Raw genomic sequence first — 40,605 nt, forward strand, 5'->3', positions numbered from 1 at the left:
GACGGCTCGGTCGAGCACACCGGCGACAACCTCACCGGTGAGGGCGAGGGTGACGACGAGCAGATCAAGATCAACCTCGCGGGCGTCCCGACCGACGTCGAGAAGATCGTCTTCCCGGTCTCGATCTACGACGCCGAGAACCGCCAGCAGTCCTTCGGCCAGGTGCGCAACGCGTTCATCCGCGTCGTGAACCAGGCCGGCGGCGCCGAGATCGCGCGCTACGACCTCAGCGAGGACGCGTCCACCGAGACCGCGATGGTCTTCGGCGAGCTGTACCGGCACGGCGCGGAGTGGAAGTTCCGCGCCATCGGCCAGGGCTACGCCTCGGGCCTGCGCGGCATCGCCCAGGACTTCGGTGTGAACGTCTGAGGTCCCTCGACCCAGGCGTGAAGGTCCAGGACACCACTGGCTGAGTCCGGCGCCGTACCGTTTGGGTGCGGCGCCGGATGCGCAGGACAACAAAAGAAGCACCACCAGGGGAGGACCAGCATCATGGGCGTCACGCTCGCCAAAGGGGGCAATGTCTCCCTGTCCAAGGCCGCGCCGAACCTCACTCAGGTGATGATCGGGCTCGGCTGGGACGCACGCTCCACCACCGGAGCCGACTTCGACCTCGACGCCAGCGCCCTGATGTGCAACAGCGGACGGGTCCTGGGCGATGAGTGGTTCGTCTTCTACAACCAGCTCAAGAGCCCGGACGGCTCGGTGGAGCACACCGGGGACAACCTCACCGGCGAGGGCGACGGCGACGACGAGTCGCTCCTGATCGACCTCTCCAAGGTGCCGGCGCACTGCGACAAGATCGTCTTCCCGGTCTCCATCCACATGGCCGACGAGCGCGGCCAGACCTTCGGCCAGGTCTCCAACGCGTTCATCCGCGTGGTGAACCAGGCCGACGGCCAGGAACTCGCCCGCTACGACCTGAGCGAGGACGCCTCCACCGAGACCGCCATGATCTTCGGCGAGGTCTACCGCTACCAGGGAGAATGGAAGTTCCGAGCGGTGGGACAGGGATACGCGTCGGGCCTCCGGGGCATCGCACTGGACTTCGGGGTCAACGTCTCATAACGCGATATGAGCAAAAGCCGGGGCCCGGTGGGGTGCGAAGGGGAGCCGACTAGACTTCGGCTTCAAAAGTTCGTAAAGCCGAGTGCGGCGCGGGGGAGCCCCGTACACACAGGATTGGGTAGCCAGTGGTTCTGAAAACCTTCGGTTGGTCGTTCGCGGTCACCGCGCTCGGCCTGGTTGCAGCGGTCCTCTTCGGGGGGTGGACCGCCCTCGGTATCGTGGCGATCCTCTCTGTCCTCGAGATCTCGCTGTCCTTCGACAACGCGGTGGTCAACGCCGGAATCCTGAAGAAGATGAATGCCTTCTGGCAGAAGATCTTCCTCACCATCGGCATCCTGATCGCCGTGTTCGGTATGCGACTGGTCTTCCCCGTCGTGATCGTCGCGATCAGCGCCGGCCTCGGGCCGATCGAGGCGGTCAACCTCGCGCTCAACGACAAGGACCAGTACCAGCAGCTCGTCACCGACGCCCACCCGGCGATCGCCGCGTTCGGCGGTATGTTCCTGCTGATGATCTTCCTGGACTTCATCTTCGAGGACCGGGACATCAAGTGGCTGGGCTGGCTGGAGCGCCCGCTGGCCAAGCTCGGCAAGATCGACATGCTGTCGGTCTGCATCGCGCTGATCGTTCTGCTGATCTCGGCGCTGACCTTCGCGACCAACGCCCACCAGCACGGCGGCGCGCACGTCGACAAGGCGGAGACGGTTCTGCTCTCCGGTATCGGCGGCCTGATCACGTACATGATCGTGGGTGGTCTCTCCGGCTACTTCGAGGACAAGCTCGAAGAGGAGGAGGAACGCGAGCACGAGGCGGAGGAAGAGGCCGTGCGGGCCGGTAAGCCCCGCTCGGCGGTCGCCCTGGCCGGCAAGGCCGCGTTCTTCATGTTCCTCTACCTCGAGGTCCTGGACGCGTCCTTCTCCTTCGACGGCGTGATCGGCGCCTTCGCCATCACCAACGACATCGTCCTGATGGCGCTGGGTCTCGGTATCGGTGCGATGTACGTCCGGTCGCTCACCGTGTACCTGGTGCGTCAGGGCACCCTCGACGAGTACGTCTACCTGGAGCACGGCGCCCACTACGCGATCGGTGCGCTCGCCATGATCCTGCTGGTCACCATCCAGTACGAGATCCCCGAGCTCATCACCGGCTCGATCGGTGTGATCCTGATCGGCTGGTCCTTCTGGTCCTCGGTCCGCCGCAACCGCGCGCTCGCGGCCGCGGCGGGAAAAGCGGAGACCTCGGACGAGAAGACTGAGGTCTCGTCCGGGGTATGACACACCTGCGGGTGAGGAACGCTCTGTGCGGGGCGGCCGGTGCTCCGGCCGCCCCGCCGGTTTTTCCAGGTGACCGCGGTTCTTTCGTGGTGAACGCGGTTCTTTCGTGGGACGTGGGGGCGGAATGGGCTTCTTGGACGGACTCTGGCGGGGCCGGGCGGCCGAGTTCGACTCGGGCAGCGCGTCGTCGAACTCGATCGAGCTGACGAAGCGGCACGACCGGGTCTCGCTCACCAAGCAGGGTGCGGCGACCGGCCATCTCCGGGTCAACCTGGCCTGGCGTATGCGGACGTCGGACATCGGGGGCTCGCAGCGGGAGAGTCTGCTGCGCCACCCCTTCAAGGCGCTCAGGCCGCCGGAGGTGCTCGGGCACAGCCAGAGCATGGTCAACGTGGACCTCGACCTCGGGTGCCTGTACGAGCTGGCCGACGGGACGAAGGGGGTCGTCCAGCCGCTCGGCGGGTTCCTCGGGGACGTCAACGCGCCGCCGTATGTGAAGCTCAGCGGGGACGACCGGTTCGGGTCGGCGTCAGGGGAGACGATGTACGTCAACCTTGATCATCGGGAGGCCATCAAGCGGCTGCTGGTCTTTGTGTACATCTATGACCAGACGCCGGCGTTCGACCGTACGCATGCGATCGTCACGCTGTATCCGAGCAATGGGCCCCGGATCGAGATAGGTCTCGATGAGCGACATCCGCAGGCTCGGTCCTGTGCGGTGGTGATGATCGAGAACGTGAAGGGGGAGCTCTGGGTGCGGCGTGAGGTGAAGTTCGTCTACGGGTTCCAGGCCGAGTTGGATCGGTTGTTCGGGTGGGGGTTGCAGTGGGGCCGCGGATACAAGACCAAGGCGGAGAAGTAGTCGCCCAGGAGCTCGGGCCGTGTGTAGTTGCGCGGCTGCGGGTCGTCTGTGGCTGGTCGCGCAGTTCCCCGCGCTCCTTGAGGGGCGCTGCCGTCACCGTCCGATGAATTGTGGCCCTTGGGGAGGCAGGCGGAATCCCTCGTGGTGGGGGACCGTCACCGGGGGCGGGTAGCCGTAGCCCGACTGGGCCGTGGCCGGCTGGCTGGTCGGCTGGGGGTAGCCGTAGGCCGGCTGGGTCGGCGGGGGCTGCTGGGGGTAGCCGTAGGCCGCCTGGGGCGGGACCGTGGTCGTCGGCTGCTCGGGGGGCAGCGGCTGGGAGACCTCGGGTGCCGGGGCGAGGCCGTCCAGGGTGTCCGACTCGTCCACCGAGATGCCGAAGTCCACGGCCAGGCCCCTGAGGCCGTCCGAGTAGCCCTCGCCCAGGGCGCGGAACTTCCAGCCCTCGCCGCGGCGGTACAGCTCGCCGCAGATCAGGGCGGTCTCCTGGCCCGTCTCCGGCTTGATGTCGAAGTACGCCAGCGGATCGGCGTCGGCGACCGTCGCGTCGTACAGCAGGATGCGCAGATCCCGTACGCGGTCGAAGGCGACGCCGTCCGCCGAAGCGACCAGCAGAATCTGGCCGACGCCGGACTCGACACCGGTGAGATCTGTCTGGATGGTGTCGGTGAGGCCCTCGGCGAGCCGCTTCTTGCCGAGTCGCCAGACCTTCCCGGAGGGGTGTCGGGGCTGGTTGTAGAAGACGAAGTCCTCGTCGGAGCGCACACGACCTTCGGGGCCGAGGAGTAGAGCCGAGGCGTCGACATCCGGGACCCCCTGCCCGGGCGTCCAGCGCAGCACGGCGCGTACCGTCGTGGCTTCGAGCGGGACGTTCGACCCCTTCAACATCGCGTGCGTCATGCCGACAATCCTGCCCTCTCCGTCCTGCTCACGACAACGCGGGGGTACGACCGGCCGTGCGCGGGCGTGTTTGTCCGCGTTACCAGAAATTCATGCCCGTCGGGAACCCCTGACATGGGTATCTACGTACTATTACCGGCCACCTATGAACGGATCACAGGGGCCACTGAGCCAGCACGGGGGAGTTCTATGCGTCATTTCGGGCACATCGCCCCAGAGGTGCGACAGCGCCTCTTCCACCAGGAGCCGTGCGAGTTCTCCGCCGACTCCCCGGCCCGGCTGCTCGCCGCGGCCCTGGGCGCCACGCTCTATAGTCCGGCCACCCGGCCGCGGCTCGCCGACGACATCGTCAAGCAGGCGAATAACGGCGTGGTTTCGATGGTGCTGTGCCTGGAGGACTCCATCGGTGATGAGGACGTGGCGGCGGGCGAGGAGAACCTCGTCCGGCAGTTCACGGATCTCGCGGGGCGAGCGGACACGGCACTGCCGCTGCTCTTCGTCCGGGTGCGCACGCCCGAGCAGATCCCCGACCTCGTCCGGCGTCTGGGCCCGGCCGTGCGGCTGCTGTCCGGGTTCGTGTTCCCCAAGTTCACCGAGGAACGCGGCATCCCCTTCCTCGAGGCCCTGGCCGCCGCCGAGGCCGCCGGCGGACAGAGGCTGTTCGGCATGCCCGTGCTGGAGACGCCCGAGCTCATGTACCGGGAGTCCCGCGTGGACGCCCTGGAGGGCATCGCCCGCGCCATCGACAAGTACCGGGACCGGGTGCTCGCGCTGCGACTCGGTGTCACCGACTTCTGCTCCGCGTACGGATTGCGGCGCGCGCCCGACATGACCGCCTACGACGTCCAGATCGTCGCCTCCGTGATCGCCGACGTGGTGAACATGCTGGGGCGGGCCGACGGCACCGGGTACACGGTGACCGGACCGGTGTGGGAGTACTTCCGCGTCCCCGAGCGCATGTTCAAGCCGATGCTGCGGACCAGCCCGTTCCTGGAGGGACAGGCCGTGGAGCTGCGCGAGAAACTGATTGAGCACGCGATGGACGGATTGCTGCGGGAGATCTCCCTCGACCACGCCAACGGCCTGCTGGGCAAGACCTGCATCCACCCCTCCCATGTGCCGGCGGTGCACGCGCTGTCCGTCGTCAGTCACGAGGAGTACAGCGACGCCGTCGACATCCTGCGGCCGGAGCGCGGCGGCGGGGGCGTGCTGAGATCGGCGTACACCAACAAGATGAACGAGGTGAAGCCGCACCGAGCCTGGGCCGAGCGCACCATGTTGCGCGCGGAGGTCTTCGGAGTCGCGCGCGAGGACGTCAGCTTCGTGGATCTGCTGGCCGCCGGAATCCCCGGCTGAACCACCTCTATCCAAGGGACGCATGAACAACGCAGTGAACAACGGGGTCTGGTCCGGCAGCTGGGTCGCCGAGCGGCTCGGAGTCCAGCTCGTGGGCGACGACGAGCTCACGGAGATGCTGGGGCTCGCCCTGCGCCGTAACCCCAAGCGGGCGCATCTGCTGGTCTCCAACGTGCTCGGCAAGCACGTACCGCAGTCACCGTCCGTGGTGTACGGCGCCGGCCTCGCCCTCGGCCGCCGGGTGCGGGATCTTCTCGGCGCGGAGGAGGCGGGCGCCGCGGTCGTCCTCGGCTACGCGGAGACGGCGACCGGGCTCGGCCACTCCGTCGCCGACGGCATCGGCCTCGCCCCGTACCTGCACTCCACCCGGCGCCCGGTCGCCGGTGTCGCCCGCGCGGGCGGCTTCGAGGAGTCCCACTCGCACGCCACGTCCCACCTGCTGCTGCCGGAGGACCCGGCGCTGCTGGTCGGGGACGGGCCGCTGGTGCTGGTCGACGACGAGTTCTCCACGGGGAACACGGTGCTCAACACCGTGCGCGATCTTCATGAGCGGTATCCGCGGCGGCGGTACGTCGTGGTGGCGCTGGTGGACATGCGGTCGGCGGCCGACGCCGGGCGGCTGGAGGAGTTCGCGCGGGAGATCGGTGCGCGGGTGGATCTGGTGGCGGCGGCTTCGGGGACCGTACGGCTGCCCGAGGGGGTGTTGGAGAAGGGGCAGGCGTTGGTGGCGCGGTACGAGGAGGAGAGTGCCGCGGAAGGCGGTTCGTCGTCTGCGGGTTCGTCGTGGCCGGTCGCGCAGTTCCCCGCGCCCCTTGAGGGCGAGGCAGATGCCGCGAGTCTTGAAGGCGACGGTCGGACCACCCCCCTAGGGGCGCGGGGCTGTGTTCAATCTGCGGCTACTGCCGCGTGGGCGCGACCAGCCCCCACCGACTCGCAGTCGGCAGACGAGCGCACCCACCCCCACATCACCCGCGTAGACCTGCGCTGGCCCCAGGGCCTCCCTGACGGAGGTCGCCACGGCTTCACCCCGCAGCACCGCACCCGCCTCGAACGCGCCCTCCCCGCCATGACCGCCCGCCTGGCAGAGGCCCTCCCCGCCGACGCGCACCGGGTGCTCACACTCGGCTTCGAGGAGCTGATGTACACCCCGCTCAGGCTCGCCCGCGAGCTGGAGCAGGTCGCCGACGTCGAGGTCCGCTACTCGACCACCACCCGCTCACCCGTCCTCGCGGTCGACGACCCCGGCTACGCGATACGCACCCGCCTCGTCTTCCCGGCCCACGACGACCCGTCCGACGGCCCCGGCGAGCGCTACGCCTACAACGTCGCGGGCGCCGGATTCGACGCCGTCATAGCCGTCGTCGACTCGGTCGCCGACACCCCCGAACTGCACGCCCCCGACGGCCTGTTGGCCCAGCTGGCGGCCCACGCCCCGGTCCTGCTGGCGGTCGTACCGTCGTACGTCCCCGGCCCCCTGGCCATCCCCGAAAGGCACTCCATGCTGCCCGAGCCCCTCCGCGGCCCCGCCTTCTCCTCGTATGCCCCAGAAGAGGTCGGCTGGCTGCTCCAGGACCTCTCGGACGTGACCCTGGAGGCGCCGACCGAGGAACGCGAGGAGGCCATCCAGAGCGGCGGCGCGCACTACGCGGAGTCGCTGCCGGTGGAGTACCAGCCGAGCGAGCAGTACCAGGCGCTGTTCCACACCGCGCTGGAGGAGTCGGCGGCACGGCTGGCGCAGGCGGTCGGCGCGGTCACGGAGATCGTGCTCGCCGAGCGCTCGCCGCGCCCCGTCCTCGTCTCCCTCGCCCGCGCCGGCACCCCCGTCGGCGTCCTCATGCGCCGCTGGGCCCAGTTCCGCCACGGCCTCGAACTCCCGCACTACGCCGTGTCCATCGTGCGCGGCCGCGGCATCGACGCCAACGCGCTGCGCTGGCTGGCCGAGCACCACGACCCGCGGGACATCGTCTTCGTCGACGGCTGGACCGGCAAGGGCGCCATCAGCCGCGAACTGACCGCTGCGATACGGGAGTTCGAGGCGTCCGACGGCATCACCGGCTTCGACCCGGAGATCGCCGTACTGGCCGACCCGGGCTCGTGCGTGCGGACGTACGGCACCCGCGACGACTACCTCATCCCTTCCGCGTGCCTCAACTCCACGGTCTCCGGCCTGATCTCACGCACCGTCCTGCGCGCCGACCTGGTCGGCCCGAACGACTACCACGGCGCGAAGTTCTACCGCGAGCTCGCCGGCGTCGACGTCTCCGTGGCCTTCCTCGACGCCGTGGCGGCCCGCTTCCCGGAGGTCCTCGACGCGGTCGACGCGACCGCCAAGGAACTGCTGTCCGGCGACCGCGAGCCGACCTGGGAGGGCTGGGCCGCCGTCGAGCGCATCAGCGAGGAGTACGGCATCCACGACGTCAACCTCGTCAAGCCGGGCGTCGGCGAGACCACGCGCGTGCTGCTGCGCCGGGTGCCGTGGAAGATCCTGGCGCGGGCCGGGGCCGGCGCCGACCTTGACCATGTCCGACTGCTGGCCGAACAGAGAGGGGTACCGGTGGAAGACGTGGCGGAACTGCCGTACACCTGCGTGGGGTTGATCCACCCCAAATACACGCGGGGCGCGACGGGCGCCGACGGCAAGGCGGTGAACGTCTGATGCCGGTGCTGGTGGCGAGCGACCTCGACCGTACGCTGATCTACTCCGCCGCGGCCCTCGCGCTGACCATGCCGGACGCGCGGGCGCCCAGGCTGCTGTGCGTGGAGGTGCACGAGAGCAAGCCGCTGTCGTATCTGACCGAGACGGCGGCCCAGCTGCTGACCGACCTCGGCGACGCGGCGGTCTTCGTGCCGACGACGACCCGGACCCGTAAGCAGTACCAGCGCATCAACCTGCCGGGCCCCGAGCCCAAGTACGCGATCTGCGCCAACGGCGGCCATCTGCTGGTCGACGGCGTCTCCGACCCCGACTGGAACGCACACGTCCAGGCCCGGCTGGCCGAACAGTGCGCGCCGCTGGAGGAGGTCCGGGACCACCTGATGGCCTCCGCCGACCCGCTGTGGGTGCGCAAGCACCGGATCGCCGAGGACCTCTTCGCCTACCTCGTCGTCGAGCGCGAGCTGCTGCCCGAGGAGTGGGTGAAGGAGCTCGCGGTGTGGGCGGAGAACCGCGGCTGGACGGTGTCGCTCCAGGGCCGCAAGATCTACGCCGTCCCGAAGCCGCTCACCAAGAGCGCCGCCATGCACGAGGTCGCCCGGCGCACGGGCGCGGACCTGACGCTGGCTGCCGGGGACTCCCTGCTCGACGCCGACCTGCTGCTGGCCGCCGACAAGGGCTGGCGGCCGGGGCACGGTGAGCTGGCGGACGCCGAGTGGACGGCTCCGGCGATCAGCGCGTTGCCGGAGCGGGGAGTGCTGGCCGGAGAGCGGATCCTCAGGGAGTTCTTGAAGGCAACGCGCACGACAACGCCGTAAGGGGCGCGGGGCTGTATCAATATGCGGCTTCGCCGCGTGGGCGCGACCAGCCACGAAGCACCCGCAGCCGACAACGCACCGGCCTACCTAGCCGCAGCAGCCCCCACCACAACACCCACCGCCCCCGCCGCCGGCAGGCCTCGGCGCCGCGGGGGCGCTGGCCGTACCGCCCACGGCAACCGTCGACAGAAGCTTCACCGTGTCCTCATGCCCCGCAGGGCACGAGGCGGGATCGGACGACTCCGCCATCGGACGGCTCAGTTCGAACGTGTCGCCGCAGCTGCGGCAGCGGTACTCGTAGCGAGGCATGAGCACAGGTTAGCCGTCAGTGGGCGGAGCCCCCACGCTCCTCGCGGATCTGCGCGACGACCCGGGCCACCGTCTGCCGTACCGCCTCCATCTCGGTCAGGAAGTGCCAGTAGTCCGGGTGGCGGCCCTCCAGCGTGCCGATCGCCCGCTCCAGCCGGGCGACCGAGTCGTCCAGCGGGCGTGCGTGCCGGGGATCGGGCGTGTTCCGGCCCGCCATGGCGAGGCGCTGGGCGTCCCGTATCGCGAAACGGGTCCGGTCGATCTCCTGCTGCGGGTCCTTCTGCACGGCGTTCAGCCGACGCAGCCGGTCCCCGGCGGCGGACACCGACTCGTCGGTGCTGTTCAGCAGCGCACGGACCGTCGACAGCAGCGCGGTGGCGTCGGGCCAGCGCTGGTCGTCGCGCGCGGCCTGGGCCTCCTTCAGCTTCAGCTCCGCCTGCCGTACGTTCTCCCCGGCACCGTCCGGTACGTTCTGCAGGTCCTGCCAGCAGGCCGCCGCGAACCGCCGCCGCAGCTCGCTCAGCACCGGCTCGACCTGCCCGGCACGGGTGGTGAGCGCCTGTGCGCGCGTCCGTAGCGAGACCAGCCGGTGGTCGATCTCGGCCGCCCGCTCCGGCAGCCGCTCGGCCTCCACCCGGACCGCCTCGGCCTCCCGCGCGACCCGCTCGGCACGCTCCAGCGTCTGCGGGACGCCATGCTGTCCGGCGCCCTGGTTCAGCTTGGTCAGCTCCGGGGCGAGGGCGGCGAGCCGGGCCGCTAGGTCGTCCGCCTTCAGCCCCGATGCCCGTACGGCATCGAGGGCGTTCGAAGCGGCGAGCAGGCCCTGGCGGGCGCGCTCGACGGCCGGGGCGAGGCGGGCCAGCTGGGTCTCGGCCTTGCCGAGCAGCGGCCCGAGCCCGTCCGCGAACCGGTCCAGCTCACGCTTGACGTTGTCCAGCTGGTCCTTGGCGCCGGTCAGCTCGGTACGCGCGCGTGCGGCGACCGAGGCCTCCAGGTCGTCACGGTCGAGGTCGTGGGCGTCGACAGCCTGGATGTACTGGTGACTGACCTCGTCGATACGCCGCCCGAGCGCCTCGAAGTCGGTGAGCGCACGGCGGGCGGCGGGGGTGTCGTCGACGGCCGCGATCGTCTCGATCGAGATCCGCAGGTCCCGCTGGGCGGTGTCCAGCTCGTAGAAGGCGGCCGCCGCGGCGTCCTTCGCGGCCTGCGCCTCGGCCCGCTGACTCTCGGACCGCCCACCGAACCACCGCCGGGTACCGCCACCGGCGAAGGCGGCGGGGAGGGTGAGGGCGGCGACGAGCGGGAGGGCGACGACCAGGATGAGGGTGTCCCGGAGGACGTGACGGGAGCCGGGAGGAGACTGACGGACGGCCTGAGGCGCAGGCTCGCCTGCGGCCGGACGCGCGGGCTGACGTACGGACCGGCGATCGGGCTGCTGGACCTCCCGCGCGGGACGGCGCCGGCGCTGGCCTTGCGCGCGCGGCACTGACGGCGAGTACGGCTGCGGAGGTGTCGCCGTCACATCCCTCTCCCGTGCTGTCATTCACCCTGCCCGGTGTCATTCTCCCACCGGTTTAGGACGAACACACGGGCCGGTTAGTTCGCGGTTCGCACCGTGACTTTTCCGTCGTCGGTGCGGGCGGAGACCACATGGGGGCTCGTCTTGTCGCGGGGCACGGACACATCCACCGAACCGTCCCCGGTCTCGGTCGTCACGGCGTACCTGGCGTGCGGCAGCTCGATCGTCAGGGAGCCGTCGCCACTGCGGGTCTCCACCAGGTCCGGCACGGCGCCGAGTTCGAGCCGCACCGAACCGTCAGCGGTCTTCGCCCTCACCTCCCGCGAGGAGACATCGGAGACCCGCACGGAACCATCACCCGTCTCCAGATCCAGCGGACCGCTGGAGTCGGTGACATGCACGGACCCGTCCCCCGTGTGAATGCTCAGCGCATCCCGGAACCCACGCGCCCGCACGCTCCCGTCCCCGTCCTCGACCTTCACGGTGACCCCGCGCGGCACCTCGATGCGGTGCTTGGTCGAGCAGTCGGCGATCACGCCCGAGCACTTCTCCCGCAGCACCAGCCGGTCGTCCTCCATCGCCCACGTCACTTTGGGATCCGAACCGACCGCGACCGACCCCTGGAACCACCGGGTGACCTCGATCGCGCCCGCCTTGTTCCCCTCGGCGGCGACGATCTCCAGCGCCGAGTCGTCGGAGTCGACGGTCAGAGTCCGCCCCTCCAGCGCGAAGGACCGCTGCTCAGGATCCGTGTCCTCCGAGGCAGAGGCCCCACAGCCGGCCACCCCGGCAACGAGCACCCCGATGACTCCGGCAACGGCGACAGCGCGGCCGGGAAGGGTACGGGCCATGATGATCTCCCCCCTGGGACTTTCCTGGGACCGACCCCTGCGGCCCAGGACTTCGATGGTCCTTCGACCGTACGGACCCCGGGCCCGCCGCGGGATCCGGGCCACTCCCGGATCCGAGGTGGGGATAACCCCAGGAGTTCCCGGACTTCCCGGACCGTCCCCGATACGGGTTTGCGGGACATGGCCCCTGGCAAGGTAGGCTGTCGACTCATTCTCGGGTGCGTAGCTCAGGGGTAGAGCGCCTGCCTTACAAGCAGGATGTCGGCGGTTCGAAACCGTCCGCGCCCACCACAGCAGAGGACCCCGCCGTTCGCGGTCGGGGTCCTCTGCGTTTTCAGTCCCCTTCCGGCATCGGTGCCTCGTGGGCGTGCTTCAGCTTCGTGCGGGCGTCGACGCGGTCCGCGCCGGCCATCTCCGCCCAGAAGCGGTGGCCGCTGACGAAGACCGCGAGTTCGTGTTCGCGTCGGCGGAGCTTCTCCACCTCGGCCTGTTCGTCCTCCGTCCAGCCGGGGGAGGCGGGGCGCTCGACCTTGCGCCAGCCGTTGTCGTCGCTGAATCCGTCCAGGGGCGCGACCGACCAGGGCAGCCGCCTCAGCAGGGCCGACAGCTCGGCCCGGACCTGATGCAGCTCCTCCTGGCCGGCGAGGAGGTCACTCGGGAAGTCATAGGGCGTAGCCACGCCGCAATGCTACGCCTGTTCGAATTTGAGTTGCGAGCGCCTTTGGGTGGTTCATGCGAACGGGTGTGTGGGTTGTCCTGTGTCAACGAACCTTGCTCATGTGCCATCGAACGTTGACGGACGCGGGTTCGTGCCATCGAAGTTCGATCACGCCTGGCCAGGGGCTAAGGGGCGGCCCGGAAGCGATCCCCTGGCAGGCACCGCCCCCTTCGGAGCCGCCGTAGGGGGCTGGCGGAAAGCGTCGGTGACCGATCAGGCTCCATGGTGCTGGTACGGCTGCCGTGCCTGCCCGTACGCCTCACAGCCGGGAGTGCCTGCGGCTTGTGCCTGCGACTGCTCGGCCCACTCCTTCGGCACCTCCTGCTCCACGCCGCAGAACGTGCACTGAATCGCAAATTTCGTCGAGATGGGGAACAGCGGCACGAAGAACAGCGTGAACTTGGTGACGTACTTCCTGACCGTATGCGCGGCAGGGTTGCCGCAGTGACGGCACGTCAGCATGAGTATCGCGAGCTGGTACAGGTATGTCGTGGTGCCGAAGATGATCATAAGTGGAGTCCTTGAAAGTGGGGTGGAGGAGGCTGGGGTGAGGCGGCGGGTGTCCGCTCTCTGTGCCGTGTGGTGATTCCATTACGCCCTGGTTGGGGGTCTGGGTCATGGCCCGGAATCTCGTGGCTTGACAAAGCAGTGACGAAGACCGGCGCAGGCCGTTCGGGGCCGGGTGACCGGAGCGGTTGCGGTGTGGGGCAGCCACAGTCCTCGGCGGGTGGCGCCGGATGCCGGTCACACCACTGTCTGCGTCAACGAACCTTGATCATGGGCCGTCGAATTTTGACGGACGCGAGTTCGCCATCGAAGTTTGATCACGCCTGGTGAGGGGCTGGGCAAGGAGGACGCGACGCCGGAGGGCGGCCTCCCGGGTTGACGGGCCGGCCGCCGGGCCCGACGTCCGTGCGGGCGCCTGATCCCCTGTGACCAGGGGGTATGCCGATTAATCTTCGATGGCACGCGACCAAGGTTCGGTGGCACAGGACAGTGGGTGTTGGGTGTTGTCCCGTGCCCATAAGTTCGGCTGCATGACTGACGACTGCTTCGGGCATCCACGACTCGCCGCGCTCTACGATCCGCTCGACCCCGACCGCAGTGATCTCGATGCCTACCTCCGGATGGCGGAGGAGTTCGGGGCGCATCGAGTTCTGGACATCGGCTGCGGCACAGGGGTGTTCGCACTTCTCCTGGCCGACCGCGGGGTCGACGTCGTCGGCATCGATCCCGCCCGGGCCTCCCTCGACGTCGCCCGGGCCAAGCCGGGTGGTGAGCGAGTGCGCTGGATCTGCGGTGACGCGACAGCGATCCCGCCCCTGAAGGTCGACTTGGCGACGATGACAGCGAATGCCGCCCAGGCCATTGTTGATCCGGACACCTGGCAGAAGACGCTGAGGGGAGCCTACGAGGCACTACGGCCCGGCGGGCATCTGGTCTTCGAGACCCGTGATCCGGCCGGGCGCGCCTGGGAGGAGTGGACCCGCGAGAACTCCTACCGTGTGACGGAGATCCCGGGCGTCGGCTCCGTCGAGAGCTGGGTCCAGCTGATCGAGGTGAGCCGGCCCCTGGTGACCTTCCGCTGGACTTACGTCTTCGCGGCGGACGGACAGGTGCTGACGTCGGATTCGACGCTGCGCTTCCGGGAGCGTGAAGAGGTCGAGGCGGACCTGGTCGCCCATGGCTACATCGTGCAAGACGTGCGCGATGCGCCTGACCGGCCAGGCAGAGAGTTCGTCTTCCTCGCGCGACGCCCCTGATCCCCGGTGATCCACCCCGCTCATCGGCTACGAGTCGTGGCTCGACTGCTCACCGGGCCTTACTCCCGCATTCCACGGCGGCCGGAAGCGCCCGTCCCAGGCGGGCGAGCGGGGACAGGGCCATCAGTACCGGGGACAGCAACATGCCGGCGGCCGTCACCAGGAAGCTGGTGCGCAACCCCCACTCCTCCGCGAGGAAGCCGCCGAGGAGTGAGCCGAGTGGGGTCAGTCCCATGCCGACAAAGGTGATCGTCGCGGCCGCGCGCGCCTGCATCCCGTCCGGAGTGACCGCCTGCCGGACGGCCATGACCGTGACATTGACCAACTGGCCGCCGATGCCGAACACGAAGTTGACCGCAAGGAGCACGGGAATCGTCAGCGCCGGGGAGCCGTGCAGCGCGGCCACGCACAAGTACGCGCCGTCGCCGAGTGCCGCCGCGGACACGAGTACGGCGCCGTAGCCGAACCGGCCCGGCAGGCGGGCGGCCAGCATCGAGCCCAGGAGTGCGCCCGGGCCCGTCGCCGCGAGCGACAGTCCGACGGCGGTGGCCGACACGTGCAGTTCCCGCGGCAGGAAGAGCAGGTAGACGGTCATCGTGGCCGCGAAGAAGAACTGGAAGGCGGCCGAGGCGAGGCACACGGTCCGCAGCGAGGTGTCGCCGGCGACGAAACGGAGGCCCTCATGGATCCGCCGCCATATGCGCGGGGGACGTTCCGAGCGCTCCGGGATTGGTTCGGTTCGGCGGATCCGGCGGATGGACAGGAACGACAGCGCGAAGAACAGTGCGCTGGAGGCGGCGGCGATCGGCGCCGACAGCAGTGACACCAACGCACCGCCGAGGGCGGGACCGCCGATCTGCGCCGCGGACCGGCTGCCCTCGAGCGCGCTGTTGCCCCGGCCATGTCCATGGCCTGGTCACCCGTCAGCAACGTCTACGCGGCGACCGCACAGGAGCCCGCCGAACTCCACGAGCAGCGTCGCACCTTGCTCCGCGAGAGCGTTCGCCGAGCCGTGGCAGCCCACTGAGGCCGATGTCGGCCGACTCTTGGAATGGCGGTGCTGGAGTGGTGGCTGCCTGCGCCGGGGATGTTGGGGGGATATCCCCCCTTCCGATCCTGGGGTGCGTCGGATCGTGGCCGGCCGGGGGCGAATCTAGCGTTCAGGCATGACCTCGACTCTGCGAAGGCGCCTCGCGTTGGCACTTGGTGTCGCTACGCTGCTCGCCGCCGACGTGGCCACAGCCGCCGCCGCCACTGCCGTCGGCCGGTCCGCCGGCCCCTCCTCCGTGGAGCAGTTGCGCCAGGACACCGAGGCGATCCACGCCCTCGGTGTCAGCGGTGTGCAGGCCCGCGTGATCGCGCCTGACGGTCGGCAGTCGGTCGCCACCAGCGGTACCGCCGACCTGAACACGGGCCGCCCGGTCCGTTCCGACGGCTCCTTTCGCATGGCCAGCACGTCGAAGACGTTGGTCGCCACCGTGGTCCTCCAACTGGAGGCCGAGGGGAGGCTGTCCCTGGACGACACGGTCGACCACTGGTTGCCGGGAGTGGTGCGGGGGAACGGCAACGACGGCAGCCGGATCACGATCCGCCAACTGCTCCAGCACACCAGCGGCATCCACGACGACCTGCCCGGGTACACCACGCCGGAGGAGTACTACCAGCAGCGCTACGACGTCCACGAACCCGAGCAGTTGGTTGCCCGCGCCATGGCCCACGCGCCGGACTTCCCGCCCGGCGAGGGCTGGGCTTACTCCAACACCGGCTACGTCGTACTCGGCATGATCATCCAGAAGTCCACCGGTCAGCCCGCCCACCGGGAGATCGAAGACCGCATCCTGCGCCCGCTCGGCCTCGACCGGACCCGGTGGACGGGCACCTCGCCCACCCTGCCCCGGCCGCACGCCCGGGCCTACCAGTTCTTCGGCCCCGGTTCCCGGGTGGACGTCACCGACCAGATACCGGTGGACTACGAGAACCTTGCGTGGGTCACGACCACGCGGGACGAGAACCGCTTCTTCCGTGCGCTGCTCGCGGGCCGCCTGCTGCCGGCGCGGCAACTGGCCGAGATGAAGCAGACCGTCCCCGTGAGCGCGGAGCTCCAACAGATGTGGCCCGGCGGTCGATACGGGCTCGGCCTGGTCGAACGCCCCCTGAGATGCGGCGGAACCTACTGGAGCCACGAGGGCGGGGACGGCGGCTACATCACCCTCAACGGCGTCACCGACGACGGCCGCCGCAGCGCCGTGGTCTCCATGTCCGAGGCGCGAGGCGACACCCCGGAGCACATCCTGGCTCAGGAGAACGCGGCCAGTGCCCTGATCGACCACGCGCTGTGCGGCGCGGACCCCGGCACTTCGTGAGCGGAGGCGTCGTCGGCGGCATGGTCTGGCGCATGTTGGCGGATCGGGCGGTGCCTCAGGCAAGCTCTCGTGCATGGTCTCGGTATTGCAGAATGTGGCGATCGACTGTGCGGATGCCTACAAGCTGGCTCGGTTCTGGAGTGAGGTGCTCGGTTGTCCGCTGCACCATGAGGACAAGCCAGGTGATCCGGAGACCGAGGTGATGTTGCCGGAGGGCCCGCTGCTGCACTTCAACCAGGTGCCGGAACCGAAGACGACCAAGAACAGGCTTCATCTGTGCCTGCGTCCGAAGACGACGCGTGAGGCGGAGGTCGAGCGGCTGCTGAACCTCGGAGCCACCCTCGTCGACGATCGCCGGGAACCCGATGGGGCCGGCTGGGCTGTCCTCGCGGACCCCGAGGGCAATGAGTTCTGTGTCCTCCGCAGTGCGGCCGAGCGCGCGGCGATGTCGTCCTGAGGGGCGCACGCGCAACGGCCGGATGCTCTGCGGTAGTTCGTCGCGGCCGTGCGTTGACGGCCGCGACGAGGATGGCCGCGACGAGGATGGTCGCTTCGTATCCGCCGCGAGCTGGTGGCCAGTGCTAGTGGGCGGTCTCCCCCAACTCGCGTACCAGGCGGGCCGTTACCGGCGCGGGCACCCCGTGTCGGTCCGCCGCGCGTAGCAACGCGCCGCCGATGGCGTCCAGTTCGAGGGGGCGGCCCGCCTCGGCGTCCCGTTGCATCGAGGACTTCGTGCTCGGCGGGAAGGCGTCGTAGCGGGCGAGGGCCTGGGCGGGGTCGGCGGGGCCGCCGGAGGCGTGGCTGATGGCCGCCGTTTCCTCGATCAGGGCGGTCAACTCCTCGCGGTGGCGGGTGCGTACGTCGCCGAGGGGGAGGGCGTGGCGGGTGGTGAGCAGGGCGAACGGGGCCAGGAAGGACATCTTCGCCCAGAGGGCCGCCGTCTCGTCGGGGAGGACCCGGGTGGTGGGGCCGGCCGCGGCCAGGGCCTGGGTGAGGGTGTCCAGGCGGTCGCGGGGGGCCGTGTCGCCGGTGAGGTCGATCTCGGCGAAGGGGCTGGCGTGCTCGATCTCCCCGGGGGCCAGGCGGGTCGACTCCGCGCGGATGACGGCGGGGGCGACGCGGTGGGGGCCGTATCGGGCGCGGAGGGCCTGCGGGTGTTCCACGCCGTTGAGGAAAGGTACGACCATGGCGTCGTCGCCCAGCGCGGTGGGCGGGACGCGGGTCAGGGCCGTGTCGAGGGCGGTGGCCTTGACCGTGACCAGGCAGGCGTCGACCGTTTCGCGGAGCTCGGTGTCGGCCTCGACCTCGGCCGTGAAGTCGCCGAACAGGCCGCTGCGGACGCGGATTCCGCCCGTACGCAGGGTCTTTGCGGTCTCGTCGCCGGCCAGGCAGATGACGCGGTGGCCGGACCTGGACAGCAGCGCGGCGAGCAGGCCCCCGATGCCGCCCGGGCCCAGTACCGCCACGGTGAGTCGGCCGTCCGCCGCCGTACCGTTCGCTGTCATGCCGGTAGTGGTCTCGCTGTTCGTCGTTTCGCCGTTCGCCGTCATGCGATTCCTCTCGTCGGTCGGCCCCTCAGTGGTGGCCGCCTCTGAGGTGATCATGGCAGGCGGACCCCATCCAGGGGGAGACTGGACGCATGTGCCGCAGTATCAAGACGCTTCGTCCGCCCGTGTTGCCCGAAGAGGCGACAGAGGAAGAGATCCGGGCCGCCGCCCTCCAGTACGTGCGCAAGGTCTCCGGCTTCCGGGCCCCGGCCGCACACAACCGCGAGGTCTTCGACCACGCCGTCGACGTGATCGCGCAGGCCACGGCCGATCTGCTCGACGGGCTGGAGGTGCGGGGGGCCGGGGTGGCGCGCAAGGCCGGGTAGCGCAGGGATGTGCGAGCGCTCCGCGGGGAGAGCCGACGGGTGGCCCGTCCCGGAGGGTGGTGCAGGGCTGCTCGTCTCCCCCGAGGATGGCGCGTGGTCCGCCCGCCCCTAGGCGGCTCAGGCTTGCCCGCTCCCCGAGGTGGTGCGTGGTCCGCTCGCCCCTCCCACAGCCGACTCGTGTCCCATCGGCCTCTCAGGTGGCCCGAGGCCCGCCGCCCCCATGGCTGGGGCGCAGCCCACCCCCGGCTGGCTCGCGCCCCGTCAACAGCCGGCCCGCGCCCTACCCCACAGCCGACCTGTGTCCGGTCGGCCTGTCAGGTGGCTCGACGTCCGCTGCCCCCACGGTCGGCGCGCAGCTCGCCCGCCTACAGCCGACCCGTGCCTCACCCACAGCCGACCCGCGCCCCGCCCACTCCGTAGGCGGCCCGACGTCCGCAGTCCCAACGGTCGGCGCGCAGCCCGCCGTAGCGGTCCGTGCCCCCCCCACTCACGCCGGCTCGCGTCCAGCCGGCCTCTCAAATGGCCTGAGGCTCGCCGATCCCACGGCCGGCGTGCAGCCCGCCTGCAGATGGTCCGTGTCTCACCCACAGCCGACCTGCGCCCCGCCGGCCTCTCAGATGGCCCGACATTCCACCGACCCCGCAGCTGGCGCGCAGCCCGCCCACCTACAGCTGACCCGCGCCTCACCCTCAGCCGATGCGCGCCCGCCGACCCCTCAGGTGGCCCGAGGCCCGCCGATCCCACGGATCGCGCGCAGCCCGCTCATCCCCAGCAGACCCGCGCCCACCCACCCCTAAGCCGGAGCCCGCCGCATCAAATACGTCGCCACCGCCCCCGCCCCGAACAGCGCCGCCACCGACACCCCCGTCGCCAGCCACGTCGCGCCCAGCCACTGGGCGCCGAAGTAGCCGAGGGCCACGCTGTAGGTCGCCCAGGTGAGGCCGGCCAGGGCGGACCAGGGGAGGAAGTCTCGGGTGCTGCGGTGGGTGGCGCCGGCGCCCAGGGAGACGACTGAGCGGCCTGCGGGGGCGAAGCGGGCCAGGATCACCAGGGCGCCGCCGCCTCGGGACAGGGCCGTGCCGAGACGTTCCTGCGCTGCTGTCAGGCGGCGGGAGCGGGCGATCGCGCGGTCGAGTCGGGCGCCGCCGCGGCGGGCCAGGCGGTAGGCGACGAGGTCGCCGAGGACGGAGGCCGTCGCGGCGCAGAGCGTGAGGGCCAGGATGTCCGGGACTTCTCCGGGGACCCTTCCGGTCGCGGCTCCCGAGCCCGCGGCAGCCGCCGTCGCCGCCATGATCACCAGAAGGCCGCTGGGCAGGACCGGTACGAACACGTCCAGCAGGACCGACAGTCCCACGACCACATAGATCCATGGGCTCGCCGTAAGCGAACCCACGTCCTCGAATCCATCGAGCACCGCAACTCCCCGTTAACCCCCGTGGCCAGACCGTGCCGCGACGTCGTGGGGGGAGCGGCAGGGGCGGCCTATGACAGCCATACAGCGTACGCCGGGGGTGTGACAGGAGGTTCATCGGGGGCTCGTGTGATCGGCACAGCATGTTCACCCGGCTGCCCCCGAACGGCCAAGGACACCCAAGGACACCCGAGGACAGCCGAGGACAGCCGAGTGCAGCCCATGACCGTCAAAGGGAACGGCGCCCGCCCCGCGTCAGTCTCGCGGGAACGGGCGCCGTCGTATGCCCTCATGCAAAGCCCTCTTGCAGGGCCCGTCGCTCGGCCGGACGCCGCAGCCGTCAGGCCGCCACCGGCGTCTGGTCCGTCGCCGTGCTGCGCTGTGCGCCGGAGCGCTTGGTGAACAGTCGGTCCAGGCCGAGCGCGCCGGAGCCGGTGAAGATCAGCAGGAACATGGCCCAGCAGTACATGGCGGCGCCTTCGCCGCTGTTCTCGATGGGCCACAGCCCCTGGGGCTGGTGGACCTTGAAGTACGCGTAGGCCATGGCGCCGGAGGATATGAACGCCGCGGCACGGGTGCCGAGGCCGAGCAGGACCAGGCTGCCGCCGACGAGTTCGATCACGGCGGCGTACCAGCCGGGCCAGGCGCCGGTCTCCGGGGTCTCGCCGCCGAAGGTGCCGAAGAGCGAGTTGGCGCCGTGGCAGGCGAAGAGCAGGCCGACGACGATACGGAACAGGCCGATGGCATACGGCTGGGCGCTGTTAAGGCGTCCGGTCATGTGGGGGACTCCCTCGGTCTGACTAGTGAACCGTTTCCTGTGAGGACACGGTGTGGGGACGGATACTGATCGGTAGCCCCACGTTAGGCAAGCCTAATCAATACTTGCAAGTTCAACATTTGGCCAGAGTTCGACCTCGTATTCCCCATCTGCCCCGGCGGCACCTGCACGTAGCGCCGCCCGCGCCACCGCATCCGCGTCCGAAAGAGTGACCGAATCCACACCCGGTCGCGCCCCCGCCGCCGTCACCCAGTGCACACCCTCCGTGGGCACCCCGAACGCGAACCGCCTAGGGTGCGCCCGGCCTTGACGGTCGATCAGACGGTACGGGCGCTGTGTTACGTCCAGCCCTCCGGTCTCGTAACCGTCGACGGTGTGCGGCCGGCACTGCCCGGTCTTCAACAGTCGGGCCAGCAGGTCGTCGGCGCTGCGCCGCAGGTCGGGCTCCGGCAGACGCGCCTCGACGAGCGCCGTCACCCGGACCGCCGAGCCCGGCACCTCGGGGGAGTGCGCCACCCAGGCCCCGTCCTCCTCCCGCACCTCCAGCCGTGGCCCGAGCACCTCCACCACGCCCGCCTCCATCAACGCCACCAGCTCCTCCACGCGCCGGCGCGGCGGGCCGATGGAGAGGAAGGCGTTGAGCGGGGTGTACCAGCGGTCCAGGTGATCCCGGCGGGAGGCGCCGGTGAGGCCGCCGTGGTCGACGATGAGCCGCAGTTCGTTGCGCAGGTCGCGCAGCACGTCGAGGGCCGACTTCAGCGGGCCGTCCACATTGCCCCGGGCGGCCTGCGCGGCGTCCTCGCGCAGATACGCCCGCAGCCAGTCGCTCCACTGCCCGGGGTCCGCGAAGCCGCCTCCCGTATACGGCCGGGAGACCCGGTCCCAGCTCCAGCGCTCGTCCTCCGCCACACCGAACTCGTCGAGCAGACAGGCCTCTTGGGGGTGGCGGTGCGGGACGGCGAGGAAGCGCTCGGTGAAGTCCGACCGCCGCCGGGCCTCCGGTATCAGCGCCGTGTAGTACACCGTCTCCACCTCCTTCGCCACCAGCGGCCATATCTCCGCGAGGAAGTCCGGTGCCTCGCCCGAGTCCGCGCGCTTGCGGAATCCGGCGATCACCTCGGAGGTCAGGACGAGCGGGAGATGGCGGCCGTACGGCCCCTTCGCGTTGTCGCCGCGCGCCTGGTACGGGATGCCGCGCCGCGAACCGGCGTACAGGCGGGGCTCGTTACCGGAGGGGACGTAGCGCAGTCCCGTCAGCCCCTCGGGGGCGGGCACGAAGACGCCGCCGCGGCCCGTCGTCAACAGGGCCATGTGGTCGAAGAAGTTGAGGCCCAGGCCCCGTAGCAGCAGCGGTTCGCCCGGGGATATGGAGGAGAGGTCGACGTCGGCCGGGTTCGCGGGCGGCACATGGTGCAGACCGTGCCGTTCGGCGTACGCGGCGACGTGGCGCTGGGTCGTGTCGGCGGCCGTCGGCAGATGCCCCTGGGCGAGGACCACGGCGGACAGCCCGGGCAGGGTGCGGCCGTCGTCGAGGGTGAGGACCTGGCGGCCGTCGGGCGCGTCGTCGAGCCGTATCGCGCGGGCCGCGTACGTCTCGATGCGGAGCGCGGGCGGCGCCTCGCGCACGACCTTCGCGAACACCCACTCCAGGTACCGGCCGTAGTGGGCGCGCGTCGGATACTCGTCCGGACCGAGCGCCCCGGCCGCCCAGTCGTAGAGGCTCGGGCCCGACCGGATCGGACCCGAGCAGTCCACGCTGTCGTCGGTGAACAGCGTGACCTGCGAGGACACGGTGTTCATCAGCAGCTCCGCCGACTGCGCGGTCCGCCACACACGCCCGGGTCCGGGCGGCGCCGGGTCGATCACATGGACCGTGAGGCGTGCCCCGGGCGGGAGCAGTTCGGGAGTGGAGGCGCAGAGGCGCTCCAGGACACTGGTGCCGCGGGGGCCGGCGCCGACCAGGGCGATGGAGACCGTGGGGGACTCCGGGGTCGGTGCGGAGGTCGGTGCAGTCAAAGGGGTGACTCCCGGGCGTGTGGGGCGCATTGGAGCGAACCGCCGGCCGGATGGAAGCGGACGGTCCGGCTCATCATGCCGTCGGGAGCGGGGCGAACCGAGCCCGGGGGTCGGTGACTGTGGGATGCATCACGTGCATCACGTGCATCACCGGTCACGGTGGTCACAAGCGGTCGGAACGGGCGGAATGCGGGGCGAGTTCGCCTGAGAGCTCGGGCTATCGGTTCGATGGCGGCCGCAGGTTGTGGAGGGTTGCTCGCGCAGTTCCCCGCGCCCCTGGGTGGGCTGCGGCACAGCCAACCTCAAGGGGCGCGGGGAACTGCGCGACCAGCCACACACGACCCGCAGTCGCCATCGAACCGGCGGCCCCGAGCTCTCAGGCGGTTCCCCGTCCGCCCCTACGGAGCCAACTCGGTCTCCACCACCGTCCGCAGCCGTGCCCCCGCCCCTCGCACCGCCCGTGCCTGCTCCAGCCGCAGCCGTGCCGAACGGCCGCGCAGGGTCAGGGTCATGAGCTGGTTGCCGAACCAGGGCCCGCCCGTCCGGCGCCAGTCGATCGGCGGCTGCGGACAGGCACCGTGCCCGGCGAACCGGCGGCCCAGCCAGCGGCCCGCCCCGCTCCAGCCGAACCGGAAGCCGAGCCGTATCACCAGGGGTATGGCGTTGTGGACCGGTGAGCAGGTCAGTTGGAAGACGCGGGCGTCGGGCCCCTCGCCCTTCGGCCAGGCCGGCTCGGCCACGTACGCGTGATGCACGTCCCCCGACAGCACGCACACCGTCGCCGGCGCCTCGGCCCCCGACCCCGTCTCGGTGATCAGGTCCGCCAGCGCGTCGAAGGACGGCGGGAACGCCGCCCAGTGCTCCAGATCGGCCCGCCGCCGCAGATCCTCCCCGAATCGCGCCCAGCGCTCCCCGCGCTCGCCCCGGCACAGCGCGGCGCTCCACGCCTCGGCGTCGTGCACCAGATGGGGCAGCAGCCAGGGCAGGGACGTACCGATGAGGAGGTGGTCGTACGAACCGCGCGCGTCGAGCGCCTGCTCGCGCAGCCACCGGGCCTCGCCGGGGTTGAGCATGGAGCGCGCGCCCTCGTCGAGCACCCGCGCGGCCCGCGTGTCCACCATCAGCAGCCGGACCCGGCCGAAGTCGCGCCGGTAGCTCCAGCGCACGGAGGCCGGGTCGGCGTCCGCCTCGCAGGCGAAGGAACGCAGGACGTCGGTGCCGTCGGGCGTCTCGCGTACGGCGGCGTAGAGCGGATCGGCGGCCAGTTCGTCCGGCGCGAGATTCCCCAGGTGCTGGTGCACCCAGTACGACATCAGGCCGCCCAGCAGCCGCTCCCGCCACCACGAGGTCTCCCGCATGTCGGCGAGCCAGGCGGCGGAGGTGTTCCAGTCGTCGATGACGTCGTGGTCGTCGAAGATCATGCAGCTCGGCACGGTCGACAGCAGCCAGCGCACCTCGGGGTCGAGCCAGGACTCGTCATAGAGGCGGGTGTACTCCTCGTAGTCCGCGACCTCGTTGCCCGGCGGGTCGCTCAGATCGCGCCGGGCGGCCAGCCAGCGCCGGGTCGCCTTGGAGGTCTCGTCGGCGTACACCTGGTCACCCAGCAGCACCAGTACGTCCGGCCGCTCACCTTCCGGGTCGGCCGCGATCCGGGCGGCCAGCGTGTCCAGGGCGTCCGGCCCGACCGGGTCCTGCTCCCCGGCAGGCGGCGCGGCCCAGCGGCAGGAGCCGAAGGCGAGGCGGACGGTCTCGTCGGTGGCGGGCGTGCGGATGACGGAGGGCGGGAACGGGGAGCCGGGAAGCGGCCACACGCGTGCGCCGTCGAGGAGGACCTCGTACGACTGCGAGGTCCCCGGAATCAGGCCGGTCACCGGGATCAGGGCGTAGTGATGGCCCGCGATCTGGAAGGTGTGGGACTCGCCGTGGGCGCCGTCCGAGCCGCGCACCTCGGCCGTGCACGGACGGCTCGCCTCGACCCAGACGGTCGCGGACGAGCCGTCGGCGTACCTCAGCAGTGGTCCAAGCCGCAGTTCGGCCACGTGATCGCCCTCCTCCGTCGCCCCGTACGGTACGGAACGACGGAGGGGAACGGGGAGGTTCCGCAGATCACGTTTTGCCGAACTCCGGCGGTACCGGGTCAGTGATCCGGCGGTACCGCGTCAGCGCTTCGTCAGCAGCTCGCGAGGTAGTTCGTGAGGGCGGACTTCTCGGCGGAATCGACCGAGAGGTCGTAGTAGTACTTCACCTGCACCCAGGCGCGGACGTAGGTGCAGCGGTACGAGCTGACCGACGGCATCCAGGTGGCCGGGTCCTGGTCGCCCTTGGCCTGGTTGACGTTGTCCGTGACGGCGATGAGCTGCGGGCGGGTCAGGTCGTTGGCGAAGGACTGGCGGCGGGCGGTGGTCCAGCTGTCCGCGCCGGAGTCCCAGGCCTCGGCCAGCGGGACCAGGTGGTCGATGTCGACGTCGGAGGCGGCGGTCCAGGTGGCGCCGTCGTAGACGGAGTACCAGCTGCCGCTGGTGGCGGCGCAGGCGGAGTCCTGGACGACGTTCGTGCCGTCGCGCTTGAGGACGACCTCGCGGGTGTTGCAGGTGCCGGACTGGGTGATCCAGTGCGGGAAGAGGTCGCGGTCGTAGCCGGTGCGGTCCTCGGTGGCCACGGTGAGCGAGGCGAGGTAGGTGCGGGCGGTGGCGGCGCTGACGGGCGTGGGGAGCGCGGCGGAGGCGGTCGGGCCGTTGAAAAGTCCGACAGAGGCGATGACGCCGGTCAGCGCCGCGAGTATGCTGACGCGTCGACGCGCGTAGAACTTCGACATGCGAACTCCCTTGGGAGGTGGGGGTGTTGGCGAGCGGGCGAAGGAATGCTCGCGACGCCGTGTTGCGGGGAGGTGTGCGTCGGGTAAGAAGTTAGTGACGCGTGCATGACATAACAAGGTTTACGGCGAAACGATCTCGTATGATGGTGCGTGCAGAAGGGGAGTAGCTCTTCGCCGGACCGTCGACATACTGCTCAGCTCGTCTGAGCCGGCGCCCGGAGGCGGACCTCGGTCACGGGGTCGGCCAGCGAGACCTTCGGCAAGCAGTGCACGCCCGTGCCCTACGGCACGGGTGCCACGTGTGCTGCCGTGCCGAGGTGTCGTAGCGCAGTGACAATTCTCTCGGCGGGGCAGCCCCGACCGATTGAGGAACCTTGATCAGCTTCACCGTGACGGCGGTCGTCTTCGGCGTCGTCTTCCTCGCCGAACTGCCCGACAAGACCGCGCTCGCCGGGCTCGTCCTCGGCACGCGCTATCGCGCCTCGTACGTCTTCGCCGGCGTCGCCGCCGCCTTCGCGGTGCATGTCGCGCTGGCCGTGGCGGCCGGCAGCGTGCTGACCCTGTTGCCGCAGCAGATCGTGCAGGCGCTCACCGGCGTGCTCTTCCTGGGTGGCGCGGCCGTGCTGCTCATGAAGAAGGACGAGGACGAGGACGAGATCCGCAAGCCGGAGAACCAGTCCTTCTGGAAGGTGTCCGGGGCCGGCTTCATGCTCATCCTGGTCGCCGAGTTCGGGGACCTCACGCAGATCATGACGGCGAACCTCGCGGCCCGGTACGACGATCCGCTGTCGGTCGGCCTCGGTGCGGTGCTGGCGCTGTGGGCCGTGGCGGCGATCGGGATCGTCGGCGGGAAGGCGCTGATGCGGCGGGTGCCGTTGAAGCTGATCACCAAGGTGGCGGCGTTGGTGATGCTGGCGCTGGGTGCGTGGAGTCTGTGGGAGGCGATCGTCGGCTGAGCCGGCGGTGGCTGCCGGGGCGGCGGTGGATGAGTCGCTGTCGAGCTGAACTGTCGGTGAACGGTTTCTGGAGGCGGTGGCGTAACGGGGATCTGTTTTGTACCGTGGAGGAACAAAGTGGCTCCCGCCCGTTTTCCCTGACCGGCGGGCGGGACCACCTTGTCTCTCCGGGGGCCACCCTGTACCCCCGGGCCCCTCGCCTTGGAGCTGCCGATGCCCACTGTCCTCACCGCCCGGGCCCTCCTTCTCGACATGGACGGCACGCTCGTCAACTCGGACGCCGTCGTGGAACGCATCTGGCGTCGCTGGGCCGACCGGCACGGGCTGGACCAGGACGAGGTGATGAAGGTCGTGCACGGGCGGCAGGGGCACGCCTCGATGGCGCTGCTGCTGCCCGACCGGCCGATGGAGCAGAACCACGCCGACAACGCGCGCATGCTCGCCGAGGAGACGGCGGATGTGGCGGGCGTGGTGCCGATTCCAGGGGCGCCGGACTTTCTGGCGTCGTTGCGGGGGTTGCCGCATGCGCTGGTGACGTCGGCGGACGTCCCGCTGGCCACTGCGCGGATGGCTGCCGCCGGGCTGGGGATGCCGGAGGTGCGGGTCACCGCGGAGTCGGTGGGGGCCAGTAAGCCTGATCCGGAGGGGTTCTTGAAGGGGGCGGCCGAGCTGGGGGTCGTGCCGGGGGAGTGTGTGGTGTTCGAGGACTCCGCGGCGGGGATCCAGGCGGGGCGCTCCGCGGGGATGCGGGTGGTGGGGGTTGGGCCGCGGGCCGGGTTCCATGAGCCGGATGTGGTGGTCGCGGATCTGCGGGAGGTGCGGGTCGAGGCTGTGGGGGACGGGTCGATGCGGGTGTATGTCGGCTGAGTTCGCCTAAGAGCTCGGGGCGATCGGTTCGATGGCGGCTGCGGGTCGCGTGTGGCTGGTCGCGCAGTTCCCCGCGCCCATGGGTGGGCTGCGGCGCAGCCAACCTCAAGGGGCGCGGGGAACTGCGCAAGCAACCCTCCGCTACCCGCAGCCGCCATCGAACCGGCAGCCCCGTCTGCTCAGGCCGTCGTCTCCGACTCCAGCATCTCCCTCGTCGCCAGGTCGTACACCCCGTACTCCTCCTCCGGCTCGACCCCCCGCGCCCACTGGTACCTGGTGACCGCGTCCTCCACGCCCTCGTTGTAGTTGCCCCTGGCCTCCCTCGTGTAGAGGCCGAGTTGGGTCAGGCGGAGTTCGAGTTCCGTGACCTCGGGGCCCCGGTCGCCGCGGCGCAGGGTCGGGGGTGTGGGCTCTCGCGCGGCGGCGGATTCCTCCTGGGAGGCGCTGGCCGCCGGTGTCGAGGGGGTCGTCGTCGGTTCTGTCGAGCGGGACGGGCTGGGGGACGCGCTCGTCCTCGACGGCGACGGGGGCGCGCTCTCCGTGGGGGACGCGGACACGGAGGGCGGTGCCGCCTGTGTCGACGGTCCGGCCGGTGACGGCTCCTGCGACGCCTCGCTCGTCGACGGGGCCGGGATGCTGGCCCGTACCTCGTCCGGGAGTGCCGTGTCCCGCGTCGGCTTCTCGTAGGTGAGCATCCCGCTCGCCAAGCCGGCCGCCGTCACTACGGCCACCAGTGCCCCGCCCACGCCGAGCAGTGCCGTACGGCGGTGCCGGCGGACCCCGCGCGGGACGGCGTCGCCGTCCTCCTCGCCGTCGGCCTCGTCGGCGTAGGGCGCCGCAGGCCTTGTCGCGTCCGGCTCGAACAGGCTCAGGTCCTGGGCGCTCGGTGCCGACGTCGGTTCGACAGCGGGCGGTACGGGCCGGAGCGGCATCGTTTCGTCTGCGCCGCCCTCCAGTTCCACGTATGGACGTATCCGCAGCGGATCGAAATCCTCCGCCGCGGCCGCCTCCGCCGTACGGGCGTCTCGCAGGGCCTCGGACGCGCGGGGGCCGCAGCCGCACGACGGGGTGTTGTCGGCCGCTCTCGGTACCCCGCACTCCGGGCATCGGCGGCCCTTCGGGTGCCCCGGGTCGTCCGGACCCTTCGCTCCCGCTGTTCCCCTCGGCTCGCTCACGTGTTCGCCCCTCCCCTCGCGAACTCCCCAGATTATGCAGACCTTCCTCACACGTCTCCGGAAGCCCCCGGAACCACATATTCCAAAGGGACTCGACAGGCCATAACGGGGCGAAGCGATCACGATGGGAGTGCCTAGGAGGTGCAACGACGGTCTCGGGAGGTCTTCATGGGCGGGGATGCGCACGGTATGACGGGAAATGTGCGTGACGCGCAGCCCCCGAGACGGGGGGCCGGGACGCACGAGAACGTGCCCGGCAACGTCCTCGTCTCCATCGGCGCGCTGCTTCTCGGCATGCTGCTCGCTGCCCTCGATCAGACCATCGTGTCGACCGCGCTGCCGACGATCGTCAGCGACCTCGGTGGACTGGAGCATCTGTCGTGGGTCGTGACCGCGTATCTGCTGGCGTCCACCGCCGCGACTCCGCTGTGGGGCAAGCTCGGTGACCAGTACGGGCGCAAGCGGCTCTTCCAGATCGCGATCGTGATCTTCCTCGTAGGGTCCGCGCTGTGCGGCATGGCGCAGGACATGGCCCAGCTCATCGCGTTCCGGGCCGTTCAGGGGCTTGGGGGCGGCGGGCTCATGGTGCTGTCCATGGCGATCGTCGGGGACATCGTGCCGCCGCGGGAACGGGGGCGGTATCAGGGGCTGTTCGGTGCGGTGTTCGGGGCCAGCAGCGTGCTGGGGCCGTTGCTGGGCGGGGTGTTCACCGAGCATCTGAGCTGGCGGTGGGTGTTCTACGTCAATCTGCCCGTCGGGGTCGTGGCGCTTGTCGTCATCGCCGGTGTGCTGCGGATTCCGCACAAGTCGACGCGGCATGTCATCGACTACCTCGGTACGTTCCTCATCGCGTCCGTCGCGACCTGTCTGGTGCTGGTGGCGTCACTCGGAGGGACCACGTGGGGCTGGGCGTCGGTGCAGACCGTCGGGCTGGCGCTGCTCGGGGTCGTGCTCGCCGTCGCGTTCGTGGCCGTGGAGCGGGCGGCTGCCGAACCCGTTCTGCCGCTGAAGCTGTTCCGTGTGCGGACGTTCGTGCTGTCCGCGGTCATCAGCTTCATCGTCGGGTTCGCGATGTTCGGCGCGATGACCTATCTGCCGACGTTTCTGCAGGTCGTGCAGGGGGTCAGTCCGACGATGTCCGGGGTGCACATGCTGCCGATGGTCGTCGGCATGCTGCTGGCGTCCACGGCGTCCGGGCAGATCGTCAGCCGTACCGGGCGGTGGAAGGTGTTCCCGATCGCCGGGACCGGGGTCACCGTGCTGGGGCTGCTGCTGCTTCACCAGCTCGACATGGACAGCTCCACCGGTGCGATGAGCGTGTACTTCTTCGTGTTCGGGCTGGGGCTCGGGCTGGTCATGCAGGTGCTCGTACTGATCGTGCAGAACGCCGTCTCGTACGAGGATCTCGGCGTCGCCACCTCCGGGGCGACGTTCTTCCGGTCCATCGGGGCCTCGTTCGGCGTCGCCATCTTCGGCACGGTCTTCGCGAGCCGGCTCGACGACAAGCTCGGGGAGGCGTTTGAGGGGGTTCGGCTTCCGTCCGGGGTCACGCTGGAGGGGCTGGAGGCCGATCCGCGGGACATCGCGGAGCTGCCGGCGGCGCTGCGGTCGAGTGCGTTGCAGGCGTACGCCTCCTCGATCACCGACGTGTTCCTGTACGCCGCGCCCGTCGCGCTCGTCGGCTTCGTGCTGGCCTGGTTCCTGAGGGAGGACAAGCTGCGGGGGTCCGTGACGGCACCCGATGTCACCGAGACGCTGGCCAGCAATCCCGTCGAGCGGTCGTCGTACGACGAGGTGTGCCGGGCGTTGTCGGTGCTCGGGACGCGGGAGGGGCGGCGGGAGGTGTACCGGGAGATCACCGAGCGGGCCGGGTACGACCTGTTGCCGGCGGCCAGTTGGCTGCTGCTGCGGATGAAGAAGTACGGCTGGGTGGAGCCGGCGGTGCTGGCGGAGCGCAGCGCCGTGCCGCTGAACGTCGTCCTCGATGCGGCGCGGCAGGTGGAGGGGCGGGGGCTGGCCTCGCGCGAGGGGCTCGATCTTGTGCTGACCGAGCTGGGGCAGGAGGTCGCGGAGCGGTTGGCCCGGGTGCGGGAGGAGTCGTTGGCCGAGTTGCTGGGGGACTGGTGGGGGCCGGATCGGCCTACCGATCTGATTCAGCTGGTGAAGGAGTTGAACGCGGAGTTGTGCGGGTCCGACCGGGAGCAGCCGGGTGCCTCCGGCGGTTGAGCGGGGGGTGCCTGCGGCGGCCCGTGCGGGTTCGGTGGGGGTGCGCAGTGCATGCCTGCGGCGGCCTGTGCGGGTTTGGTGGGGGATTGCGTAGCGCCTGCTCTCGGTGGGTGGGTCGGGGCCGCGTCGGGGGGGTCCGTCCTCGGACCGGCGGTCACGTTAGGCCTGGAGGTGCCGCGTGTTGACGCCGGCCACTGCGGGCGGACACCCCCCGACGCGTCCCCTTGCCGCCGTACGCGGCTGCCGCGCCGCGGGGGTACCCGCGATCCTGTGGTGCAGCAGTTGCCTGGCCTGCGGGCAGTCGTGCGCGGGGGGTGTCAGTGCAGTTGCTTGGTGAACCAGTGTTCGGCGTAGAGGCCGTCGTTGTGCGGGGGCGTCTCCTCGTAGCCGAGGTGCGTGTACAGGGCGCGGGCCTCTACCAGGTCGTGTCGGGTGTCGAGGATCACGCGGGTGGCGCCGAGGGCGCGGGCCGAGTCCTCCGCCGCCCGTACCAGGATCCCGCCGCCGCCCTTGCCGCGCATCGACTCGTGGACGAACACGCGCGTGAGCTCGGCGGTGTCCGCGGCCAGCAGTCTGATGCCGGCGGAACCGGCCGGCTCGCCCGCGTGGCGCGCGACGAGCAACTGGCCCTTGGGCGGGGTGAGTTCGGTACCGGTGCGGGCGGCGATCTCGCGTTCCAGTTCAGCCGGGTCGGTGCGGTGCCCCTTGTGGAGGAGGTAGTAGCGGTCGCTGACCTCCGTGTAGTACGCCCGCCAGAGCGCGGCGGCAACGGGGGAGTCGGGGGGTTCCGGGGCGACGGTCCAGGTCATGGCCGTCATTCTCGGCGGGGGAGGCGGTGGGCCTGCAAGCGAATATGGGCCCTGCTGAGCCGGCTGCCCGGTCGGGCACGCGAGGCGCGTGCCCGACCGGGCATTCCCTCGGCTAGAGGTACGGGCGCGTGATCAGCTCGATCGCATGGCCGGCGGGGTCCTTGAAGTACACCCCTCGGCCGCCGTGTTCGTCGTTGATCTCGCCGGGGCGACTCATCTGCGGGTCGGCCCAGTGCACGATGCCGCGATCGCACAGGCGGCGATACGCGCGATCGAACAGCTCGTCGTCGAGCAGGAACGCGTAGTGCTGCATCTGGATCTCCACCGGCGGCTCGGCGAACTGGAGCAGCACGCCGTCGGTGAGCTGGATGTTGGTGAACGGGCCCCAGGACGGCGCCTCCGGGACCTCCAACAGCTCTCGGAAGAACCGGGCCGACTCGTTGCGGTCCTTGGCGGCGATGATGGTGTGGTTGAACGTGGCTGTCATTCGGTTGATACCTCATGGGTGTTCGGCATGGAAATGGACTCGGGACTCGGACTCGCGGGGGTGGAGGGGGCGAGTGCCGGGTGCCGGGAGGTCCACGTGCCGAACTGAGGGGGTGCCTTCTTCGCACCCACCGTGCGATCAGACCACCACCGGGTAGCCGATCCGTGCATGGCGTAGCGCCGATCCGGTGTTCACGTCGGTGACCCTACTTGACCCGACCGGCCGCGACAACGGAAAGAGCGGCCAGGCCAACTGCGCCTGCTTCAGGGTGCGTTACCCACTTGGGTCGACTCACCGGCCCCCTCCGGACGCCCCTGACCCGTCCGCCGCCCGGGGCCCCTCCCGACGTTCCCGCCACTCCCGTACGACCTCCTCCACGTCGTACGGCTTCCTGCCCAGCGGCGGGCCGGGTGGGGGCTTCAGGAGCATGTCGCGGATCTTGACGTTGACGTCTGTGATGATCTTGCGGACCATCCGTTCCGTCGGGGCCGCGTGCGCCGCCGCCAAGGCGTCCTCCGCCTCCTTGCGCAGGGCCAGGGCCGGGGGCAGGACGGACAGGCCCTCGCGGGCCATCTTGCGCTTGACCCACCACAGTTCGTCGTACGGGGATTCCAGGTCGTTCGGCAGGGGTTTGCCCTTGCCGGGCAGTCTGTCGAAGTCGCCGCGCGCCTGCGCGTCGTGGATCTGCTTGTCGACCCAGGACTCGAACGGGACACCGGGGGGCTTTCGCTCGGTCATGAGTTCATTGTGCCGGACGCGATGGTGCCGGGCGATTTATCATGCGGGCGCGGCCAAACGGCCGCTGTACAAGGATGTTTCAGGAGGGGCGCCAGTGCTCGAACTCACCATGGCCGCCGTGTCCGCGGCGGACGAGGGTGCCACGGCCGGCATGCTCATGGCCGACGCGCCCAGCGAGCCGGGCGCCGTGCTGCGGGTGGGCCGCGACAAGTCGGTGTGCCGGCTGTCGACGCCGGACGACTGGCTGTTCATCTCCCGTGTCCACCTGGAGTTCCTGTGCGGCCCCGACGGCAGTTGGCAGGTCACCTGGCTGCGCGGCTCACAGCCCGACCCGTCCTCCGAGGTGCGGCTGACCGTGGGGGAGTACGCCCAGCCGATCGTGTACGGCGGGACGGTGCCGCTGCCGAGGGGCGGCAGCGGCGAGATCATCGTCCATGACCGCACCGCGCCGCGCAGCGTCAACGTCGGCTTCTATCACGAGGCTTGAGCCGCCCCCCCCCCGCGACGCCTGTGCCGCCCTCTACGTCCCCTACAGCACCCGCGCCAGCGCGAAGCCGTCGTAGCCCTTGCTGCCCACCGTCTGGACCGCTGTGCCGGTCAGCCTCGGGTGGCTGCTGATCAGTTCGATCGCGGCGCGGGTGCCCTGGACGTCCGGTGCGGTGCTGTCGGGGTCGGTGACCCGGCCGCCGCGCACCACGTTGTCCAAGACGATCAGGCTGCCGGTGCGGGTGAGCCGCAGGGCCCACTCGATGTAGTGCGGGTTGTTGGCCTTGTCGGCGTCGATGAAGACCAGGTCGAAGGGGGCCGGGTTCTCGTCGGCCAGCTTGGGCAGCGACTCCAGGGCCGGGCCGATCCGCACCTCGACGATCTTGTCCAGGCCCGCCCGCGCGAGGTTGCGGGTGGCGACCTCGGCGTGCTTGGGGTCGTACTCCAGCGAGATCAGGCGGCCGTCCGCGGGCAGGGCGCGGCCCAGCCAGATGGTGCTGTAGCCGGCGAGTGTGCCGATCTCCAGGATGTTCCGGGCGCCCTGGATCTCGGCGAGGAGCTGGAGGAGCTTGCCTTGGGGTGCGGAGACGCTGATCATCGGGATGTCCGCCGCCTCGCTGTCGCGCAGGGCCGCCTGGAGGATGTCGTCGTCGGGTGAGAGGTGGGCGGAGAAGTACTCGTCGACGTCGTTCCAGAGCTGCGACTCGCTCATCGCCTTGCCTTTCGTATGGGTAGTTAGGTGCCCTAACTACCCCGGTTCCCGGTCCGCGATACCAGGATGGTCGATTCCGGCGGTCGGCGCAGGCGGCTGGGGGGTCGCGGGCGGGGTCGGGGTCAGGGGCGGCGGTGACTGAGGCCGCCGGGAGCGGCGTACGGCCGACGCGGTCGCCGTCGCCACCGCCAGGGCCAGCCCGCCGGTCACCGTCAGCAGCCATGCCGGGATCCCGGCCACGGTGCGCAGCCGGTTCTCGTAGATCACCTGCTGGAAGGGGGCGTCGGACGGTGCCCGGCGCAGCACGTGGTCGCCGGAGATGCGCTCGGGACGCGGGAACTCCTGGCCGATCGCGGTGAGGAACGGGGTGCCCGCCGCCAGGTCGGCCAAGGGGCCGGTCTTCGCCTTCACCCGTCCGGCGTAGGTGACGCGAGGGCGTTCGCCGCCGATCCGCGACGCCGGTTCCATGCGGTGCTCGGCCAGGACGTACAGGCCGAGGGACTGGGGGGTGTCGGCGAGGCGGGACAGGCGCATCGGGTAGACCGGCTCGTCGGCCTTGAAGGTGAGGTGGAGGGGGGCGAGGGTGCCGGTGAGGGGGGCGCCCGCGGTCTGCGGGGTCAGCTTCACGGCGACGTACTCCCAGCGCTTTAGGACGTACGGGCGCAGGGCGCCGTCCAGCCGGGGCGGGAGCGCGAAGCCGTTGCTGTCGAGCCAGTCGTCCAGGGCGCCGGGGTCGGTGGCCGTCAGCCGGGCCACGTCGAAGGGGCCGAGGCGCTGTCGGCCGACGACGCCGACCGGAGGGCGCTCGTCGGCCCAGGGCGGGGGTGGGCCGGCGGCCGTGCCATCGCCGGTCAGCAGGGGCCAGTCGCCGTCCTGGGGCCAGAAGTGGCGGCGCTCGCGGTGCACGGGGGCCGTGACGTCGTGCAGTTCGTCGAAGAGTTCGGGGTCGCCGAGGCGGACCGTCGCCCGCCGCGGCACCGGCATGATCCACGCGGCCCGCTCGGCGTCCCCGCCGACGGTCAGCTGCATCACGACCTGCTCCCGCTCACCGTCCCACCGCACGACGGACTCCTCGCGGCCGACCGTCATCCGTCGTGTGTCGCCGGGCACCATGGCCCCGCAGCCGCACGCCCAGGCGGGTGCCGCGAGCTGGCCGAGCTGGAGGGCGAGGAGCGTCAGGGCGACGGTGAGGGCGCGACCGCGCGGGCGCCGCCCGACCCGGTTCCGCAGTAAGTCCGCCATCGCGCGCAGCCCCTCCATCCCCACCATTCCCGCCAGTCCCTCCAGCGCCTCGGCGCCAGGGCTTCAGACGGTACGGCGGATGATCCGGTTCCGGGGGCCGCGTTCCGCGATGTGATCGATTCCGCCCCGAGGGGCGGCCACTCACGAGAGGTTCACCAGAGGCGAGCCAACCGCCCCCGAACTATCGTCAACCGGACAACCGGACAAAGGGAGAGCGGACGTCAGGTGAAGCGAGGGTTGCCTGCGTCTCTCCCCAGGGGGTGCGAGCCCCATAGGGTTCGTAGGGTTCGCAGAGATTCCTGGCGCATATGCCGTGTGGGACTACGCGGGGCTGGAGGCCGGCGAGGCGTGGCGAAGGCGGAGCACGGTGGGCAACCGGCGGAGGCGCTCGGTGGAGCGACGGCCGTCGGTACGGTCCAGGCACGCGTGCGTGTGGCGCGGCTCGGCATGTGGCTGGTCGCCGCGATCCTCGCCGTACGCCAACTGGCCGTCGTCCTCAGTACCCCGAGCGGGGAGCGGCTGACGGATCTGGAGACCTGGGTCGGTCCGGACGGCGTCCTGCATGTGAAGGGTTCGCTGTACGACTCGACACAGTTCACCGGGACGCCGTTCGGCGGGCTCGTCCTCAAGCCGCTGACCCGCTCCGCCGAGCAGACGCTCGGCTGGGGCTGGACCTTCGGCACGCTGCTGCTCGTCGTCGCCCTCGGCCTGATCGCCGCCCGCGCCCTGCCCCAGCCGGTCAGCCGACGTACCTCGCTACTCGCCGCGCCCGTCGCGATCAGCCTGCTCATGCTGTCGCTGCCGGTGCGCAACACGCTCTACCTCGGCCAGACCAGCATCATCCCGGTCCTGCTGGTCCTGCTCGGCTGCTTCGCCGTGCGCGGCGAGCGCGCCAGCGGTGTGCTCATCGGCCTCGCGGCGGCGCTCCAGCCGACATTGCTGCTGTTCACCCCGCTGCTGTGGCTCACCGGCCGCCGCCGGGCCGCGCTCTCGACGGGGGCCACGTTCGCCGGGTGCACGGTGCTAGCGGTGGCCGCGATGCCGCACGACTCGTACACCTACTGGGTCCACCACCTGGCCGGCGTCGGCCTCGGCGGGCGTGCCGACGACCTCGCCAACCAGTCCCTGCACGGCGCCCTGCTCCGGCTCGGGCTGACCGGCCCGCTGGAGATCGCCCTCTTCCTGCTGCTGGGCGGCGCGGTCGCTTTCCTCGCGCTGCGCCGCGCCGTGCGCTATGCCCATGACGGACAGCTCCTGCTCGCCGTCGCGATCACCGGCTGTGCGGCGATCGTCGTGTCGCCCACCGCCTGGCAGCACCAGCTGCTGTGGGTGCTGCTCGCGGTCGTCGGCCAGGTCGGCAGACGGGCCAACGACCGGTACGTATGGCCGGTCGCCGTCATCCTGGTGATGACGCTGCCGGCGAAGATGATGGTGCCGGACAAGGTGCTCCTGCACCCCCTGCGCGCCGACCTCGTCCTCCTCGCCGCGCTCGCCACGGCGGCCGTCGTGCCGTTCCTGTCGCGCACCTCGCCGTACTGGCAGACGCCGATCCCGACCCGGTACGCGGACCGGGTCCCGGCCCGTTTCCGGCACATCCCCCTGGTGCCGTTCCTGCGCCGGGTGATCAGCCGCCCGAACCTGTTCTTCGAGCTGCTGCTGATCCGGATCACCTACTACGCCTACGCCCAGATCCGGCTGGCGGCGGCCGGCGGCGCCAACTCGGCCGGACGGGCCACCGCGGAGCAGCACGGCGAGGAGATCCACTCCGTCGAACGCGCCCTGCGCATCGACATCGAGTCCTGGGCCAACCACGCGGTGGTGCAGGTCGACTGGCTGCGGAACTTCTTCGACTTCTACTACGAGTCGTTCCACTTCGGCGTCCCACTCGCCATACTCGGCGTCCTCTACTGGCGCCGCCCCGTCGACTACCGCTGGGCCCGCACCGCGATCGGCTTCGCCACCGTCTTCGCCCTGATCGGCTTCTGGCTCTACCCGCTCGCCCCGCCCCGCCTGATGCCCGGCCTCGGCTTCATCGACACGGTCCACGGCCCGCAGGACTTCACCCGGCCCGACTACGGCACGCTCACCGAACTCACCAACCAGTACGCGGCGATGCCGTCCCTGCACTTCGGCTGGTCCCTGTGGTGCGGCCTGGTGATCGTCATCCTCGCCCCCAGATGGTGGATGAAGGCCCTGGGCCTGCTGCACCCGCTGTTCACGGTCAGCGCGATCGTCGTCACCGGCAACCACTGGGTGCTGGACGCGGTCGGCGGCGCGCTGGTCGTGGGCGCGGGCTTCGGAGTGACGTACCTGTTCCAGGGGCCGCGCGCCAAGGCGGTGACGGCCCGGGCAGAGAGGGTCAGCAGCCGGTCCCCGGCCCCGGTGAAGGACCGTACTCCGAGCTGATCCGGTAATCGCCGGGCGCGGCGACGGCGAGCTGAGTGAACTCCCCCTTCGGAGCGAGGCACCCACCGCCGTCCACGTGCAGCCACGGCGAATGGGCGATGCGCACGGTGGCGATCCCCGGCCGTGACATCCGTATGACGACGTCGGCGCTGGACGTCGACACGACGCTCGCGGGCCCGGACACCAGCGGCACCGCGTCCCGCACCCGGAACACCCGCCAGTGCGCGTCCTGCCAGACGGGCTCCAGCCACTCGGGCCGGTGATCGCGTACGAGCCGGGCCTCGTCCTTGGCGTACCCGTCGGGCTTGCCCAGGGGCAGCACGACGAAGCCCACGGCCCAGCGGTCCAGCCATTCCCGGTACGTCGCCGCGGAGAACGACCCGTCGTAGAACAGCCGGGCCCGCTCCATGTCGAGCTGCCGGTTCCAGCCGCGGGCCATGTTGACGTGCGGGGCGAGCCCGCTGGCCTCGCGGTGGTTGCGGGCCGGGACGACCTCGACGCGGGCGCGGTCGGCGCCGAGACGGTCGAGGGCGCGGACCACTCCGTGGGTCTCGGCGGCCCAGGCCGGCACCTTCGTGGAGACATACAGATCGTCGCCGGTCTTCTTGACGACCCAGCCGCAGGAGAAGACCAGCGCGAAGACGAGCAGTTTCCGGCGGAACCCGGCGAGAGCGGGCCGGGCCAGCAGGACGGCCAGCAGCGCGGCGGGCGCGAACAGCTCGGCGAAGCGCTCGACGTTCGTGCCGATGGGGGAGGCGATGAGATACGTCAGGACGGTCCCGGCCGCGTAGACGACACCGCTCCAGCGGGCGACGCGCCAGGTGCGCGGGGCGAGGAAGGTGACGGTGAGACCGAGGAGGGCGGGCGGCCAGATACGGTCCGCGAACATCAGCTGCTCGCCCTTGAAGGGGAACAGGAGGGTGGTCGCGCCGACGGTGACCGCGGGCGGGACGAGCAGGGTGAGGGCGCGGACGTAGTCCCGGGTGAGGAGATAGGCGGCCCCCACGACCGCCACGAACAGCCCTGCCACGGGGCTGGCCATGGTCGCCAGCGCGGCGCAGACGGCGGCCAGGACGACCCGTCGCTGCCGGATGAGCAGCAGACAGGCGCCGAGCCCGAAGGCGACGCCGAGCGCGAAGGTGGTGCGGCCGGAGGCCACGTTGCACCACAGCGCGAGGGACGCGAGGAGCGCCGGGCCGAGGGGCCTGCGGAGCCCGTCGACCCGGGTGATCAGGACGGCCGCCAGCCAGGAGGCCACGATCCCGGACACCACGGTGACCGCGCGGACGCCGAGGCCGGCCATCAAATACGGGGAGATCAGGCTGTAGTTGGCGGTGTGCGTGCCGCCGTACCAGAACAGGTTGTACGCCGAGTCACCGTGCCGCGTCGCGAAACCGGCCCAGGCGTACTGGGCGGCCAGGTCGCCGCCGCCGGTGGCGAGGAAGGCCCACCAGATGCCGTAGAGGGGGAGCATGGGCAGGGTTGCGAGCAGCGGCACCCGGTGACGGGTCCAGACCGTGCGCAGCATGCGCTTGGGGTGCTGGGCCGGGGGTGCCGGCTCAGTGGGTCTCGCGCGGGTGAGCTGTTCGGCTTGGGCCACGTGATCGTAGACGCGGAACGGGGGGAAAGCGTTCACTGGCGCGTGAAGATGGCTACGTCGCTACCGAAGGCGCAGGCCAGGCGGCCGGTGTCGTCGAGGAGTACCGCTTGGGAGACCCCGGGGACGTGGAGGGTGTCGACGGGAGTGCAGTTCTCCAGGTCCCAGATCCGGACCGTGTCGTCGATGGAGCAGGTGACGGCGACCGGGCGGCCGTCCAGAGTCCCGCATCTCACCGATTGCGCAGGTCTGCTGTGGCCCGGCATCGGCGGGCCGAGGAGGCGGCCCGTCGCGAGGTCCCGCACCTGTACCGTGGCGTCCCTGCCGCAGGTCACCATGGCGGGGCGGCCACCGATGTCGGCGCACGCGATGGCCACGGCACTGTGCCGGATCCCGGCGATCGAGCGGCGATCGGCCAGGTCCCAGAACTGTGTCACCCCCTCACCCGAGGTGATCGCGATCAGGCGACCGGCCGTGACGGTGGAGGCCATCGCCCGGCGCGCTCCTACGGCGGACGGGAGGGGCGGGTACAGAGCCTTCCCGGTTGCGAGGTCCCAAGTCCACAAGCTGTCGTCCTGCGCGCTGCCGATGACGACCGGGCGGCCGTCCAGGACGTCGCACGTCACGCTGGTCAGGCGCTCACTGGGGCCGGTGAGGTGGGCATGCGTGACCTGACATTCCAGATCCCAGGCCCGCACCGTACCGTCCCAGGAGGCGGTGACGGCGATGGACCGACCGCGCAGCATGGTGCAGGCCACGGACCGCACGTCATGCCAGTGCCCCTTCATGGAGTCACCGATGGGCGAGCCGGTGTGCGCATCCCAGATCCGGACCGTCTGGTCGTGGGAGCCGGTGACGAAGACCGGCCGTCCGTTCAACTCACCGACGTCCATGGCAGAGACCCGCCGAATGTGGCCGGTCACGGGTCGGCCCAAGGGCCGTGAGACGGACAGGTCCCAGACCCGGACGCCGTTGAACGAACCGCACACCGCGACCGGTCGCCCGGCCAGCGACGTGCATGCCAACGACATGAGGGCATCACCGTCGTTCCCGAAGCTTCCCACCCGTCGGCGGGCCTTCAGATCCCAGACGGTCAGCCACCGGTCCAGTGAACTGACGACGGCGACGGGACGGCCCTCCAACTGCGTGCACGCCACATGGTGCACATGCGCGTCGCGCGACTCGAACGTGGCCAGACGCCGACGTGTCTCCAGATTCCAGACGTGCACCTTCCTTCCCTGCGCCAGTGCAACGACAACCGGGTGACCGTCCAGCTCCGTAGTCGCCAACGCCGTCACGTAGATTCGCTCGGCGCCCTCCAGCTCACCCCGGTCCAGACCGCTCGCCAGGTCCCACACGCGTACCCGTGCGTTCGTGGTGCCCGTGACGGCGACCGGGCCGTCAGGTGTCATGGCAACCGTCAGCGCACTCACCCGGCCGCCGACGTCGATCGGCGCGCCCACCGGCTCACTGGTGGCCAGATCCCAGACCCGCAGTGTCTCCGAGCCTGTGACGGCGACCGGGCGGCCGTTCAGTGTCGTGCACGCCACCGCGTCCACC

36 protein-coding genes, 1 tRNA gene and 2 pseudogenes (1 of these 39 running past the window's edge) are annotated in these 40,605 nt (G+C 70.6%); 18 read left to right on the plus strand and 21 right to left on the minus strand.

Annotated features, from left to right (window positions below; all coding sequences use genetic code 11):
- The 4 genes from BLU79_RS23685 to BLU79_RS23700 form a co-directional block, all read left to right on the plus strand.
- A protein-coding gene (locus tag BLU79_RS23685) for a TerD family protein (protein WP_093907881.1) crosses the window boundary here: on the plus strand, nucleotides 1-369 show its 3' portion. 207 nt of this gene lie to the left of the window's left edge; only the last 369 of its 576 coding nucleotides appear in the window; its start codon lies off the left edge, out of view; it ends in the stop codon at nucleotides 367-369.
- 123 nt (nucleotides 370-492) lie between these two features.
- Entirely contained in the window at nucleotides 493-1,068 is a 576-nt protein-coding gene (locus BLU79_RS23690) for a TerD family protein (protein ID WP_093907882.1), read from the plus strand.
- A 125-nt stretch (nucleotides 1,069-1,193) separates the two neighbouring features.
- Entirely contained in the window at nucleotides 1,194-2,342 is a 1,149-nt protein-coding gene (locus BLU79_RS23695; protein ID WP_093907883.1) for a DUF475 domain-containing protein, read from the plus strand.
- A 124-nt stretch (nucleotides 2,343-2,466) separates the two neighbouring features.
- A complete protein-coding gene (locus BLU79_RS23700; RefSeq protein WP_093907884.1) occupies nucleotides 2,467-3,204 on the plus strand; it encodes a TerD family protein in 738 nt (245 codons plus the stop codon).
- A 93-nt stretch (nucleotides 3,205-3,297) separates the two neighbouring features.
- On the opposite strand, the gene BLU79_RS23705 is transcribed toward BLU79_RS23700, so the two are convergent.
- Entirely contained in the window at nucleotides 3,298-4,101 is an 804-nt protein-coding gene (locus BLU79_RS23705) for a TerD family protein (RefSeq protein ID WP_093907885.1), read from the minus strand.
- A 189-nt stretch (nucleotides 4,102-4,290) separates the two neighbouring features.
- Here BLU79_RS23705 and BLU79_RS23710 point away from each other — a divergent pair, with 189 nt between their 5' ends.
- The 3 genes from BLU79_RS23710 to BLU79_RS23720 are packed head-to-tail and all read left to right on the plus strand — an operon-like array spanning nucleotide 4,291 to nucleotide 8,928.
- Nucleotides 4,291-5,457, plus strand: coding sequence for an HpcH/HpaI aldolase/citrate lyase family protein (locus BLU79_RS23710; protein WP_093907886.1), 1,167 nt, complete (start codon nucleotides 4,291-4,293; stop codon nucleotides 5,455-5,457).
- A gap of 22 nt (nucleotides 5,458-5,479) precedes the next feature.
- On the plus strand, nucleotides 5,480-8,113 hold the full coding sequence (locus BLU79_RS23715) for a phosphoribosyltransferase (protein WP_093907887.1): 2,634 nt from the start codon (nucleotides 5,480-5,482) through the stop codon (nucleotides 8,111-8,113).
- Nucleotides 8,113-8,928 (plus strand): HAD family hydrolase, encoded by an 816-nt coding sequence (locus tag BLU79_RS23720; RefSeq protein WP_093907888.1) that lies wholly within the window; start codon nucleotides 8,113-8,115, stop codon nucleotides 8,926-8,928. The genes BLU79_RS23715 and BLU79_RS23720 overlap by 1 nt, the downstream gene beginning before the upstream one ends.
- 87 nt (nucleotides 8,929-9,015) lie before the next feature.
- Here BLU79_RS23720 and BLU79_RS23725 read toward each other — a convergent pair whose 3' ends face one another.
- The 3 genes from BLU79_RS23725 to BLU79_RS23735 all read right to left on the minus strand — a co-directional run bounded on the left by BLU79_RS23725 (nucleotide 9,016) and on the right by BLU79_RS23735 (nucleotide 11,607).
- Nucleotides 9,016-9,237, minus strand: coding sequence for an FmdB family zinc ribbon protein (locus BLU79_RS23725; protein WP_093908126.1), 222 nt, complete (start codon nucleotides 9,235-9,237; stop codon nucleotides 9,016-9,018).
- A gap of 16 nt (nucleotides 9,238-9,253) precedes the next feature.
- Entirely contained in the window at nucleotides 9,254-10,759 is a 1,506-nt protein-coding gene (locus BLU79_RS23730; RefSeq protein WP_093907889.1) for a hypothetical protein, read from the minus strand.
- A gap of 74 nt (nucleotides 10,760-10,833) precedes the next feature.
- Nucleotides 10,834-11,607, minus strand: coding sequence for a DUF4097 family beta strand repeat-containing protein (locus tag BLU79_RS23735; protein ID WP_093907890.1), 774 nt, complete (start codon nucleotides 11,605-11,607; stop codon nucleotides 10,834-10,836).
- Between the two features lie 216 nt (nucleotides 11,608-11,823).
- Here BLU79_RS23735 and BLU79_RS23740 point away from each other — a divergent pair.
- Nucleotides 11,824-11,898, plus strand: a tRNA-Val gene (locus BLU79_RS23740).
- Between the two features lie 43 nt (nucleotides 11,899-11,941).
- On the opposite strand, the gene BLU79_RS23745 is transcribed toward BLU79_RS23740, so the two are convergent.
- Nucleotides 11,942-12,286 carry a hypothetical protein gene (locus tag BLU79_RS23745; protein ID WP_093907891.1) on the minus strand — a complete coding sequence of 115 codons (345 nt, stop codon included), beginning with the start codon at nucleotides 12,284-12,286 and terminating at the stop codon, nucleotides 11,942-11,944.
- Nucleotides 12,287-12,538: 252 nt separating this feature from the next.
- Nucleotides 12,539-12,835: a zinc-ribbon domain-containing protein gene (locus BLU79_RS23750; RefSeq protein WP_093907892.1), complete on the minus strand. Its 297-nt coding sequence runs from the start codon at nucleotides 12,833-12,835 to the stop codon at nucleotides 12,539-12,541.
- A gap of 527 nt (nucleotides 12,836-13,362) precedes the next feature.
- Here BLU79_RS23750 and BLU79_RS23755 point away from each other — a divergent pair.
- A complete protein-coding gene (locus BLU79_RS23755; protein WP_093907893.1) occupies nucleotides 13,363-14,088 on the plus strand; it encodes a class I SAM-dependent methyltransferase in 726 nt (241 codons plus the stop codon).
- Between the two features lie 49 nt (nucleotides 14,089-14,137).
- Here BLU79_RS23755 and BLU79_RS23760 read toward each other — a convergent pair.
- Nucleotides 14,138-14,986: pseudogene (locus BLU79_RS23760) on the minus strand (MFS transporter); the annotation flags it as partial.
- Between BLU79_RS23760 and BLU79_RS49200 the strand changes: the two are divergent.
- The 3 genes and pseudogenes from BLU79_RS49200 to BLU79_RS23775 form a co-directional block, all read left to right on the plus strand.
- A pseudogene (locus tag BLU79_RS49200) lies at nucleotides 14,975-15,115 on the plus strand (TetR/AcrR family transcriptional regulator); the annotation flags it as partial. The pseudogenes BLU79_RS23760 and BLU79_RS49200 overlap by 12 nt on opposite strands.
- 139 nt (nucleotides 15,116-15,254) lie before the next feature.
- Nucleotides 15,255-16,451: a serine hydrolase domain-containing protein gene (locus BLU79_RS23770; protein ID WP_177001150.1), complete on the plus strand. Its 1,197-nt coding sequence runs from the start codon at nucleotides 15,255-15,257 to the stop codon at nucleotides 16,449-16,451.
- Nucleotides 16,452-16,524: 73 nt separating this feature from the next.
- Nucleotides 16,525-16,908 (plus strand): VOC family protein, encoded by a 384-nt coding sequence (locus tag BLU79_RS23775; RefSeq protein WP_093907895.1) that lies wholly within the window; start codon nucleotides 16,525-16,527, stop codon nucleotides 16,906-16,908.
- Between the two features lie 124 nt (nucleotides 16,909-17,032).
- Here the strand turns inward: BLU79_RS23775 and BLU79_RS23780 are convergent, their stop codons facing one another.
- On the minus strand, nucleotides 17,033-17,956 hold the full coding sequence (locus tag BLU79_RS23780; protein WP_093908128.1) for a ketopantoate reductase family protein: 924 nt from the start codon (nucleotides 17,954-17,956) through the stop codon (nucleotides 17,033-17,035).
- Between the two features lie 134 nt (nucleotides 17,957-18,090).
- On the opposite strand from BLU79_RS23780, the gene BLU79_RS23785 reads away from it, so the two are divergent.
- Entirely contained in the window at nucleotides 18,091-18,324 is a 234-nt protein-coding gene (locus BLU79_RS23785; protein ID WP_093907896.1) for a DUF2277 domain-containing protein, read from the plus strand.
- A gap of 793 nt (nucleotides 18,325-19,117) precedes the next feature.
- On the opposite strand, the gene BLU79_RS23790 is transcribed toward BLU79_RS23785, so the two are convergent.
- The 5 genes from BLU79_RS23790 to BLU79_RS23810 all read right to left on the minus strand — a co-directional run bounded on the left by BLU79_RS23790 (nucleotide 19,118) and on the right by BLU79_RS23810 (nucleotide 25,344).
- Nucleotides 19,118-19,738, minus strand: coding sequence for a DedA family protein (locus BLU79_RS23790; RefSeq protein WP_093907897.1), 621 nt, complete (start codon nucleotides 19,736-19,738; stop codon nucleotides 19,118-19,120).
- 337 nt (nucleotides 19,739-20,075) lie between these two features.
- A complete protein-coding gene (locus BLU79_RS23795) occupies nucleotides 20,076-20,513 on the minus strand; it encodes a DoxX family protein (RefSeq protein ID WP_093907898.1) in 438 nt (145 codons plus the stop codon).
- A 93-nt stretch (nucleotides 20,514-20,606) separates the two neighbouring features.
- A complete protein-coding gene (locus BLU79_RS23800; RefSeq protein ID WP_093907899.1) occupies nucleotides 20,607-22,559 on the minus strand; it encodes an FAD/NAD(P)-binding protein in 1,953 nt (650 codons plus the stop codon).
- Nucleotides 22,560-22,927: 368 nt separating this feature from the next.
- A complete protein-coding gene (locus BLU79_RS23805) occupies nucleotides 22,928-24,568 on the minus strand; it encodes an alkaline phosphatase D family protein (protein ID WP_093907900.1) in 1,641 nt (546 codons plus the stop codon).
- Between the two features lie 131 nt (nucleotides 24,569-24,699).
- A complete protein-coding gene (locus tag BLU79_RS23810; protein ID WP_093907901.1) occupies nucleotides 24,700-25,344 on the minus strand; it encodes an HNH endonuclease family protein in 645 nt (214 codons plus the stop codon).
- Nucleotides 25,345-25,718: 374 nt separating this feature from the next.
- Between BLU79_RS23810 and BLU79_RS23815 the strand changes: the two genes are divergently transcribed.
- Entirely contained in the window at nucleotides 25,719-26,300 is a 582-nt protein-coding gene (locus tag BLU79_RS23815; protein WP_093907902.1) for a TMEM165/GDT1 family protein, read from the plus strand.
- A gap of 213 nt (nucleotides 26,301-26,513) precedes the next feature.
- A complete protein-coding gene (locus BLU79_RS23820; protein WP_093907903.1) occupies nucleotides 26,514-27,167 on the plus strand; it encodes an HAD family hydrolase in 654 nt (217 codons plus the stop codon).
- A gap of 179 nt (nucleotides 27,168-27,346) precedes the next feature.
- Here BLU79_RS23820 and BLU79_RS23825 read toward each other — a convergent pair whose 3' ends face one another.
- Nucleotides 27,347-28,342, minus strand: coding sequence for a peptidoglycan-binding domain-containing protein (locus tag BLU79_RS23825; protein WP_093907904.1), 996 nt, complete (start codon nucleotides 28,340-28,342; stop codon nucleotides 27,347-27,349).
- Between the two features lie 168 nt (nucleotides 28,343-28,510).
- Between BLU79_RS23825 and BLU79_RS23830 the strand changes: the two genes are divergently transcribed.
- Nucleotides 28,511-30,568 carry an MDR family MFS transporter gene (locus BLU79_RS23830; RefSeq protein ID WP_093907905.1) on the plus strand — a complete coding sequence of 686 codons (2,058 nt, stop codon included), beginning with the start codon at nucleotides 28,511-28,513 and terminating at the stop codon, nucleotides 30,566-30,568.
- A 317-nt stretch (nucleotides 30,569-30,885) separates the two neighbouring features.
- Here the strand turns inward: BLU79_RS23830 and BLU79_RS23835 are convergent, their stop codons facing one another.
- The 3 genes from BLU79_RS23835 to BLU79_RS23845 all read right to left on the minus strand — a co-directional run bounded on the left by BLU79_RS23835 (nucleotide 30,886) and on the right by BLU79_RS23845 (nucleotide 32,602).
- Complete coding sequence (locus tag BLU79_RS23835; RefSeq protein WP_093907906.1) at nucleotides 30,886-31,377, minus strand: GNAT family N-acetyltransferase; 492 nt, start codon at nucleotides 31,375-31,377, stop codon at nucleotides 30,886-30,888.
- Between the two features lie 112 nt (nucleotides 31,378-31,489).
- Entirely contained in the window at nucleotides 31,490-31,864 is a 375-nt protein-coding gene (locus BLU79_RS23840) for a VOC family protein (RefSeq protein WP_093907907.1), read from the minus strand.
- Nucleotides 31,865-32,155: 291 nt separating this feature from the next.
- Nucleotides 32,156-32,602 (minus strand): DnaJ family domain-containing protein, encoded by a 447-nt coding sequence (locus BLU79_RS23845; RefSeq protein ID WP_093907908.1) that lies wholly within the window; start codon nucleotides 32,600-32,602, stop codon nucleotides 32,156-32,158.
- Nucleotides 32,603-32,696: 94 nt separating this feature from the next.
- Between BLU79_RS23845 and BLU79_RS23850 the strand changes: the two genes are divergently transcribed.
- Nucleotides 32,697-33,089, plus strand: coding sequence for an FHA domain-containing protein (locus BLU79_RS23850; RefSeq protein ID WP_093907909.1), 393 nt, complete (start codon nucleotides 32,697-32,699; stop codon nucleotides 33,087-33,089).
- Between the two features lie 42 nt (nucleotides 33,090-33,131).
- Here the strand turns inward: BLU79_RS23850 and BLU79_RS23855 are convergent, their stop codons facing one another.
- The gene (locus BLU79_RS23855; RefSeq protein ID WP_093907910.1) at nucleotides 33,132-33,800 is read right to left on the minus strand and encodes an O-methyltransferase; all 669 of its coding nucleotides are present in this window, start codon (nucleotides 33,798-33,800) and stop codon (nucleotides 33,132-33,134) included.
- A 36-nt stretch (nucleotides 33,801-33,836) separates the two neighbouring features.
- Nucleotides 33,837-35,069 carry a DUF2330 domain-containing protein gene (locus BLU79_RS23860; RefSeq protein ID WP_371131920.1) on the minus strand — a complete coding sequence of 411 codons (1,233 nt, stop codon included), beginning with the start codon at nucleotides 35,067-35,069 and terminating at the stop codon, nucleotides 33,837-33,839.
- 321 nt (nucleotides 35,070-35,390) lie between these two features.
- On the opposite strand from BLU79_RS23860, the gene BLU79_RS23865 reads away from it, so the two are divergent.
- Entirely contained in the window at nucleotides 35,391-37,448 is a 2,058-nt protein-coding gene (locus tag BLU79_RS23865; protein WP_093907911.1) for a bifunctional glycosyltransferase 87/phosphatase PAP2 family protein, read from the plus strand.
- Here BLU79_RS23865 and BLU79_RS23870 read toward each other — a convergent pair.
- The gene (locus BLU79_RS23870; RefSeq protein WP_256333440.1) at nucleotides 37,402-38,976 is read right to left on the minus strand and encodes a hypothetical protein; all 1,575 of its coding nucleotides are present in this window, start codon (nucleotides 38,974-38,976) and stop codon (nucleotides 37,402-37,404) included. The two genes, BLU79_RS23865 and BLU79_RS23870, sit on opposite strands and share 47 nt — an antisense overlap.
- A gap of 104 nt (nucleotides 38,977-39,080) precedes the next feature.
- Nucleotides 39,081-40,605: WD40 repeat domain-containing protein (locus BLU79_RS23875; protein ID WP_177001152.1), on the minus strand; the 1,525-nt coding region annotated here is incomplete at its 5' end.

The organism is Streptomyces sp. cf386 (assembly GCF_900103585.1).
GTDB lineage: Bacteria > Actinomycetota > Actinomycetes > Streptomycetales > Streptomycetaceae > Streptomyces.

Coding starts and splice junctions, on each gene's coding strand:
- BLU79_RS23855 (WP_093907910.1), bottom strand. CDS start 33,800: ATGAGCGAGTCGCAGCTCTGGAACGACGTCGACGAGTACTTCTCCGCC.
- BLU79_RS23780 (WP_093908128.1), bottom strand. CDS start 17,956: ATGACAGCGAACGGTACGGCGGCGGACGGCCGACTCACCGTGGCGGTA.
- BLU79_RS23715 (WP_093907887.1), top strand. CDS start 5,480: ATGAACAACGCAGTGAACAACGGGGTCTGGTCCGGCAGCTGGGTCGCC.
- BLU79_RS23690 (WP_093907882.1), top strand. CDS start 493: ATGGGCGTCACGCTCGCCAAAGGGGGCAATGTCTCCCTGTCCAAGGCC.
- BLU79_RS23725 (WP_093908126.1), bottom strand. CDS start 9,237: ATGCCTCGCTACGAGTACCGCTGCCGCAGCTGCGGCGACACGTTCGAA.
- BLU79_RS23755 (WP_093907893.1), top strand. CDS start 13,363: ATGACTGACGACTGCTTCGGGCATCCACGACTCGCCGCGCTCTACGAT.
- BLU79_RS23770 (WP_177001150.1), top strand. CDS start 15,255: ATGACCTCGACTCTGCGAAGGCGCCTCGCGTTGGCACTTGGTGTCGCT.
- BLU79_RS23810 (WP_093907901.1), bottom strand. CDS start 25,344: ATGTCGAAGTTCTACGCGCGTCGACGCGTCAGCATACTCGCGGCGCTG.
- BLU79_RS23775 (WP_093907895.1), top strand. CDS start 16,525: ATGGTCTCGGTATTGCAGAATGTGGCGATCGACTGTGCGGATGCCTAC.
- BLU79_RS23840 (WP_093907907.1), bottom strand. CDS start 31,864: ATGACAGCCACGTTCAACCACACCATCATCGCCGCCAAGGACCGCAAC.
- BLU79_RS23710 (WP_093907886.1), top strand. CDS start 4,291: ATGCGTCATTTCGGGCACATCGCCCCAGAGGTGCGACAGCGCCTCTTC.
- BLU79_RS23860 (WP_371131920.1), bottom strand. CDS start 35,069: ATGGTGGGGATGGAGGGGCTGCGCGCGATGGCGGACTTACTGCGGAAC.
- BLU79_RS23830 (WP_093907905.1), top strand. CDS start 28,511: ATGGGCGGGGATGCGCACGGTATGACGGGAAATGTGCGTGACGCGCAG.
- BLU79_RS23820 (WP_093907903.1), top strand. CDS start 26,514: ATGCCCACTGTCCTCACCGCCCGGGCCCTCCTTCTCGACATGGACGGC.
- BLU79_RS23700 (WP_093907884.1), top strand. CDS start 2,467: ATGGGCTTCTTGGACGGACTCTGGCGGGGCCGGGCGGCCGAGTTCGAC.
- BLU79_RS23835 (WP_093907906.1), bottom strand. CDS start 31,377: ATGACCTGGACCGTCGCCCCGGAACCCCCCGACTCCCCCGTTGCCGCC.
- BLU79_RS23800 (WP_093907899.1), bottom strand. CDS start 22,559: ATGCGCCCCACACGCCCGGGAGTCACCCCTTTGACTGCACCGACCTCC.
- BLU79_RS23720 (WP_093907888.1), top strand. CDS start 8,113: ATGCCGGTGCTGGTGGCGAGCGACCTCGACCGTACGCTGATCTACTCC.
- BLU79_RS23870 (WP_256333440.1), bottom strand. CDS start 38,976: ATGCTGCGCACGGTCTGGACCCGTCACCGGGTGCCGCTGCTCGCAACC.
- BLU79_RS23845 (WP_093907908.1), bottom strand. CDS start 32,602: ATGACCGAGCGAAAGCCCCCCGGTGTCCCGTTCGAGTCCTGGGTCGAC.
- BLU79_RS23705 (WP_093907885.1), bottom strand. CDS start 4,101: ATGACGCACGCGATGTTGAAGGGGTCGAACGTCCCGCTCGAAGCCACG.
- BLU79_RS23795 (WP_093907898.1), bottom strand. CDS start 20,513: ATGACCGGACGCCTTAACAGCGCCCAGCCGTATGCCATCGGCCTGTTC.
- BLU79_RS23750 (WP_093907892.1), bottom strand. CDS start 12,835: ATGATCATCTTCGGCACCACGACATACCTGTACCAGCTCGCGATACTC.
- BLU79_RS23735 (WP_093907890.1), bottom strand. CDS start 11,607: ATGGCCCGTACCCTTCCCGGCCGCGCTGTCGCCGTTGCCGGAGTCATC.
- BLU79_RS23785 (WP_093907896.1), top strand. CDS start 18,091: ATGTGCCGCAGTATCAAGACGCTTCGTCCGCCCGTGTTGCCCGAAGAG.